At 40.1% G+C, this 42,398-nt stretch carries 29 protein-coding genes and 1 pseudogene; 26 read left to right on the top strand and 4 right to left on the bottom strand.

Going from position 1 to position 42,398, the window contains the following annotated elements; all coding sequences use genetic code 11:
* Nucleotides 1-70 precede the first annotated feature (70 nt).
* On the bottom strand, nt 71-994 hold the full coding sequence (locus G6W43_RS08500; RefSeq protein WP_194169599.1) for a pseudouridine synthase family protein: 924 nt from the start codon (nt 992-994) through the stop codon (nt 71-73).
* A 186-nt stretch (nt 995-1,180) separates the two neighbouring features.
* Between G6W43_RS08500 and purB the strand changes: the two genes are divergently transcribed.
* The 14 genes and pseudogenes from purB (at nt 1,181) to G6W43_RS08430 (ending at nt 16,466) form a co-directional block, all read left to right on the top strand.
* On the top strand, nt 1,181-2,512 hold the full coding sequence (gene purB / locus G6W43_RS08495; protein ID WP_194169598.1) for an adenylosuccinate lyase: 1,332 nt from the start codon (nt 1,181-1,183) through the stop codon (nt 2,510-2,512).
* Nucleotides 2,513-2,862: 350 nt separating this feature from the next.
* Nucleotides 2,863-5,238, top strand: a complete 2,376-nt coding sequence (locus G6W43_RS08490) for a ribonucleoside-diphosphate reductase subunit alpha (RefSeq protein ID WP_103572963.1) — start codon at nt 2,863-2,865, stop codon at nt 5,236-5,238.
* Nucleotides 5,239-5,276: 38 nt separating this feature from the next.
* Nucleotides 5,277-6,950: a DUF262 domain-containing protein gene (locus tag G6W43_RS08485; RefSeq protein WP_194169597.1), complete on the top strand. Its 1,674-nt coding sequence runs from the start codon at nt 5,277-5,279 to the stop codon at nt 6,948-6,950.
* A 454-nt stretch (nt 6,951-7,404) separates the two neighbouring features.
* Nucleotides 7,405-9,687, top strand: a pseudogene (locus tag G6W43_RS08480) (ribonucleoside triphosphate reductase).
* Between the two features lie 99 nt (nt 9,688-9,786).
* Entirely contained in the window at nt 9,787-10,461 is a 675-nt protein-coding gene (locus tag G6W43_RS08470; RefSeq protein ID WP_194169595.1) for an anaerobic ribonucleoside-triphosphate reductase activating protein, read from the top strand.
* Nucleotides 10,462-10,545: 84 nt separating this feature from the next.
* A complete protein-coding gene (locus G6W43_RS08465) occupies nt 10,546-11,691 on the top strand; it encodes an iron-containing alcohol dehydrogenase (RefSeq protein ID WP_194169594.1) in 1,146 nt (381 codons plus the stop codon).
* 29 nt (nt 11,692-11,720) lie between these two features.
* On the top strand, nt 11,721-12,362 hold the full coding sequence (locus tag G6W43_RS08460; protein WP_194169593.1) for an NAD(P)H-binding protein: 642 nt from the start codon (nt 11,721-11,723) through the stop codon (nt 12,360-12,362).
* Nucleotides 12,359-13,129 (top strand): SDR family NAD(P)-dependent oxidoreductase, encoded by a 771-nt coding sequence (locus tag G6W43_RS08455; protein WP_194169592.1) that lies wholly within the window; start codon nt 12,359-12,361, stop codon nt 13,127-13,129. The genes G6W43_RS08460 and G6W43_RS08455 overlap by 4 nt, the downstream gene beginning before the upstream one ends.
* Before the next feature lie 70 nt (nt 13,130-13,199).
* Nucleotides 13,200-14,636, top strand: coding sequence for a subtype B tannase (locus G6W43_RS08450; protein ID WP_194169591.1), 1,437 nt, complete (start codon nt 13,200-13,202; stop codon nt 14,634-14,636).
* 49 nt (nt 14,637-14,685) lie between these two features.
* Nucleotides 14,686-15,198, top strand: coding sequence for a hypothetical protein (locus G6W43_RS08445; RefSeq protein WP_194169590.1), 513 nt, complete (start codon nt 14,686-14,688; stop codon nt 15,196-15,198).
* 13 nt (nt 15,199-15,211) lie between these two features.
* A complete protein-coding gene (locus G6W43_RS08440) occupies nt 15,212-15,892 on the top strand; it encodes a putative quinol monooxygenase (RefSeq protein ID WP_149713686.1) in 681 nt (226 codons plus the stop codon).
* A 7-nt stretch (nt 15,893-15,899) separates the two neighbouring features.
* Nucleotides 15,900-16,028, top strand: a complete 129-nt coding sequence (locus G6W43_RS10760; RefSeq protein ID WP_262974938.1) for a hypothetical protein — start codon at nt 15,900-15,902, stop codon at nt 16,026-16,028.
* Nucleotides 16,018-16,221: a hypothetical protein gene (locus tag G6W43_RS08435; RefSeq protein WP_223227555.1), complete on the top strand. Its 204-nt coding sequence runs from the start codon at nt 16,018-16,020 to the stop codon at nt 16,219-16,221. Before G6W43_RS10760 ends, G6W43_RS08435 begins: the two co-directional genes overlap by 11 nt.
* Before the next feature lie 14 nt (nt 16,222-16,235).
* Complete coding sequence (locus tag G6W43_RS08430; RefSeq protein ID WP_103617455.1) at nt 16,236-16,466, top strand: DUF2798 domain-containing protein; 231 nt, start codon at nt 16,236-16,238, stop codon at nt 16,464-16,466.
* A 38-nt stretch (nt 16,467-16,504) separates the two neighbouring features.
* Here the strand turns inward: G6W43_RS08430 and G6W43_RS08425 are convergent, their stop codons facing one another.
* Both G6W43_RS08425 and G6W43_RS08420 read right to left on the bottom strand, forming a co-directional pair.
* Nucleotides 16,505-16,795 (bottom strand): DUF5339 domain-containing protein, encoded by a 291-nt coding sequence (locus tag G6W43_RS08425; protein ID WP_002940734.1) that lies wholly within the window; start codon nt 16,793-16,795, stop codon nt 16,505-16,507.
* Nucleotides 16,796-16,905: 110 nt separating this feature from the next.
* Complete coding sequence (locus G6W43_RS08420; RefSeq protein ID WP_012140636.1) at nt 16,906-17,550, bottom strand: ferritin family protein; 645 nt, start codon at nt 17,548-17,550, stop codon at nt 16,906-16,908.
* 231 nt (nt 17,551-17,781) lie between these two features.
* On the opposite strand from G6W43_RS08420, the gene G6W43_RS08415 reads away from it, so the two are divergent.
* From G6W43_RS08415 to G6W43_RS08375, 9 genes are all read left to right on the top strand, one after another.
* Nucleotides 17,782-18,438 (top strand): thiol:disulfide interchange protein DsbA/DsbL, encoded by a 657-nt coding sequence (locus tag G6W43_RS08415; RefSeq protein WP_194169589.1) that lies wholly within the window; start codon nt 17,782-17,784, stop codon nt 18,436-18,438.
* A gap of 8 nt (nt 18,439-18,446) precedes the next feature.
* Nucleotides 18,447-19,067, top strand: coding sequence for a protein-disulfide oxidoreductase DsbI (dsbI, locus tag G6W43_RS08410; RefSeq protein WP_194169588.1), 621 nt, complete (start codon nt 18,447-18,449; stop codon nt 19,065-19,067).
* A 47-nt stretch (nt 19,068-19,114) separates the two neighbouring features.
* On the top strand, nt 19,115-20,764 hold the full coding sequence (locus G6W43_RS08405; protein ID WP_194169587.1) for a sensor histidine kinase: 1,650 nt from the start codon (nt 19,115-19,117) through the stop codon (nt 20,762-20,764).
* 3 nt (nt 20,765-20,767) lie between these two features.
* A complete protein-coding gene (locus G6W43_RS08400; protein WP_107915199.1) occupies nt 20,768-21,457 on the top strand; it encodes a response regulator transcription factor in 690 nt (229 codons plus the stop codon).
* Between the two features lie 60 nt (nt 21,458-21,517).
* Nucleotides 21,518-21,700, top strand: a complete 183-nt coding sequence (locus G6W43_RS08395) for a hypothetical protein (protein ID WP_194169586.1) — start codon at nt 21,518-21,520, stop codon at nt 21,698-21,700.
* Between the two features lie 270 nt (nt 21,701-21,970).
* Nucleotides 21,971-24,994 carry a retention module-containing protein gene (locus G6W43_RS08390; RefSeq protein ID WP_194169585.1) on the top strand — a complete coding sequence of 1,008 codons (3,024 nt, stop codon included), beginning with the start codon at nt 21,971-21,973 and terminating at the stop codon, nt 24,992-24,994.
* A gap of 130 nt (nt 24,995-25,124) precedes the next feature.
* The gene (locus tag G6W43_RS08385) at nt 25,125-29,264 is read left to right on the top strand and encodes an Ig-like domain-containing protein (RefSeq protein WP_194169584.1); all 4,140 of its coding nucleotides are present in this window, start codon (nt 25,125-25,127) and stop codon (nt 29,262-29,264) included.
* A 150-nt stretch (nt 29,265-29,414) separates the two neighbouring features.
* Complete coding sequence (locus tag G6W43_RS08380) at nt 29,415-29,951, top strand: hypothetical protein (RefSeq protein WP_012140626.1); 537 nt, start codon at nt 29,415-29,417, stop codon at nt 29,949-29,951.
* Between the two features lie 85 nt (nt 29,952-30,036).
* Entirely contained in the window at nt 30,037-30,771 is a 735-nt protein-coding gene (locus G6W43_RS08375) for a hydroxymethylpyrimidine/phosphomethylpyrimidine kinase (RefSeq protein ID WP_194169583.1), read from the top strand.
* Between the two features lie 42 nt (nt 30,772-30,813).
* Here G6W43_RS08375 and ilvD read toward each other — a convergent pair whose 3' ends face one another.
* A complete protein-coding gene (gene ilvD / locus G6W43_RS08370) occupies nt 30,814-32,487 on the bottom strand; it encodes a dihydroxy-acid dehydratase (protein ID WP_194169582.1) in 1,674 nt (557 codons plus the stop codon).
* 324 nt (nt 32,488-32,811) lie between these two features.
* Here ilvD and G6W43_RS08365 point away from each other — a divergent pair, with 324 nt between their 5' ends.
* The 3 genes from G6W43_RS08365 (at nt 32,812) to G6W43_RS08355 (ending at nt 42,150) form a co-directional block, all read left to right on the top strand.
* Nucleotides 32,812-36,096, top strand: a complete 3,285-nt coding sequence (locus G6W43_RS08365; protein ID WP_194169581.1) for a retention module-containing protein — start codon at nt 32,812-32,814, stop codon at nt 36,094-36,096.
* A 173-nt stretch (nt 36,097-36,269) separates the two neighbouring features.
* Nucleotides 36,270-37,676 carry a hypothetical protein gene (locus tag G6W43_RS08360; RefSeq protein WP_194169580.1) on the top strand — a complete coding sequence of 469 codons (1,407 nt, stop codon included), beginning with the start codon at nt 36,270-36,272 and terminating at the stop codon, nt 37,674-37,676.
* A 160-nt stretch (nt 37,677-37,836) separates the two neighbouring features.
* Nucleotides 37,837-42,150 (top strand): hypothetical protein, encoded by a 4,314-nt coding sequence (locus G6W43_RS08355; RefSeq protein ID WP_194169579.1) that lies wholly within the window; start codon nt 37,837-37,839, stop codon nt 42,148-42,150.
* Nucleotides 42,151-42,398: the final 248 nt, after the last annotated feature.

Raw genomic sequence — 42,398 nt, 5'->3', positions numbered from 1 at the left:
ATTTCAAATTTAAAAGCAAAATTACGAAAAATTTTTATAAATTATTTTTACTAGAAAGATTTTTTGAAATTTAAATAGTTTGATTATTTGCTTCTTTTGCAAATTTATAAAACTCACTTTCGGCGTCAAAATTGCTTTTTATCTTGTAAAAAATTTCATCAAATTTAAATGAAATTTCGTCCGAGTGAAGTAGGAGTCTTTTTGCTCCAGTTAAATTTATCCGTTCGCACTCGCTCATCTCTTTGTCTAAAATTTTCTCGATCTGCGGACGCGACAAACCATAAAGTGGTTCGCCAAGGATCTTGTGTTTCACATGAAACAAATGCAACCGAATTTGATGCTGCCTGCCAGTGAGTGGGATAGCTCGAATTAAAGTCGTATCGATATCGTCAAAATATCTGATCGGCAAAATTTTAGTCACAGCGCTCTTGCCGTTCTCACAAATTTGCATTCGCATTTTCACATCGTCGTAGTTGTTCGCTAGATCCATCTTGGCATCGATCGTAAATTCTCGCTCGATCTTACCTTGCACCATCGCGACATAGCTTTTAGAAACCTCTCGGTTTTCAAAGATTTTCTTTAGCTTTATCGTAGAATTTCTATCTTTACCCACGACTATCACGCCACTTGTTTCGCAGTCTAGCCTATGTGCTACGCTCGCATCTCGCCCAAAAAATGTGTAAATTTCATCGTTTAGTGAGTAGTCGCAGTGCCTACCATTTGGGTGGCTCAGCACCCCACTTGGCTTGTCAAATACCGCAAAGCTCTCGCACTCAAAGATGGGCTTTAGTCCCTTTGGCTTGGCCTCATAGTCGATTAAAAAGACATCGCCACACAAAACGGCATTTTTCTCACTCACGACACTGCCGCTACAGATCAGCCTGCCTTTATCGATGAGGCGCTGGGTTTGGCTCATGTTAAAGCCATTTTGCAGTAAAATTTCGTAAGCTTTTTGATGATCTGCAGTAATGATAAATTTATTTACGTAGGGCAAAAATGATCCTTTGAAAAACGAGCGAGCTATCTTAAGCCCAAATTTATAAGCGTATAACCGACATTTCAGCCCGGATTTTATATAATCAAAACTTAAATTTAGAGAAATTGCACGACGTGATTTCTGGCTCAAAAAGCCAAATTTATACTTTCAGGACAAAAGCAAACTAACACAAAAGGTTCAACAATGGTCGAAAGATACTCACGCAAAGAGATGGCTGAAAAGTGGAGCATACAAGCAAAATATGACGCTTGGCTCAAGGTAGAAAAAGCTGCCGTTAAAGCTTGGAATAAGCTTGGCTTCATAAGCGACAGCGACTGCGAGAAAATTTGCAAAAACGCTAAATTTGAAGTGGCTCGCATCGACGAGATAGAAAAGACGACAAAGCACGATGTTATCGCATTTTTAACAAGCGTCAGCGAGAGCCTTGGCGATGAGAGCAGGTTCGTACACTACGGCATGACCTCAAGCGACTGTATCGACACAGCCGTCGCGCTTCAGATGAAAGAGAGCTTGGAGCTCATCATCAGCGACGTAGAGGAATTTATGCAGGCGGTCAAAGATAGAGCAAACGAGCATAAGCACACGCTCATGGTCGGCAGAAGCCACGGCATCCACGGCGAGCCGATAACTTTTGGCCTAGTGCTTGCCATCTGGTATGACGAGATAGCAAGGGCGCTAAAGCTCATCAAAGACGCAAAAGATACGATCAGCTACGGCAAACTCTCAGGCGCTATGGGAAATTTAGCCCACGCTCCGATGGAATTTGAAGAGCTAACATGCGAGGAGCTAGGTCTTAAAGCTGCCCCAGCGTCAAACCAAGTGATCCAGCGCGACCGCTACGCCCACGTGGTGAGCGCTATCGCAGTTCTAGCCTCTACTTGCGAGAAGATCGCAGTTGCCATTAGACACTACCAAAGGACCGAAGTTTATGAGGCGGAGGAGTACTTTAGCCCAGGACAAAAGGGCTCAAGCGCCATGCCACATAAACGTAATCCAGTCCTTAGCGAAAACATCACCGGTCTTTGCAGGGTGCTACGCTCATACGTCACGCCTTCTCTTGAAAACGTCGCACTTTGGCACGAGCGCGACATTAGCCACAGCTCGGTTGAGAGATTTATCCTGCCAGATATGTTTATCACGGCTGATTTTATGCTGGTTCGCATCAAAAATTTGATAGCAAATTTAGTCGTATACCCAGAAAATATGATGAAAAATTTAAATTTAACAGGCGGACTAGTCTTTTCACAGCGCGTACTTTTACAGCTACCACAGCGTGGGATCTCTAGAGAGGACGCCTACAAGATCGTTCAGCGCAACGCCATGAAGGTCTGGGCAGACTTGCAAGAGGGCAAAAAAGCGATCGACGAGCAAGGTCACAGCCTATTTTTGCAAAATTTGCTAAACGACGAAGACCTAACTAAGAGCCTTGACAAAGATGAGATCAAAGAGTGTTTTGACTACAACTACTACACCAAAAATGTAGATAGAATTTTCGCCAGAGTTTTTGGCAAATAAATTTAAACGCAAGGGGTAAATTTAGCCCCTTGCAACTACTCTAACACAAAATCCATCTTAAATTTAGCTCGCAAAATTTATCAGCTGGTGGCAGCATTTTCAAGTAGCTTTTACAAATGTCAGCAAAATTTAGTGGCAATTTAAATTTTGATCTTCAAAGCTAATCCAAAGCTCGTCACGTTTAACGTTTTTTATCACCCTCGCGCTAGAAAAATAAGAGTTTTTGGCAAGCCTTTATTTTTCTCATTTTAGCTGTAAATTTTATATTTATTGAGTAGTTTTTGGCAAAGAGAGTTTTTATATCTTTTTGGATAAAATCTCAAATTAAAATTTAACACGGAGAGATATTTTTGAAAGTTATAAAACGTAATGGCAGAACAGAAGAGCTTGATATCAGCAAGATCAAAAAATACACAAACGAAGCTGTCCTAGGTCTTAGCAACGTAAGTCTTAGCGAGCTTGAAGTAGATGCGAAAATTCAGTTTAGAGATATGATAACGACTGAGGAAATTCAGCAAACTCTTATAAAAACAGCAGTTGATAAGATCGACATCGACCGCCCAAATTGGACATTTGTTGCGGCAAGGCTATTTTTGTTCGACCTTTATCACAAAGTGACTGGCTTTAACGGCTACAACCACCTAAAAGACTACCTCGCAAAGGGCGAAAAGGTAGGCCGCATCATCCCTGGGCTAAAAGAGAAGTACGACTTAGAGGATCTAAACGCCTACATTAAGCCTGAGCGCGACCTTCAGTTTGCATACCTTGGTATCAAGACGCTTTATGATCGCTACCTTATCAAAGACAAAAGTGGCATGCCGATCGAGCTACCACAGCACATGTTTATGGCGATCGCGATGTTTCTTGCGCAAAACGAGCTAGACAGCCAAGGTTGGGCTAAGAAATTTTACGACCTCATCTCTAAATTTGAAGTGATGTTAGCCACGCCAACGCTCTCAAACGCAAGGACTACACGCCACCAGCTAAGCAGCTGCTACGTAGGCAGCACGCCTGATAATATCGAAGGAATTTTTGATAGCTACAAAGAGATGGCGCTTCTTTCAAAATTTGGTGGCGGTATCGGCTGGGACTGGAGCAAGGTTCGTGCGATGGGCGGCAGTATCGACGGACACAAAAACGCAGCCGGCGGTATCATACCATTTTTAAAAGTGACAAACGACATCGCAGTAGCGGTCGATCAGCTAGGCACTAGAAAGGGCGCGATCGCTGTTTATATCGAGCCTTGGCATATGGACGTGAGCGATTTTCTCGATCTTCGTAAAAACTCAGGCGAAGAGAGACGTCGCGCACACGAGCTTTTCCCTGCACTTTGGATAAACGACCTATTTATGAAGCGTGTCAAAGAAAATGGCCGCTGGAGCCTCTTTGACCCAGCTCAAGTAAGCGACCTTTGCGACCTTTATGGCGAGGAGTTTGAGAAGAGATATTTGGAGTATGAAAACGATGAAAATATCCAGAAAAACACCATTCTCGCAAAAGAGCTTTGGAAGAAAATTTTAACTAGCTATTTTGAAACGGGCATGCCATTTTTGTGCTTCAAAGACAATGCCAACAAAGCAAATCCAAACGACCACGAGGGCATCATCAGAAGCTCAAATTTATGCACCGAAATTTTCCAAAACACAGCGCCAAACTACTATAAGATCAAGATCACTTATGAAGATGGCGGCGAGGAGCTATTTGACGAAGAAGAAGACATCACGGTCGATAGTGGCATAACTAAAAAAGCCAAAAAGCTTAGCGCGCTTGATAGCCTAAAAGGCAAGCAAATTTTCATCGTAGAAAAAGAGAGCATCGAGGGCAAAACGGCAGTTTGCAACCTTGCAAGTATAAATTTAAGCAAGATAAACAGCAAAGAGGACATCGAGCGTGTCGTGCCGATAGCTATCAGGATGCTTGATAACGTGATAGATCTAAATTTCTATCCACACAAAAAGGTAAAACACACAAACCTAGCCTCTCGCTCGATCGGCCTTGGCGTCATGGGCGAAGCGCAAATGCTAGCTGAGAAAAATGTAAAATGGGGCAGTTATGAGCACTTGGCGCTGATTGATAGCATAATGGAAAACATAAGCTACAACGCGATCTACGCTAGCTCAAATTTAGCCGTAGAAAAGGGCATCTATCCAAAATTTGAAGGCTCAAAATGGAGCAAAGGCATCATGCCGATAGACACCGCAAACGAGAACGCAAAAGCGCTTTTAAACGACAAAGGCGGGCTATTTGACGAAAATGTCTGCGACTGGGACAAGCTAAGAGAAAAGGTTAAGCGCGACGGCATGAGAAACGGCTACCTAATGGCGATCGCTCCAACTAGCTCGATCTCGATCCTTGTTGGCACTACTCAGACCATCGAGCCAGTCTATAAACGCAAGTGGTTCGAGCACAACCTAAGCGGTATGATCCCAAATGTCGTGCCAAATTTAAGCCCTGATACTTGGCAGTTTTACACGCCAGCTTATGAGCTTGATCAAAGAATTCTTATAAAAGCAGGCGCGATCCGCCAAAAATGGATCGACCAAGGTCAAAGCTTAAATATCTTCATGAGCTTGGATAAAGCAAGTGGCGGATATCTAAGTGAAATTTACACGCTTGCATGGGAGCTTGGACTAAAATCAACTTATTATCTACGCTCTGAAAGTCCAGACAGCGAAAAGCTAAACGACGTGGCTGACCGCTCGATCGAGTGTGAAGGTTGTCAGTAAAATTTGCAAATAAAAAATTTTATAACAAAGGATACAAAATGGCTAGAGAAATAGATGCAAACGTAAAAAGCGTTTTAGAACTTTTACAAGGTAATATAAAATTTGTTATTCCGACATATCAAAGACCATATATGTGGGAATCAAAAATGCAGTGTGAACAGCTTTGGAGCGATTTAATCGACTTCATAGAAACTTATAGAGATAAAAATAGTGGAGAAGTAAATTTTGGATTTGATGAATATTTTTTGGGCTCAATAGTAGTTTTTCAAAATGAAAACAGAGAGTTTGAAGTCATAGATGGTCAGCAACGATTAACCACGCTAACGCTTTTTTATAGGGCTTTATATGAGAAAACCAAGGACAGATCAAAAGGCTGGGCTAAAAATTTCGGCAAATGCATTTGGGCATTTGATGAAGGTAGTGAAGAATTTGACTTCTCAAAAAGAAAACTAAAAAGTGAGGTGTCAACACAAGTAGATAATGAGATTTTGGATAAAATTTTAGATCAAGAATGCTTTAATGATACAAAATCAAGAAGCAAATACGCAGAAAATTTTAACTTCTTTTTAGATAAGATTGGCGGTATGCCACTCGATCTATTTGACCCTTTGTGTAAAATGCTAATAGATGATAAAGGGCGTTTAAAAATTTTGTTTATAAAATGCGATGAGCAAGAAAATGCTTTAAGAATTTTTAATACCTTAAATAATCGCGGGTTGCCACTAAGCGATGCCGATATTTTTAAAGGTGTAATCTACGGCTATCAAAAAGACAAAGAAAGCAAAAATAAATTTGCTAAAGAATGGCGTGAACTGGAAGAAAAATTAAAAGAAAATAACCTTAATATAGATACTATTTTTACGTATTATTCTCATGCAATTAGGGCTAGAAGTAAAGATAAAAGCAAGGAAATTGCTGCTAGGAAATTTTATAGCAAAGAGCGCTTGAAAGATGAAAAACTATTTTCCGAAATTCAAGAGTTGTCAGATTTCTGGTGTGGAGATTTTGATGATAAGATTAAATTGCGTGCTTCACAATTTTTTGATGTGATTAATCTCTTTCCTAATCAATATCCAAAGTCATTGATTTCTGCATTTTATTTTTATTGTAAAGACAAAAATTTGGATTTTTTTGATGATAAAAATTTATTGCCATTTTTATCCAAAATGATAGCTAATTTACTTACGATTTATATAAATAATTCTACTGTAAATGCAATAAAAGATCCTGTTTTTAACGCTTATGTAAACCTTTACGAAAACGGAAATTTAGATTTTAAAATTAGAACTCAAGATATCTTAAATGATAAAGATAGATTTAAAGAAGATTTTTTTAGAAGCTTAGGATTAATAAAAACCCTAACACTTTTAAATCTTTATTTGAAATATGAAACACAAGAAATTATCTATGGCGAGGTAGAGCATATCTTACCTAGAAACTGGCAAGATACTTGCTATCAAAATTTAAATAAAGACGAAGCTGGCAGATATATCGAAAGTATCGGTAATAAAATGTGGTTAGAAAAATCTTTAAATATAAAAGCTAGTAATCATTATTTTAAATCTAAAAAGGAAAAATATAAAGACTCAAAATTTCAAGAAGCTGTAGGGTTGTCAGAACTACCGCAAGATGAGTGGGGAAAGGATGATATTATAAAGAGAGAAAAAGAAATCTTTGAGACGATTAATAAATTTCTTCAAGATAACATCTAAATTTTAGAGACCTAAAAAAAGGTCTCTAAAATCACATACACCAGTAGCCTCAACATTTGCTTGATTTTATCGCATCAAATACCGCGTCGTAGTTTGCCTCATTTACGATTTCGATAACGATTTATTTTTAAAAGTAGTAGGCTGTTATTGTTTATGGTTATTTTATGAAGTTTTTAAATTTTTAAGACTTTTCCTAAATAAGCTTGATTGACTTGTAAAATTTCAAATCTACTATTTTAAAAACTAAAATTAAAATAATTATTTAAGTAAAATAGTCAAAATTTAACTTAAAATATTTATATAACGTAAATTTATCCTTTAAGAAAATTTCTTAAAATTTTATATTTTTTGATAAATATTATTAAACAAAATAAAATAGTTATCTATCTTTTAAGCTTTCTTGTCCTATACTTTTAAACTCCATATCAAAAAAACAATCAGAAAAGAGCAAGTGATGCGTGAAATTTTAAAACGAGATGGTACAAGGCAAGAATTTGTAGCATACAAGATAGTAGATGCGATAAAAAAGGCATTTGCCAGCGAAAATAAAGCTTACGACGAGCAAGTTTTTACAAATGTAGTCCAAGATATCTTTCAAAAATCAAGTGCGATAACAGTCGAAGACATCCAAGATGCGATAGAGAAAGAGCTATTTGACGGCGGACATTTTGAAGTTTTAAAGAGCTTCATGCTCTACCGCCACACCCACAAGCTCCAACGCGAGCAAATTTTAGGCCTAAACGAAGATACGACCTATATAAACTCAACCCAAACAATAAACGAATATATAAACGGCACTGACTGGAGAATTTCTGCAAATTCAAACACGAGCTACTCAAACGCAGGCCTTATCAACAACACCGCTGGCAAAGTCATAGCAAACTACTGGCTAGACGCTGTTTATAGCAAAGAAGAGGGTCTTGCTCACAGAAATGGCGACTACCACATCCACGACCTTGACTGCCTTACAGGATACTGCGCTGGCTGGAGTTTGCGAGCTTTGCTAAATGAGGGCTTTAACGGCGTTCGTGGCAGGGTTGAGAGCAAGGCGCCAAAGCACTTTAGAGAGGCGCTTTATCAGATGGCAAATTTCTTAGGCATCTTGCAAAGCGAGTGGGCGGGCGCTCAGGCGTTTTCTAGCTTTGACACCTACCTTGCACCTTACGTTTTCAAAGACGATCTAAGCGACGCCGAGATCAAAAAGGCGATCACTAGCTTTATTTTCAACCTAAACGTCCCTGCGCGCTGGGGACAAAGCCCATTTACAAACGTAACCATAGACATCACCTGCCCAAGCGACCTAAGGGATCAGATCCCGACGAGCGACGATATACACCTCTTTACAAATGTAAAAGATGAGAAAATTTTGAAAAAAGCAAATGAGCGTGGCAGGAAAAATTTGATCGATATGACCTACAAGGATTTCGAGCCTGAGATGGCACGCATAGACAAGGCATTTTACGAGGTTTTGACAGCTGGCGACAAGTGCTCGCAGCCTTTTACATTTCCGATACCAACGGTAAATATCACAGAGGACTTTAACTGGGATAGCGAAGTAGCTGACGTGCTCTTTGAAAATACCGCAAAAATGGGCTCAAGCTACTTTCAAAATTTCATCGGCTCGCAGTACACTTATGACGAAAATGGCAACAAGATAGAAAACGAAAATGCCTATAAACCAGGTCACGTGCGCTCTATGTGCTGCCGCTTACAGCTTGATCTAAGAGAGCTTTTAAAGCGAGGTGGTGGTCTTTTTGGAAGTGCTGAGATGACTGGCTCGATAGGCGTTGTCACTATAAATTTAGCCCGCCTTGGCTATAACTTCAAAGGCGATAAGGTCGCACTTTATAATAGACTTAGCTATCTTTTAGACCTAGCTAAATCAACCCTAGAGAAGAAGCGTAAATTTATCAAAGAGATGTATGACAGAGGGCTTTATCCTTACACAGCTAGGTATCTAAAGCACTTTAACAACCACTTTAGCACGATCGGCATAAATGGCATGAATGAGCTACTTAGAAATTTCACTGGCGACAAAGAGAACATTTCGACCAAATTTGGACGAGAATTTGCCCTTGAGATGGTTGGCTTTTTACGCGATAAGATAAGGACATTTCAAGAAGAGAGCGGAAATTTATATAACCTTGAGGCAACTCCAGCTGAGGGCACAACATACCGCTTTGCCAAAGAGGATAAGAAGCGCTATCCAGACATCATCCAAGCAGGCGAGGGGGATAATATCTACTACACAAACTCAACCCAGCTACCTGCAAATTTCACAGACGACGCTTACGAAGCGCTTGATCTGCAAGATGAGCTACAAAGCGCCTACACTGGTGGCACCGTCTTTCACCTATATATGAAAGAGCGCATAAGCTCGGCTAAAGCTTGCAAAGAGCTTGTAAAGAGTATAATCTCAAACTACAAACTCCCATACATCACGATAACGCCGGTATTTAGCGTCTGCGCAAAGCATGGCTACATAGCTGGCGAGCATGAGTTTTGCCCGCTTTGTGATGCAGAGCTTATAGAAAATGAGAAGAAAAAATCCAAATAAGGAGAGAAAATGACAGAAAAAGAAATCTTAGAAAAAGTGCAAGACAAACGCACAAGATGCGTCGTTTATACTCGTGTTATGGGCTATCACAGACCAGTTGAGAGCTTTAACCTCGGTAAAAAAGGCGAGCACAAAGAGCGTGTTAAATTTGACGAATACGCAAGTTGCTGCAAGAGATAAATTTTTTGCCTAAAAACAATAATAAATTTAAAAAAATCAACTAAAATGCAAACCAAAGGCACGCCATTGTGCCTTTTAGTTTAAAAAAGGGTCAAAAACTTGCAAAAAGTCTTTAGTATAACGCCATTTACGACGCTTGACTACCCAGACAAAGTGGCAGCTGTCATTTGGTTTGCAGGGTGTAATATGCGCTGTGGATACTGCTACAACATCGAGGTCGTAAAGTCAAATGGTACTATAAGCTTTAGCGAAGTTTGCGACTTTTTAGACCGCAGGGTCGGCAAGCTAAATGGCATCGTCTTTAGCGGTGGCGAATGCACAGCAAATCCTCTCTTTTTAAGGCTAGCACGCGAGGTAAAGGCGCGCGGTTTTAGCTTAAAGGTAGATACTAACGGCTCGTATTGTGATGTCTTAAAAGATGCGATAGATGAGGGGTTGATTGATTACATCGCGCTTGATTTTAAAGCTCCAAAAGAGAAATTTATCGGCATCACTGGCTCAAATTTATATGAGAAATTTGCCGCCACGCTTAGATACCTGCTTGAGATAAATTTTAAATTTGAAGTTAGAACGACCGTGCATGCGGACTTGCTAAGCGAAAAAGATATCTCCGAGATGTCTGAGCTACTTTTTGAACTTGGATATAGAGGGGATTATTTCTTACAAAAATTCTTTAACACTGGCGAAAATTTTGGAAATTTGGGCGATCCAAAAAATAGCTTCGATCCAGATAAGATCACATCAAAACTACCTATCAGACTAAGAAATTTCTAAATTTAGCGCAGATAAAAATAGCTAAAAATAAGAAAATTTAACTAAAATTTACCCCAAATCACAAAAGCAAACAAGGAGAAAAATATGCAAAATTTCAGCTTTTTAAACCCTACTAAAATAGAATTTGGCAAAGACAAAGAGCAAAACATCGGCAGATATATGAAAGAATTTGGCGTAAAAAAGACGCTCATCATCTATGGCAGCGACAGGATCATGCAAAACGGACTTTTTGACATCGCCACAAAGAGCCTAAGTGCAAATGGCATCGAGTTTTGCAAGATAGGCGGCGTGAAGTCAAACCCAGTGCTAAGCAAGGTAAATGAGGCTATAAATTTAGCTAAAAAAGAGGGCGTCGATAGCGTGCTAGCCATAGGCGGTGGCTCGGTGCTTGATAGTGCCAAAGCCGTGGCTGCAGGAGTAAAATATAACGGCGATGTTTGGGACTTTTTTACTGGCAAATGCCCAAAAGAGGCGCTTATGATCTTTGACATCATAACGCTTGCTGCAACTGGCTCAGAGATGAACGGCGGTTCGGTTGTTACAAACGAAGCCACAAAAGAGAAATTTGCCATGCACGGCGCTTGTCTTTACCCAAAAGTATCGGTGGTAAATCCGCTTCTTCAAGCAAGCGTTAGCAAGGAGTATTTGGTCTATTCAGCTTCAGACATCATCGCTCACAGCATCGAGGGCTACTTTACGGCAAGCGTTCAGCCTGAGATCATAAATTTATATATCGAAGCAAACATCAAAACGGTCATGAAAACGACTGAAATTTTACTAAAAGAGCCAGATGATTACGCCGCTAGAAGCGAGTTTGCCTGGGCTGCGACGATGGCGCTAAATGGCCTAACTTACGTTGGCACGGCTGGCTACTCATATCCAAATCACATGATCGAGCACGCCATAGGAGCAGTGGTTGATTGCGCGCACGGGGCTGGGCTAAGTGTCGTTATGCCAGCTTGGATGAAGTGGTATAAAAATAAAAACTTAAAGGCATTTAAGCGCTTTGGCAAAGAAATTTTTGGCGTGGATGACGCAGACGAGGCTATTAAAAAGCTAAAAGAGTGGTTTAGCAAGATCGGCACGCCAACAAGCCTAATTGAGATCGGCGTTGATGAGTCAAATTTAGACGAGATCATGGCGCTAGTTTATGACTACGCCAAGGGCAGGGGCTTGGAGCAAATTTATACAAAAGAGGCCATAAGCGAAATTTTTGCCTTAGCGAGATAGAATTTATCCAAAATTTACAAAGGATAAACATGAAAAAAGTCGCCCTTATAGCAGGAGCCAGCGGCGCTGTTGGAAGTGAAATTTTAAAGGGTCTTTGCGAGAGTGAGCACTACAACAAGGTGGTCGCCCTTGTTAGGCATGAGCTAGAATTTACCCATGAAAAGCTTGAAGTAAAGATAGTAAATTTTGATGATTTTAAAGATGAGGTGCCATTTATCGCTGATGATGTATTTTGCGCGCTTGGCACGACTATGAAGGCGGCAAAGCACAAAGAGCAGTTTTACAAAGTCGATGTGACCTATCCGATAAATTTCGCCAAATTTGGCTTGGAGTGCGGCGCAAAACGCTTTGTTTTGCTCTCAGCAGCAGGCGCAAACAGAAAGTCAGGCTCGTTTTACCTAAAGGCAAAAGGTCAAGCAGAAGCAAAGATAAAAGAGCTTGGATATAGCTCATTTCATATCGCTAGGCTGCCACTTATCGAGGCTGAGAGAAAGGAATTTAGACTAGGTGAGTATTTGGCGATAAAGGCGTTTAAATTTATCCCAAAAGGCTTTTTTGACGAGTATCGTCCGATGAGGGCGGCTGATATAGCTAGAGTGATCGTGCAAGTAGCACAAGATGATCACAGTGAAGGTGTAAAAATTTATAGTCCGGAGGAATTTACAAAATGAAAAAATATATAGTGATCACTGGGGCAAGCTCAGGCATAGGAGCGGCAGCGGCAAAGGCATTTGCAAGGCGTGAGGAGAATTTGATCCTTATCGCAAGACGGGGTGAGCTTTTAGAAGAGCTAAAAAGCGAGATAGCTAAATTTGCAAATGTCGATGTGGTAATAGAGCTTTGCGACCTTTCAAAGCAAGAAAATGTCCTTTCTCTTTGGCGAAATTTAGAAAAATTTGAGCTAAAAGCGCTTATAAACAACGCTGGCTTTGGCGACTATAACAAGGTCGGCGAGCAAAATTTAGACAAGATCACTCAGATGATAAATTTAAACATCATCTCGCTTGTGACGCTCTCAACGCTCTTTACTAAAAAATATAAAGACAAAGATACGCAGCTTATAAACATCTCTTCGATAGGCGGCTACAAGATCGTGCCAAACGCCGTCACATACTGCGCTAGCAAATTTTTCGTAAGTGCCTTTAGCGAGGGACTTTACCACGAGCTAGCACAGGACAAGCAGGCAAAGATGCAAGCAAAAGTGCTAGCCCCTGCTGCCACAAAGACAGAATTTGGCATGGTGGCAACTAGCAAAGAGAGCTACGACTACGACAAGGCGTTTAAAAAGTACCACACGAGCGAGCAGATGGCGGAGTTTTTGCTTCGCCTTTATGATAGCCATTACTGCGTTGGCTCGGTCGATAGAGATAGCTTTGAGTTTTCACTGCACCAGCCTAAATTTGACTATGCGATCAAGTATGAGCCAAAAGATAACTAGGCGCTAAAGCCTTGGTAGCCTACGCCAAGGCTAGTAAAGTAAAAAGTAGGACAAAATAAAAAGGCAGATCATGAAATGCGTTAGAGTTGCTATTTTAGGGGTTTGTTTAGCAGGCGCTTGCTTTGGGGGCGAGCTTAAATTTGATGAAAAGAAATTTGAGCTAAAAAGCGTGCAAGTTGGCGAGAGGACGCTTAAATTTAGAGCTTATGAGGGCATAGTCTATGTAGCAAAGCCAGTTAGCGACTACGAGGTGCTAAATTTCTATGTGCCAGAGGGTAAATTTAGCGACCAAAAAGGGGCTATCTTTATGCCAAATGCGATTGGCGGCTACATGAGCGCAATGCCACAAAAGCCAGAAATCCAAAACGAAAAGCCAAATGCCACTCTTGAAGCGCTTCTTAGAGGATACGTCGTGGCAAGCGTTGGCGCTAGGGGCAGGACGCTAAAAGAGGATGGGCGTTTTATCGGCAAAGCGCCAGCTGCGATAGTCGATCTAAAAGCGGCCGTTAGATATCTTAAATTTAACGACAAATTTATGCCAGGCGACGCAAACAAGATCATCTCAAACGGCACGAGCGCAGGCGGCGCGATGTCGGCACTTCTTGGCACAAGCGCAAATGCAAAAGAGTATGAGTCATATCTTAAAGAGCTAGGCGCCGCAAAAGCTGACGATCAAATTTATGCCGTCTCAGCCTACTGCCCTGTGACAAATTTAGAGCATGAGGACGAGGCGTATGAGTGGATGTTTGGGGATTTGGATAAATTTGAAAGGATTGATTTTACAAGTCTTGATGCGGCTAGTTTTAATGACAGGAGCAAAAAGCCAAAGACTATCACAGGCGAGCTAAACGCCACGCAAAAAGAGCTCTCACGCGAGCTAAAGAGTAAATTTCCAGCCTATCTAAATTCGCTAAATTTAAAAGACGCCAAAGGCCACGCGCTAAGCCTTGATGAAAACGGCGAGGGTAGCTTCAAAGAGTATATAAGAGCCCTCATCTCAAAGGCATTTACCGCTACAAAAAGCAGCGACAAAAGCACGCTCACGCCTAAATTTATAACTCTTGACACGCAGGGCTGCTCGCTTGGATATACATTTAAGCTTGAGGACTTTATCGCCTCGCTAAAACGCGCTAAAGCGGTGGTTGCCTTTGACGGCCTTGGGCTAGAAAATCCAGAAAATGACCTCTTTGGCGATAGCAAAACGCCTGCAAAGCACTTTACTAAATTTGCAAAAGAGCAAAGCTTGGGCGAGATGGCGGATGCTAGCGTCATAAAGATGATGAATGCGATGAACTACACTAAAAACAAAGAGGCGGCGAAATTTTACCGCATAAGACAGGGCACAAACGACACCGACCTAGCCCTTGCCGTGCCTGCTATGCTCGCACTCTCGCTTAAAAATGCTGGCAAAGAGGTTGATTTTGAAGCGGTTTGGGGGCAAGGACATGGCGGCGACTACGACTTAGACGAGCTTTTTGCTTGGATGAAAAGAGTTTTAGAAAAATAAAATTAAGGAGAAAGTATGAGAAATTTTAAAATTTTCAAGGAGAGTAAAAATGAGAAATAAAGCATTAATTGCAGCATTTGTTGTAGGATTTGTTGGTTGCATAAATTTAAATGCCTTTGAGGCAAATTCTGATGTTTTTAATAAACATTTAAGAGGAGAAGCTAAAAAAGAAGTGGTTGATTGTAGTGATCCTAAAAATAGACCTGATATGATTGCAGGTATGTTAGTGGGAGGAAAAGAAGAGTGTTATCGTGAGAATAAAAGAGATAGCAAACGTGACTTTGATGCCACTATCGGTAGAAACCCAGTCACTGGCAAGGTCACCTCAAAGGCCGAGCTACTAGGTGGCAATAAAGCTACAAACAACCTTGAAAAAGCACAAATGAACTATGGCGACAAGAAATTTAAGCTAGAAGAAGCAGAAAAAGCCTATGCTGATAACCCAAGTGTCAAAAACTCTAACCGCTTAGAAAAAGCACGTAAAGCCTTTAAAAAAGCACAGCTTGACCTAGAGGCTGCAGAAGAGATAAAAGCTAAGGCTGATATGAAAAAGGCGAAGTGATAAGGGGAATTTGATGTTTAAAAAGCTATTTTTACTAGCGGTTTTGGCAGCTTTTGCCTTTGGGGCAGAGGCTAAAGTGAGCTTGCAGGAGCTGCTTTCAACGCCAAATAACAAGACCTTGCTAAAGCAGCTTGGTAGGGAAAATATACTAAGCTCAAAGAGCGAGCCAGACACGCAGGCGATCTTTTTTGCGAGCGCAAAGAGCAAGCCAGAGCTATTTTATCTGCTTGAGTTTTACAAGGACGAGGCGGCTTATAAAAAGCACGTAGCTTCAGCGCACTATAAGAAATTTGTAAGTGCGAGTGCTGAAATTTTAGCTAGCAAAAAGGCTATAAGCTTGAAAAAACGGGCTACTTTTTCTAAAAATTTAACTCCAGAGCGCCTAAAAGATGCCTACTTTCACATCACAAATTTAAGCCTTTTGGCAAAAAGCGATGCAAAATTTGAAAAGCTAGTGAAAAAATATATGCAAAAAAGCGTAGATGAGGGAGCTTACGCGCAGTTTGCCTTTAGTCAAAAAGAGGCGCCTAACAAGTGGGTGTTGGTTGAAATTTACAAAGACGAAGCTAGCTTTGAGAGCTACCGCCACAGCGCAAACTACAAGGCTTACGCCAAAGAGCGAGCGGGGCTGATAGATGAATTTGACGGCTTTGCTCTCAAAAACGAGACCTCATTTAGCAAGGTAAAATTTTAGGAGATTTATGAAGAAAATTTCACTTTTTTGCGCCTTAGCGCTTTTTGGCAGCACGGCATTTGCCCTTGATAAGGCAGGATATGCGAGTTTAAAAGATGTGAAAATTTTAAATAGCGAGATGAAAGATGTGGAGTGAGAGCGGCAACGGCATAGACGTGGGTCCGCTTGGTGCGCTTGAGGTGTGGCATGAAATGGGCGAAGCGCCAAAGAGCATGCTGACACAAAGCAAGACCTACGTTGGCAAGGAATTTCTAGTGTGTGCCTATCCAAAGGTGGCTACATACGTGGGCGGTGACGCGAGCAAGGCAAGTAGCTTTGTTTGTAAATAAATTTAGGTGGAAATTTGATACCAGTAAAATTTTATAGATATGTTTTTGCGTTTATAATGTCAGCATTTATGGCATTTTTTATGTCATTTGTGCTCACGTATCTAAATCTTGGCTTTGTTGATGGTTTTGTGAAAATTTGGCTAATCGCCTATGTAAAAGCCTTTGTGGTGGCGTATCCTGTGCTTTTGCTAGTTTCGCCGTCTGTTGCAAAGATCACGCAAAATTTATGTAAAAAAGAGAGTTAAATTTGAAGAGTGGCTAGAGAGCCTAGCCACGTGAAGGTTTATTTTAAAAGACCTTGTTTTTTCATTTGGTCCATTACTTGAGCAAACATCTCTTTAGCTTGTTTGCAAGTAGCGTCTTGTTGCTCTTTTGGTAAAGAAGCAAGTTGATCCATTGATTGTTTCTTTTGATCTTCATACATTTTTACTTGTTGCTCTTGACCAGCTTGTTTGTAAGCCTCAACCATCTTATCGATGTCTGAGAAGTAAGACTTGCAAGTATCTGTAAGATCCGCAGCGTTTAGGCTTAGTGCAAAGCCAAGAGTAGCTAAAACTAAAAGTGATTTTTTCATTTTTTCTCCTTGTGAAAATTTAAGGAGATTATATAACTTTTTTATTTTAAATAGATTTAAATTTATTAAATTTAGCCAAGACAAGCGCCTTGGCTAAATTTTTTGGCTTTTTAGCCTAAGAATTCGCGCTTAAAATACTCTTTTGGAGCTTTGCAAAGTGGGCAAGCGCCCGGAGCTTTTTTACCTCTATGAACGTGTCCGCACACCTCGCAAACCCAGATATCTTCTTCGTCGCTCTCAAAAAAGCCCTCTTCATCAAGCATCTTTTTAAGCTCTAAATACTCTCTTTCATGCTCAACTTCAACCTTGCCGATCGCGTTAAATAGCCTCTCAACATCTCTTAGCTCTTCTTCTTTTGCGATCTTTGCAAAGTCTGGATACATCGTCGTATGCTCGTAGTTTTCGCCAGCTGCAGCGTCAAGTAAATTTTTATCCATCTTATCGATCGGATCGTTCATCATCTCGTGATATTTCTTAAATTCAGCCCTTGCGTGCCATTTCTCGTTTTCAGCTGCCTCGTAAAAGTGTCTAGCTATCGCGTGATAGCCTGCTTCTTTAGCTAGGTCGCCGTAAAGCTCATACTTGTTTCTAGCTTGTGACTCGCCAGCAAATGCCTTCATTAAATTTACTGCTGTTAAATTTTCAGTGATGCATTTCATCTCTTCGCCACAACAGGTTAATGTGCCGCCGCCAACCTTTTGAACTTCGATCTCGTTGCCGCATTTCTCGCATTTGTATGTTTCGTACTGTCTCATTTTGACTCCTATTTTGATAAAATTTGAGCGGATTATAACCAAATAATTAAAATATGTAAATAATAATTTTTATTGATAACGTATATTATTTTTATAAATTTAACAAAAAACCAAATCCATCATAACAAATTTAAAAAAGATAAATTTCAGCCAAAATTTATTCTAGCGTTAAAAGTGCGGTTGAGCTTGGTTGTAGAATAACTCAAAATAAATCATCCAAAGGAGATCATCATGAGTTTTCTATCTAAATTTAGTAAGGCTATCTTTGCAGTTGCAGTAGCTGGTGCGATCAGCGCTAGTGCATTTAGCGAGGGCGAGGACTACGTCAAGCTTGAAAAGCCACTAAGTGTCGGACAAAATACGCTAGTTAAAGTTTTCAGCTATGCTTGCCCATTTTGCTACAAGTACGACAAGAGCGTCACTCCAAAGGTAGTTGAGAAAATTCCTGGCCTAAAATACGAGCCATTTCACCTAAAGACAAAGGGCGATTATGGCGAGGTTGCGAGCAAGGTTTTTGCCGTGCTTATCACTATGGACGAGGCAAAGGGTGTTAGTTTATTTGATGAAAATTCGCTATTTAAAAAGGCTAAATTTGCCTACTACAAGGCTTATCACGACAAAAAAGAGCGCTGGGGCGATGGCAAAGATGCTGAGGGCTTTTTAAAGACTGGACTTGATGCAGCTGGCGTTAGCAAAGCAGACTACGAAAAAGAGCTGGCTAATCCAAAAGTGACTGAGCTACTTAAAAAGTGGGATGAGAGCTACGATGTGGCTAAAATTCAAGGCGTGCCAGCATTTGTCGTAAATGGCAAATATCTCATCATGACAAAATCAATCAGCTCACTTGACGGCATGGCAGCACTCATCGAAGAGCTTCTTAAAAAATAAGGCGCCACATGAGCTTTTTTAAAAAAATGGCTAAATTTCAAGACTCACGCATCTCTTGGGCGATCCTAGTCTTTGTGAGCATCGCGCTTGTCGTTATCGCGCACTCGCTCTTTCAAAACTACGCCTATATGCCCCCTTGCGAGCAGTGCGTCTATATACGTTTTGCCTTTTTATGCATGGCGCTTGGCGGAGTGATAGCTATCATAAACCCTAAAAATTTGCTCTTTGCCTTAGTTGGCTATCTCTTTGCATTTTGGGGAGCGGTGCAGGGCATAATGTATAGCGTAAAACTAGCTAAAATCCACGACGCGGTGCATGGCGATGATCCTTTTGGCGTGCAGGGCTGCTCGACTGAGCCGCACTATCCATTTGGTTTGCCGCTTGAGAAGTGGGTGCCTGACTGGTTTATGCCAACTGGCGACTGCGGCTATGACAGCCCTATGGTGCCTGATGGCGCGGTGCTAAGCGATCTGCAAAAGAGCATAGTTGATCTTTATGCAGATGGCTGGTATCTTGTGCCGTCGTCTAAATTTATGTCGATGGCGGATTGCACGCTGCTTGGCTTTGGCATTTGCTTTGTTGTGCTTGCACTTATGCTTGTTTCAAAGCTCTTATCTTTTAAAAATTAAATTTTAGTTAGCCCTATTTTTGGGCTAACTTAGGATATACTGCGCGCATGGGTATTAATTTAAAATCACAAAATATTAAAATTTATGCGATCATCTTGCTAGCAAGCCTCTTTGTCGTGCTTCTTGGGCTAAACAGCTACAACAATGCAAAAGAAAAGATCATCGAGCTATCTGATAAAAACAACATCGCAGTTAGTAAAAACATCGTTAGCAACTTTCAAATTTGGCTTGATGAGCGCTTAAATTCACTCATCCGTGCGTCAAAATTTATCCAAAACTCTAACATCATAGATGACGATACTAGAGTGGCAAATTTCATAAAACTCTTTAAAGAAAATGCAAAAGAATTTGATCTCATGCAGCTTCTAAGAGAGGATGGCGAGATCTTTGTAGATGGGCAAAAGATCTCAGAAGAGGTGATGTCAAAGCGTGAGCGAGCGGGGCTTATCTGGTATGTCGAGACAAAAAATACAAATGCCCCAAGCGTAAATTTCATGCAAAATCACAAAATTTTAAAAGACTCAACTTTAAATTTATGCGTGCCAGTTGAAAAAGACGGGAAATTTGAAGCAGCACTTTGTGGCGTCGTGCGCATAGGCACTATATTTGATAGCATCAAAAACTTTAGTCTTGCGCCAAATTCTTACTCATTTTTGGTAACTCACAGCGGTGAGATCCTCACATCGATGGCTGATATAACGCTCAAAAGAGAGATCGAGGAGAAATTTAAAGAGATATTTTTAAAAGATGAGGACATCACCAGCCTAAAGATAGGGCAAAATTTGATCCAAGTAGCCGAGATACCGACGATGAACTGGTTTATCGGAGCTGGCACAAACAACGAAGAAGAAATTTTAGCCATGACAAGAGAGGCGCTAAAAAACGCCCTAAATTTACTCTTTGCCTTCGTCGCACTTGCATTCTTGGCAAACAGCCTGCACAACTTTATGTATAACAAGATAAAAAAGGTGCAAGACGAGTATGAGACCTTGCTAGCGCACAGAGCCAAGATGAGCGAGGCTGGGGAGCTTATAAGTGGCATAAGTCATCAGTTTATCCAGCCAGTAAATTCGCTAAAACTTATGCTAAGCTCGGCGATAATGCTAAAAAAAGAGGGCAAGCTAAGTGATGAGGAGCTTTTAAATTTATTAAAAAAAGGGCAAAGCTCGATCGAGCTTCTTTCAAAAACAATCGAAATTTTTAGAAATTTTTACAAAAGCGCTGAAAATGTTAGCGAATTTGACATCCAAACAAGCATTAGAAATTTAATAACACTTATGCACACAGAGCTTAGCCGTGCAAATGTGAGCGTGAAATTTAGCGGTTTTGAAGAGATGAAGGTCTGTCAGATAGAAAACATCATCCAGCAAATTTTGCTAATCCTAATCCACAACGCAAAGGACTCACTAGTTGAAAGCTACAAAGATGAGCCGCTAAAACGCGTGATAGAGCTTAAATTTAGAAGCTTTGAAGATAAGTGCTACATCGGCGTTTATGATAGTGGTGGCGGCGTGAGCTACGAGATGAGTAAGAAAATTTTTACCTGGCTAAACACGACTAAAAAGCAAGGAAATGGCATAGGACTTTACTTTGCTAAAAAGCTCGCACGTGAGAAGCTAAATGGCGACATCACGCTTGTGCACAACCTAAAGCCAACGATTTTTGAGCTAAGCTTTGATAAGAATTTAAAGGGTTAAAAGATGCAAGAGGCACTAGAAATTTTAAAAAAAGTATCTATCTTAGTAGCTGAAGATGACGAGATGGCAAGGGAGCTCATCATCACTGGGCTTAAGCCATACTGTGGTCAGGTCGTAGGCGCAAAAGATGGGCAAGATGGGCTGGAGAAATTTAAAAAGCAGGGCTTTGACATCGTGATGAGCGACATTCACATGCCAGTATTAAATGGCTTTGAGATGATGAATGAGATAAAAAAGCTAAAACCTCATCAGAAATTTATCGTCTTTACCTCGTATGATAGCGATGAAAATTTGATCAAGAGCTATGAGCAGGGGGCGATCTTGTTTTTGAAAAAGCCTATCGATATAAAGGATCTTAGATCGATGTTGATAAGCCTAAGCTTTGAGCGAGATGAGAAGCTAGTGCGCCTAAGTGATGAGGTGAGTATAAATTTAAAAAGAGAGAAAATTTATAAAAATGGCAGCGAGCTATACCTTAGCTTCTTGCAAAATAAGATATTTTGGCTATTTGCTTACAACCTAAACAAGCTCGTGACCTACGAGATGATAGAGGAATTTGTCTATGAGAGCACCGAGGTGAGCAAGGCTGCTATACAAAATGTCGTTTTGCGCCTAAAACGCGAGCTTGGCGTTAAATTTAAAAACATCAGCGAGAGTGGGTATATCTTAGTAGCTGAGTGTGAAAAAGCATAAATTCAAAATAGCAAAATTAATATTTTTATCTAATAATATCTTAAAGGTAGTGATAAATTTATGTCACTACTAGCTAAAATTTATAGAAAAAGAGATGAAAATTTGCAAAATTTGATAGATAAACTTAAGAAAATTTATGTCACAAGTGTGTATAAATTTATGATATTTATAAATAAAAAACATTTTGATATAAAAAGTCTAAATTTAGTTGCAATAAGGCTAGATAAAGGCTTTTTTGATTAAGAATTTATACGTTTAAAATGAAAAAAATTTTGTGACATTTTTGGGTTATTTTATCAACTACTATATCATTTTGATGAACAAAAACTTAAAATTTTAAAATTTATATAGATAAATATAAAAATTTTCACACATTTATAAAAAATTTACACATTATTAACCCCTAAACTTAGGCTTTTCTTAAGTGTATTGTACCAAAGTACAATATAACTAAATTTTTTTCTTAGCTAAAATCTTGATATAGATCAATAAAATCCAAAGGGAGGCACTAAGATGCAAAAGTTAGGCGTTATCAAAAATATCCTAGGCGGTGAAGTCGTAGCTGTTGATAAAAGCGGCAACGAAAGAGTTTTGAAGGTGGGCGATAGCATTTTTGAAGGCGAAACGATAAAGGCTAATGGCTCTGCAAAAGCAGTGATCGCAGGAAACGACGGCAAAGAGGTCAGCTTGCAAAACGGCGAAAGCCTGAGCCTAGACAAAGAGGCAAATGCACTTAGTGACAACCCAGAGATAGCCTCTATCCAAAAAGCCTTACTAAACGGTGCAAACATCACAGATCTTGAAGAGACTGCAGCTGGTGGCAACCAAGGCGGTGGCAATGCTACTGGAGATGGCGTGAGCTTGGGAGCTGCAAGCTTTGCTGAGGGCGGCCACTACTCAAATATCAATGAAAACTATAGAAATTTAACCGACGCAAATAGAGCTTTTCAAACCCCAGAAAACTCAATAGGCGGCTATAACGATGCAGGCACAGATGTGGATACGACAACTCCTATCTCACCAGTTACACCTGTCACCCCAAGCACTCCAGTAACGCCACCAACTCCGAGTACCCCAGTAGTACCAAGTACCCCAAGCACCCCAGTAGTACCAAGCACACCAAGCACCCCAGTAACGCCACCAACTCCGAGTACTCCAAGCACTCCTGGCGTCACTGTAACTCCAGGCACTCCTTCACCTGCCAATCCTCCAGTCATCACGCCTCGTCCTGGCGCAGTAGAGATAACTACTAGCATCGATCCTGCTACTAGCGAGGTAAGAGAGAGTGGCGCAGGAGCAAACGGCGAGGGCGGACACTATCTTGTTTATAAACTAGGTCTATCAGGCACTCCAGTAAGTCCAAGTGGCGAGACCACAGATCTAGGTTTAAATTTCCTCGGCGGCACTAGAGGAGAGGACTATTCAAGCGTAGTTGAGTACTCAACTGACAATGGAGCGACATTTCAGCCACTAACAGGCTACACGATAACTGGCGTAAATATAGAAGATATCTCAAAAGTGCAAGTAAGGATAAAGGTGCTTGACGATAACGGTCAAGACACCACAAAAGGCCCTTTGCATCACAACCAAAACGAGGGTGAGAACACTGGCCCTCAAGGCATGACCATCGACAACGTACAAAAAACTGATATGGTTGATAATTTTGCTGTATTTAAAGAGGGTGTGAAACTAAGCGTTACGCCAAGCAGTAGTTATCTGCTACCAACAACTAATGCAAATATGGCTGAAGGCAAGATCATAGACAACGACGACAACATCGAGCTAAATAAAGACATCAAAGGAAATATCGCAAACCATACAAATTTAAATACAAATGATGGCGATGATACGGTCAGCATAAAGGCAAATTTAGAGAATTTGCACTTAAACACAGGTTCTGGCAACGATGTGGTAAATTTTGATAAAGAGGTCACTATAAGTGGTACTAAAAACACAGCAAGCGTAGGCGGCGTTCTTGGACATTATAATAGCACTACTATAAACCTTGGTAGAGGCGATGACGTAGTAAATATCAATGCTGATCTTACTATATTCAAAGCCAACATTAACCTTGGTGCATATACCCCTAGCTCAAGCAATAGTGCTCATGATGAAGCAGGAAACAATACTCTAAATATCAATGCAAACATTCTTGGCAAAGAAACATTTAAAGTCATAGACCCTAACATCCACAATAGCTGGTACAACGATAACCAGATCCACACAGGCGACGGCGATGATGTGGTAAATGTAAAAGATGGTGTGAGGATAGAAAGAGTAAATATCCTGATGGATACTGGTAGCAATACCTTTAAAGCAAACAATATAACTATGACAGATGCTTGGGTAGATACTAGTGATAGATACTCTGAGGCAAGAGATGTAAATACTATGGAGATATCAAACTCTACGCTAACAAATGTAAATTTAAATAGAGAGTCACAAGATGCAGTGTTAGGATATCAAAGCCTAAAACTAGATAATAACAAAGGTGAGAGCGTTACAGCTTATGCAAAAGACCTACTTGAAGTAAAAGGTAATGGTGATGGTAATAGTCACTATGAAACTGGATCATTTAGCTCAGCCCACGTTATAGCAGACGGCATAAGCATAGGTCAAGCAGGCTTTAGTAATAAAACAGGTGTTGATTTTACAGCTGATATATCAAATTTAACAGCTAAAACTCGTGTGTGGGTAACCAGCTATGGCGAAAGTAATGATACGATAAATTTTAAAGGTAATAACATCTTAAATAACCTTGAGGATTCAAGTAGTGCCGATATAGATACAAGAGGTGGTAACGATACTATAAATTTTGAAGGCAAAAACGTAGCTGGTGCTATCACTATAAATACTGACGCTGGCAATGACACCATAAATATCGGTAGCGAAACTAAATTTGGCGGAACACATGAAAAATATGTATTTAAAAGCGTTCAGTTCTCTAGTATAAACATGGGTGATGGCGACGATACGATAAATATCGACAAAGGCGCTGAGCTAAAAAGCACTACCATAAGAATGGGTGATGGCGACGACGTTGTAAATTTAAATGGTAGTTTAAAACATGCTGGTGGTACATACTGGGATGGCTCAAGTACTATTGATCTAGGTAGTGGCAACGATATCATACATATCGGCAAGGACGCAGAGATAAATGCAGATGGCTGGACTACTTCTGGTGGTATTGGGCATAAAGAGCATAATGGTATCGTTATCCAAGGTGGAGCAGGCACTGATACGCTAGATCTTGCTGGAAATATCGACTTTAGCAAGGTAGCTGGCTTTGAGAAAATTACCCTTGGTGGAAACGCAAACAACGTAACACTAAATTTAACACTAGATGACGTGCTAAATATCACTCGTGGAAATGTGAGCAACACTCTTAGGATAGATGGCGAAAATGGCGATCAAGTAGATATGTCAGCCTTTAGCAAAGGTGGGGTAAATTCTGAAGGGTATACAGAGTACTCAGCAACGTCTAATGGCACGACATTTACCATCGAGATAAAAGACGAAATAGTCTTACACTCTTAAATTTCATGCCCTAGTCTCCCAAAACTAGGGCAAATTCTTACAAAATTTCAAATTTTAGTACCATAGTACAATTTACAAATCTTTTTCAAGATATTAAAATACGTTCAAAATTTTTAGATAAGGAAGTAAAATGGCAACAAGGATAGGCGTAATCAAAAGCATCTCACAAGGATCAAGCGTAATCGCAACTGCAAAGGATGGCACACAAAGAGTGTTAAAAGTAGGCGATGAAATTTTTCTTGGTGAGACTATACAAACAACTGATATTGACTCAAAAGTAGTCATAACTGCAAACGATGGCAAAGACATTGCGATCATCGGAAAAGATACCCTAAATTTAGACAAGAGCGTAGCTCACAACGATAGCTTTGGCGACGATAGCGTAGCTGATGTAAGCGCTATACAAAAAGCACTTCTTGATGGTGCAAACATCACTGATCTTGAAGAGACTGCAGCTGGTGGTAACCAAGGTGGCAACGCTGGCGGAGACGGCGTAAGCTTAGGTGCAGCTAGCTTTGAAGAGGGTGGTCACTACTCAAATATCACTGATGATTATAGAAATTTACCTGACTCAAATAGAGCTTTTCAAACTCCAGAGAACTCAATCGGCGGCTACAATGACGGCAATGACGCAGGCGATGCAACCCCTGTTGCCCCAGTCATACCTCCAATCAGTGTTGATATCAAAACTTTAACTGATGATTTTGGCACTATAACTGGGGATTATAGCCTAGATGCACCAAGTGTACCTCGCACAAATGACGCTACACCAACTATAAGTGGCACAGTTGAGCCTACTGCTGTAAGAGCGGTTGTTAGCGTGCTTGACAAGGACGGACACGAAGTCTTTACAAAAACTCTAAATCCAAGCGACTATGCTGATGGTAAATTTAAATTTACAACTGATGAGTTAAGCGTAAATGGTAGCCATGATGGCGATTATAAAGTAAAAGTAGTAGCAACTGGAAGAGACGGCAATACTGCAACCGATACTGGTAGTTTCGTGCTTGATACAGTTGCAAAAATAACTATAAACGTTGAAACAGAGATGAGCCTTGTAAAAGAGTCTGAGATGAGTAGCGGACTAAAAGGAAATTTCTGGTTTAACCACATCTATGAAGAAGGCGTAAGAGGTACTGAGCTAAGACCTTATGCCTTTAATAATACAACATACGCTCATAACGGTATGAAGCAAAATGACTTTGTAGAATACTATATGAACAACACTAAGCCTTGGGCAAGTTTTAAAGCAAAAGAGCTAAATTTCCAACAAGGTAAAGGCGGTGATAGAGATAATGTTGATAGCGATGCTGGAACAGTCTCTGGACTCGACGGTGCTCATAATATGGTCGGTAAGGTCGATCTTGATGGTAATGTAGTAACTCCAAATAGTGAGTGGGTAGCTCCAAATTTTAGAGCACTTGAGTATTTTATCGACAATGCAAAAGGTAGCGATATTCATCCCCTAAGAGATGCTCCTAATGGCAAAAATACAACAGCTGGTGCGATGGTAAATTTAAAAGGCACTATGTATCTTGAGCCAGGGGACTATAAATTTGACGCAAAAGGCACTGACGATAGCGTGAGATTTAAGGTTGATGGCGTTACTATGGTTGATTATGACACTATCCACTCAGAAAATAGAGCCACAGTTACAACTTTACACGTTGATAAAGCAGGATACTACGACTTTGATATGAGCTATGCAAACTACATCTATTGGGGCAAGCTAAAACTAACAGTTTCAAAAGATGGCGGACCTGAGAGCATACTTGGCTCAGAGGCAAGTGGCATAAAACTAAATTCAACCGACTTTGACAGCTACGTAGATACAGTAACAAGAAATGTCTATAAAGTAACTCAAAAGATCACAGGAACTGTGGATAATGTAGAAGATGGACAGATCGTAACTGTGACATCAAGCACAGGTGAGAGCCATACAGCCAAAGTGATAGACGGTAAATACGAAGTTGAGTTTAAAACTAGCGATCCAAAAGCAACATACACTGCAAAGGTTAGCGACCTTGTAGGCAACGAGGCGCAGGCAGAATCAACTAAGCTAAATGTCGCTAACACAGATCTGATAGACGCTACCGATGATGACGCAAGCGTTGTAAGCGCAAATACAAATACAGGTATAAATGACGCAACTAAATATTATAAATTTACAACTGATGACATCGCTCAAACTGATAAATTTTCATCTAATGCGCCACTACCAGTACTAAGTGATAAGACTCCGACATTTACAGGTAGCATAGACAGCAGCGCAACTAAAGCGATCATTACTGTTCTTGATAAAAATGGACATGAAGTCTTTACAAAAGAGCTTAGCCAAAGTGAATTTTCAAATGGTAAATTTGAAGTCACATCTGATAACTTAGAGGATGGTAACTATAACATCAAAGCAACTGCAATATTCGCAAATGGCGACAAGAGCACGATAGTTAGTGAATTTGTAGTTGATAAGACGCCAGTTACTATAGAAAACATCAAGATCATCGAAAATGATGGCGAGGGACTACACCATACGCTTAAATTTAACCTCAAAAACTATGAGGATGGCGATAAGATCGAGAGTATAAAAATCGTAACAGCTGACGGAACTACTAACGTAATCTCTGTTGGCACTACTAAGCCAACTAATGGTGTGCTAAGCTTTGAGTACGATCATAAGATAAAACTAGGCGATAAAATAGAAGTTGAGATGACTGATAAGGCTGGCACAAAATATACTCACGTAAATGAAATTTTAGTTCCAACTATGACGCAGTTTGAAAACGGCAACGACACAACTACAAATGCAAATAACCGCTCAGCTGAGAAGTTGTGGGGCACTATGGAGATGAGTGAGAGCGGCACTAGAGCTGATGGCTCAAGGATCGTTTCAAACGACGCTATCCCATACCTAAGAGCTGTGATCCCAGAAGATACAACAGCTGGTGCTACTAGCGATAATAAAACTGTAAGTGAGTTTTTAAATAGCGGCAGAGGCATAAGATGGAGTACTGGAGATGTTAAATTTGTATCTACAAATGTTGATACAGGTGTTACGAAAGTTTTACTATCTGAAGCGATAGAAAAACCAATAGGCAATGTAACGCCTGATCACTACAATAGACTTACAGGCTTTAACAACAGACTTGACGGCTATGGCAAGATGGCTGATGGTGTTTATAAAATTTCTATCGATGGTAAATATCAAGGTGGAGATGAGCTACTTTACAACTCTATTCAATTTACTATCGATGCAACAGCTGCAACGATAGACAACTCAAATTTTAACTACGATGCAGCTACAAATAAAACCACATGGAGTGGAAATTTAAGTGAAAATGGAGTTGGTGCAAGCTATACGCTAAAACAACACTTTGAAGAGGCGGTAAAAGGCATAGCTCTAAAAGATAGCATCACTTTAAGAGATGCAAATGGACACATCATACCTGCAAATTCTGTAACGCTTGATGATAATGGAAATTTCGAAGCAGTATTTAATGGCGATGTAAAAGCAAACGATGTCTATCTACAAATTTCTGATATCGCTAAAAACACAAGGGTGGATGCAGAAAATAACAACAATAACAATGTCATCACAACAAGTGAAGGCAACGATATCATAACCGTTGGAGATGGAAACAACACGATCAACGCAGGACGCGGCGAAAATGAAATTCGCACAGGCAATGGCAACAATGTAATCATCACTGGCGATAACAACGACGTCATAACCACAGGAAGTGGTAACGACTACATAGACGCTGGCAGAAGTGGCTATACTGGCATAAACAAAGGCGATCTAGTAAATGCTGGCGCTGGCAATGATAAAGTTGTATTTACCTTTGATGATCCAAGAGCAGCTCTATCTCAAAGCTTGGATGGTGGCGCTGGTACGGATACGCTTATTATGCGTCCAATGGCAAAGGATGGCACTATCGACTTTGATAAGATAGACAATAAATCTTTAACTAATGCGATCAAGAATTTTGAAGAGATCCAGCTTGGCATGGATGAGCATGGCAATGACAACCAAGCTGTTAAGCTACTAAATTTAAAAGCAGATAATGTATTTGGTATCACTGATGATGTAAATACTATCTTAAAAATAAGTGGCGACAACAAAGATAGCGTTTCATTAAAAGGATTTACTGAGGCTACAAGTCAAAATGGTGTCGAAGCTGGATATACAAGATATGAGGGTCAAACAAGCGCAGATACTCCAAAAACTATCTATATAGATGTCGATAATGATATAAACAAACAACTTGTATAAAATTTGGGCTTTTTAGCCCAAATTTCTTCTTTTAAATTTCTCTTTTTGCTCCCAAAAAACGCTCTTAAAACCATCTTTGTACCAAAGTACAATATACAAATTTAATAAAAAACACTAGAATAAATCAAAAAATAAAAGTAAGGAATAAAGATGACAGCTGTAGCCGGCAAGGTAAAAAGCGTCACATCTGATGTTATAGCGATAGATAAAAACGACCGTGTAAGAGTTCTAAACGTAGATGATGAGGTTTATATTGGAGAGAGTATAAAGGGCGAAAGCCAAAGTGCGAGCGTGACTATCACAGCAGTGGATGGCAGCGATATATCGCTAAATGGATATGACACGATATGGCTTGATAGTAGTGTGGTAAGTGCTGATACTAGCGCTGAAAATAGCATCGATACTGACGCACTTTTTAGAGCGCTTCTTGGAGAAAACTACGCTGAGATACTTGATCAGATGAATGAAAAAGTGGAAGATATGTTTGCAAAAACACAACCAAATGAGGCTGAAAATAGCTCAAATAGCCTTGAGGACAGTGAAAATTTAGCAGACAAACATAGCGCAAATGATGAGATTTTATCTGACTCAAATGAGCTAAAAGTAGATAACTCTTACGAGCATGCAAATTTTGACGTAACTACGATATATATCGAGATCGATAACGACTTAAATAAACTTTCATAAAATTTGAGCCTCTTGGTTCAAATTTCTTATCCTAAAAATTAACTAATATCCCTTATAATAAGCCAAAATTTACAAAAGGAAAACGATGAAGAAAATTTTAATCATTGCAGGCTCTTGCAATAGCGGCACAGCAGGGCTTCAGGCTGATATAAAGACATGCGCTAGGCTAAACTGCTATAGCGCAACGGCGGTCACTTCGCTAGTTGCTGAGACCACGGACGCGATAAAAAGCGTAGTTTGTTTAGAGTCTAGCTTTGTTAAAGACCAGCTTAGCACGCTTGCGGAGGAATTTAGCTTTGATGCCATAAAGATCGGTATGCTCTTTAGCGAGGAGATAATGGATGTGGTGCATGAGTTTTTACTCACCCAAAAGGCAAAAGTCGTACTTGATCCAGTCTGCGTTTCAAAGAGCGGCCACAAGCTCATAAAAGATAGCGCAGTAGAAAAGCTAAAAGAGCTAATGAGGCTTGCTACCGTCGCCACGCCAAATTTAGACGAGGCAAACGTCCTTTTTGGTGGAAATTTTAAAGATCTGCCTTGCGATATCATCGTGAAAAAGCGAGTGAGCGAGGGAAATAGCATAGATACGCTTTATAGAAAAGATGGCTCACTGCAAAATTTCAAAACCCCACTTGCTAGCCCGCTTGTGATGAGTGGGACTGGTTGCACTTTCTCAACGGCGCTTTCTTGCTACCTTGCAAAGGGCAAGAGCCTAGAGGAGGCCATAGGGCTTTCAAAAGAGTATATTTGTGAGATTATAAAAGAGAGCATCGACACAAAGCTAGGCAAAAACCGCCTACTTTGGCACGGAGCAAAGTAAATTTAAGCCTAAAATTTAGGCTTAAATTTGATAGTTTTTAAACTACGCCTCTAATATCGCTCCGTTGCTTGCGTTTGTGACTAGTTTTTGATACTGCCTTAGCCAGCGAGAGGTTAGCGCCTTATCGACTGGTTTAAATTCCGCTCTTCTCTTTGTGATCTCAGCTTCGCTTAGGCGAACGTTTATCTCGTATTTATCGACGTCTATATCGATGATGTCGCCATCTTGTAGCAAGCCTATCATGCCGCCCTCTGCTGCTTCTGGGCTTACGTGACCGATGCTTAGACCCCTTGTCGCCCCGCTAAAGCGACCATCTGTGATGAGCGCCACGTCTGCGCCAAGGCCTCGTCCCATGATGAGCGAAGTAGGGCTTAGCATCTCTTGCATGCCAGGGCCTCCACGTGGACCTTCGTAGCGGATGATGACGACGTCGCCTTTATCTACTTTGCCACTTGAAATTCCAGCTATGGCTTCATCTTGTGAGTTAAAGCAGACTGCTTTGCCGCTAAATTTACGCTCGCCAACGATGCCAGCTGTTTTGATGACACAGCCTTGCTCGGCTAAATTTCCAAATAAAATGGCAAGTCCGCCAACTTGAGAGTAGGCATTTTCCACCTTGTGGATGACGCTTTCGTCTTTGATGTCGCTGGCCTGTACTCGCTCACCCAAAGTCTCGCCGCTAACTGTTAGGTTGTCCAAATTTAGCATGCCGTGGTCTCTGCGTGAAATTTCTTTTATCACCGCATTCATACCGCCCGCTCTGCCGACATCCTCCATGTGCACGTTTGGCAAGCTTGGGCTGATCTTAGCGATATGAGCGATGTTTTGACTGATCTTATTTAGCTCTTTGATGTCTAAATTTACGCCAGCCTCTCTTGAGATGGCTAGCATGTGAAGGACGGTGTTGCTGCTGCCACCCATCGCCATATCAACGACAAGTGCGTTGCGGATCGCCTTTTCATTTAGTATGTTTCTTATCTTAAATTTCTCATCAAGGGCGATCTGGCAAATTCTACGAGCAGCCTGCCTGATGAGCTCCTCACGCTCTGGAGTTAGCGCTAGGATGGTGCCGTTGCCAGGGAGCGCTATACCCATCGCTTCGCAAAGCGTGTTCATAGAATTTGCCGTAAACATACCGCTACAGCTGCCGCCACTTGGACATGCGTTGCACTCGATATCTCTTAGCTCGGCCTCGTCTATCTCTTTGGTTTCAAATTTGCCAACCGCCTCAAACGCAGTCGCAAGATCGATCGGCCTGCCATCTTTTGTGTGACCTTTTTTCATCGGGCCACCGCTTACGAAAATGGTCGGGACATTGACCCTTAAAGCACCCATAACCATGCCAGGGACGATCTTGTCGCAGTTTGGCATACAAACAAGCGCGTCAAGTGCGTGCGCGTTCATCACGGTTTCGATAGAATTTGCGATGATCTCGCGGCTAGGCAAGCTATATAGCATGCCCTTATGCCCCATCGCGATGCCATCATCCACGCCGATGCAGTTAAACTCAAACGGCACACAGCCATTTTTGCGAATTTCATCTTTTAAAATTTGAGCGTATTTGTTTAAGAAAAAGTGTCCAGGGATGATCTCTATAAAGCTGTTTGCAACGCCGATAAATGGCTTAGCAAAGTCCTCGTCTTTTAGCCCAGTCGCACGTAAAAGTGAGCGGTGTGGGGCTCTTGTATAGCCTTTTTTGATTATATCGCTTCTCAAATTTGATCCTTTTTTTTAAAATTTGAGAGGATTTTATCACATCTAAAGTATCAAAAATTTTAAAAGTTTTTACAAAATTTAAAAGAAAATTTTTAATAAGTTTTATAACGCAAATAACACGTTAAATTTAAATCGCTCTTAAAAGATAAGACAGATAAAATGAAATTTGCCTTATTTTGATCAAAATGATATATAAATTGATAACGTAAAATTGTCATACATGTGTCACAAATGTCGAATTTAAGGGCCTTATTGTACCTGGGTACAATATACATGAATTATAAAATTCATTAAAATGCGAGAAAAAATTTAACAAGGATGAAAATGGCAGCAAAACTAGGAAGTATAAAATCAATTTCAGGTCAAACTGAAGTGATCGCAGTCGATAAAAGTGGAAATGAGAGAATTTTAAAAGTTGGCGATAGCTTGTATGAGGGCGAGAGTATAAAGACAACTTCAGCTGATGCGAAGGTAGTTATCGCTGCAAATGACGGCAAAGAGGTCTCTATGGTAGGCGAAGATACTATCTCGCTTGATCCAAAAGAGGTAGCAAACGCACAAAGTGCCAATCCAGAGGTCGCAGCACTTCAAAACGCTCTTTTAAATGGTGCAAATATCACAGATCTAGAAGAGACCGCAGCTGGTGGTAACGCAGCAGCTGGAGCTGGCGGAGATGGCGTAAGTCTAGGCGCAGCTAGCTTTGCTGAGGGTGGCCACTACGCAAATATCAATGAAAATTTTAGAAATTTAACTGATGCAAATAGAGCTTTTGACTCATTTAATAGCCCAATAGGAGGCTATGCAGATGCTAACGACAATGGCGAGGGCGATAATGTTGCGCCGCAAAACCCAGCAAATCCAGTAACCCCAGTAAACCCAATAACCCCAACAAACCCAGCAGTCCCTGTAACACCAGTAGCTCCAGTTACTCCAACAACCCCTGTAACACCAGTCACTCCAGTAACACCTGTAAGCCCAGTTACTCCAGCAACACCTGCAACCCCTGTTGCGCTAAGCGTATCGCTTGATGGTAACGGCGAGGCAAGAGAGGCAACTCCAAACGAGTATCTAGTCTATAACCTAGGCCTATCAGCTGCTACAAGCTCAACTACGCCTACTAATCTAACACTAAATTTAAGTGGCGCAAGTGCTGGCAGAGACTACTCAAACGCTATGGAGTACTCACTTGATGGCGGACATAGTTGGACAGCGATACAAAATGGTGGCACGATAAGCGGCGTCGCGCCAAGCGATATCGCAAATGTAAAGGTTAGAGTGCAGATTATCGACGACTACGGTCAAACAGCAGGTAATCAAAACGAGGGCACAAGCAGTGAGGATCTAGGCGCAAATATCGCTCCTGGCATAAAAGACTACGGCGTTTATAAAGAGGGAGTGACTCTTAGCGTGACTACAAACAACGCTGCTATCACATCTGGCACGGCTGAGGGCAAGATCATTGATAATGATGACAATATAAATATCACAGAAAATATAGATGCATCTACAGAGGGCTTAAATCCTGCTCTTGTAAATTCTGACCCAGACAATGGCAACACCATGAAAACTATCATTGACACAAAAGATGGTGATGATACTATAACTATCAAAGAGGAAGTCTATTTTTCAAGTGGGTTATATGATCTAAAAGAAAATGCCAATGATGTTATAAAAATGGGCGATGGCGACGATGTGTTTAATACTGGAAAAGATGCTGTTGTAGAAAACACTAGGATAGACCTTGGAAACGCTGGCGGAGAGAAAAATCAAGATACACTCAATATAAACGGAACTGTTATAACAGATACAAGATTTACAAGCCACGATGGCAATGATGTATTTACTATAAAAGATGATTCTGGTCCAAGCCTTAGTAGTACGATTTTAGACAATGTCTTGTTTAAAACAGGAAGTGGCAACGACACTGTAAATATCGAAAAAAGTGATAATCATCAGCTTATAAAAAATACCAAAATAGACACCGGTGCTGATAACGATACCGTAAATATTAAAAGCGATATGTATGCTTACGTTACTAATAATGGAACAACTGACGAGACTGAGTATGCAGGAAGCAGAACTGATAGCTTTATAAAAACAGGCGAGGGCGACGACACTATAAATGTAACTGACGCAAGTATCAGGAGAGTTGATATCGATACAGGCGATTCAGACACGGGCGATATGCTAAATTTCATCAGTGCAGGCATATATAACTCTGAAATAAAAAGTGGCAATGGCAATGATAAGATCGTACTTCAAGATACCAAAGCAGATGTTATGGATATCTACACAGGCGAGGGTAATGATAGCCTAACTATCAAAGGTAGCACTGAAATAAAAAATAATAGCGCCACACATAATGACCCTATAAGCTCACCAGCTCACGTGGCAAATCCAGTAGCTAACCAAGCTGGAATTTACTCAAACTACATAGAGATGGGCAAAGGTCGCGATACACTAACTATTGAAAGAGGCGCTGAAATTTCAAACACTAAGATAAACACTAGCTCAGCTGATGCTGGAGTAGGTGACGATAGAGACAGCGTAGATGTTACTGGTGCTAAATTTAACAACGCTGCCATTGAGACTGGATATGGCGATGATGTGATAAATTTAAAAGATGTCACCATGATCTCAAACGATGGATATAGCACATATATCGGCGCAGGCGGTGGAAATGACACCATTAATGTCTCTGGAAATAGCTCATTTGACAAGGCTATCATCTACACAAACGGCGGAGATGACCATGTAAATGTCGATGGTGATGTCTCTATGGTGGATTCAAACATCATGCTTGAAAATGGCAACGTAACGCTAAATGTCGCAAAGGCTACTGGTCTAGTTGATACAAACATAGAGGGTGCAGGCGTTGGAAATGCTGGCGTAAAAACCGTGACTATCGATAACGCTGAGCTTAGAAGGGTCACCATAAATACCGCAGATGACGGCGATAGCGTGACTATCGGAGCTGGCACTCATGATAATACTGATGTTAAAATTTTCACTCAAGGTGGAGACGATACAATAAATATCAACGCTGATCTAACTGGCACATCAAGTGTAAATTTAAGTCCAGCTGCAGGTGAGATGGCTCACAATGATGATGCATCAAACATCAACTCAGGCAAAGGCAACGACACTATCAATATAGCTGATAACGTGACACTAACCAACACCTACCTTTCAGGTGGCGACGGCAATGACTTAGTCGATCTTGGCAAGGACGTAAGACTAAATGGCACTGCTATAAATGGAGGCGATGGCATAGATACGCTAAAAGTTCATGACGCATCATTTAATACGACAAATGCTGGCAAGATAAGTGGCTTTGAGGTGCTTGATATGTCAGACGCTAATGAGCATTTTACATTTTTCAATGCTTCAGATATCGCAAATTTCATAAAAAATGTCGGTGGTGAAGGTGCGACATCGTTAATCGTAAAAGGTGATAAATTTGTTGGCTCATTTACAGAAGGCTCAGCTGAAGTAGCAAATGCTTCTACAATAGATAGCAATGGAAACCATATATATAACGTAAATGAAGGCGGTCAGACATTTACGCTTACTATACAAGATGTCAATGTAAATGAGTTGTTGGCATAAAATTTTAGACCCATTTTTTGGGTCTAAACTCCCCTTGCTTCATTTAATAAAATTTTTTATACAAAAAGCCTAAATTTAGGCATTTCTTTTGATAATCAATATAATTTATATTTCAATGTGATTTAAAAACGCTTATTAAAATCCAAAAGTCAATTTTTTAAGAAAGGATTAATATGAGCGTAGAAGTAGCCGACAAAGAGGGGTTAAATTTAAGTGGTGGCGTGAGCCAAAATGGCGGGCAAAATGACCCTCACGTGACTATCGTAGAGGAGATAAAGACGCTTGAGATACTTGAGCCCAAGAATTTTCTTGCTGAGCTATACGGACGAAAGGTGGCAGAGGCGAGGCCAAAAGCGCAGGATCAAATTTTAAACATTGCAGACGCAACCACGAGTGCAAATGATGTGCGTTTTGACAATGGCAACGACATAGTCGATATGACAAGATCTATAGTAAATGATGCCAAGATAGACGCAGGAGATGGCGATAATAAGCTAAGAATTCACGATAATATCGAGGTTAGAGGGCTGAGATTTGACGCTGGGGCTGGCAACGACGAGATAGAGATAAGAAACAACGTCGGCATAAAAGATCATACGCTTTTATATACAAATGACGGCGATGATAGCGTGAAAATTTATGGTGCGACGATGGAAAATGCTGCCATTCATACAGGTTTAGATAACGACGTTATAGATATCCAAAGATGTGAAATCAAAAATGGCGCAGATATAAGGCTTGGCGGAGGAAATGACACTATAAATACCGACTGGGTGGGCTTTTTTGGTGATACGAAAATTTCTCTTTCAAGTTTTACTAATCCAAGCGAAATAGATACGCTAAATATGGACAACACTATCTTTAACGGACACACTACTATCGAAGCGAATGATGGCGAAAAGACCACTATGAATATAAAAGTGTGCGGTGGAGACGGCGAGATAGATATAAAAGGCTCACACGCAAATTTGGACCACACGCCGCTTTTTGATATGAATTTTCTTGGGCCAAAATTTATGGGTGACGTTAAATTTGACGGCAGAAATAACAAGGTCAATATGCATATAGATGACTCAGAATTTCATGGTAAAAATAACGAATTTTACTTCTCTGATAATCAAAATGATACTTTAAATGTGACATCAGCTATCATAAAAAATTCTAAATTTTATCTAGGTGGCGGAGATGATACGGTTAGTTTAACTATGACAAGAACAGATATAGATAATAATACTCAAATATTTGGTGGCAAGGGCTATGATACTCTCGTGCTTGATAATAATATCGACTTCTCAAAGGTCTCTGGCTTTGAAGAATTAAAAGTAACGAGCGGTGCTTATGTGACATTAAACGGCAATGATGTGGCTCATTTGAGTGACATTTTAGACAATGGCTCTAATGTAGTTAAATTTAGTGAAGCCCATGGTACTGTAAAACTTAATGGTTTTATCGAAACTAGCGGAGCAGAAAATGGCTACCACAGATATGAAAGTGCCTATAATACGCACTTAGCAGACGGTAGCGATCGTCAAGGCACAGTCTATATAGATATAAAAGAGGACATTCACGTCGATCTTTAAATTTTAGATCCCTTTTGGGATCTTGCTTACATTTATCAAAAATTTAATTTTTAAAACCCACTACAACAGCGTAATCTTAAGAATTAACATCATATTTACATTACTTTATATTTAAAAGAAATATTTATAATGTGTCAAATTGATTTTAAAGGAGGCAGCGATGGCTGTTAAAGTAGGTGTTATCAAAAACATTCTTGGCTCCAAGGAAGTAGTAGTTATAGACAAAAATGGCAACGAAAGAGTTGTTGTCGCGGGAGATAGTTTATACGAGGGCGATGTCGTTAAAGCAAACGGCGCAAAGGTAACTATCGCATCAAACGACGGCAAAGAGTTCGAGCTAAAAGATGGCGAAACTCTAAATTTAAATAACGACCTTAGCTCAGACAAAGAGGTAGCAGCTATACAAAAAGCCCTTTTAAAAGGTGAAAATTTAGCAAATCTCGAAGAGAGTGCCGCTGGCGGCAATAGCGGTGGCAGAGGCGGTGACGGCGTGAGCCTTGGCGAGACAAGGTTTGAGCATGGCGGTCATGAAAGCTCTGATGTATCAGCTAGCTTTAGATCACTTTCAGATACTTTTGGCGCTGTAAAACTAACTAACCAAGAGGTAAAAGGTGGCGGTAGTGATGTTTTTGATGGTTCAGATAGTGATATAAATTCTGCCATTGCACCTGTAGCCCCAGTTGAGCCATCACAACCAGAAAATCCAGCTCCAACTCCGCAGCCTAAACCGGTTGAGCCAGTTGAACCAAAACCAGAACCAGAAAATCCAACCCCACAACCAGAACCACAACCAGAACCAAAACCGGAGCCAAAACCGGAGCCACAGCCTGAGCCTAAACCAGAACCTAAGCCAGAACCAAAACCTGACGAGAGCAAAGATATAGTTAAAAATATCTCAGTTGAAGATAAGTCAGAATTTGGCTATGAAAAGAGCTCAGACCCAAGAAGCTCAAATGACAAATCATACCTAGAGTACAACCTAAAAGGCGAAGTAGCAAAGGCCGATGCTGATAAAAAGGTAGATGTGACGCTTAAATTTGGCGGAGAGGCAACTGCTGGCAAAGACTATGAAAACGCAGAGTACTCGCTAGATAGCGGTAAAACTTGGCAAAAGCTAGATAATAGCGGTGTGATAAAAGATGTAAGAGCTGGCGATATAAATAAAGTAAGCGTACGTGTTGAAGTAGCAAACGATCACGACCAAAATGAAGGCACACTTGACCCATCGGAGAAAATTTTCACAGATGCAGATAAGGGCGTAGAAAATAATGGCTACTTTAAAGAGAGCGTTTCGCTAGAAGTTAGCATAGGTGGCTTAAAAGCATCAAATAGCGAAAAAATCGTAGATAATGATCATGATATCACTGTAAATAACCAGTTTAATAATGATAAATCTTTTGACGTTACGTTTAAAGACAATGGCGACAATACATTAAATTTCAAAGACGCAACCATAAGCCACAAAGCTGGCGACGTGGCTAGCAGCATAGAATTTGGTGAAAATGTATATTACAACGATGGAAAAGATGTTATTAATGCCGATAACTCAAATTTAAACTGGCTAAATATCAAAACCCAAGGCGGAGATGACACCATAAATATAAATGGCGGAAGACACGAGAGACTTCACGTCGAAACTGGCGCAGATAACGACACTGTAAATTTAAACGGCGGAACTTACATAGGCACCGATCCTTATCAAAGTGGCTTCACGCTTGATAGTGGAAACGATGTATTAAATTTAAATGGTACAAAAGATGATCATGTAAAAATGACAGATATGTACCTAAGAACCGGCTCAGGCGAGAAAGATGAGATAAATATCAAATACGCTGATATCGACTCAACATATAAAAATTTTGCCAACCACATCGAGGCAGAGGCAAAAAATAACACCATAAATGTTGAAAATTCAAATTTAAAAGGTATCAACATAGGTACAGAGACAAACACAGGTACCGACGTAAATAGAAATCCACTAAATTTCGATCTAAATTTAAAATCATCTACTCTTGATGATGTAAATCTTAACACTATCTACAAAACTCACGTAGTAGTTGAAGACACAAAGGTAAATGGCAACTTCCCAGAAAATGCTACAAAGTGGAATTTCGCAGATACAGATGATACTTTAGAGCTAAGATCAGGCACATTAAACGATATGACTATTAATCTTGGCAACGGCGAAGACAAAGTCGTCGTCTCAAAAGCTATGAAGCTTGATGGATACACCATGATAAATGGTGGCACTAGCTACGAAACCGATACACTTGTGATTGATGGTAATGTTGATTTTAATAAATTTAAGAGCTTTGAAGAGCTACAAGTGACTGGCAAAGAGAAGGTCAGCCTAAAACTAGAAGATCTATATGATATGCTTGACATTAAAAATAATGATAGCAAACATATCTTGGCAGTTACAGAGGCAGCTGGCGGAGTAGAGCTAGCAGGCTTTAAGCTTTCAGAGTATGGAAGAGGTTTAAAAGAAGGCTTTACAAGATATGAGGGCGACTTTAATTTTCAGGAAAATGGCAGATCTTATACTATCAAAGGCTATATCGATGTAAAAAATGGTATCAATGTCGATCTTGGTGCTAAGCCAGAGCCTACTCCTGTTGAGCCAGTCGAGCCTGTAAATCCAGCTCCACAACCTGAACCTAAGCCAGAACCAAAACCTGAGCCAAAACCTGAACCAAAACCAGAACCAAAACCAGAACCTACGCCTGATCCAAATGGCAAAATAGTAAGCGATCTAAGAGTAGAGACCATAACTAAAGAAGTTTCTGAAAAACCAGGAAATGACTCATATCTAGAGTATGGCATAAGAGCCAATGTAGATAAAGCAAACGCCGATAAAATGTTAAAAGTTTTTTTTGGCTTTGGCGGAAAGGCAGATCATGGTAAAGACTATGATAATGTTGAGTACTCAATCGATGGTAAGAACTGGGAGCTGCTACCATTAAAAGATTATAGCGCCACTATAAATGTAAAAGCAGGTGATATAAATAACTTAAAAGTACGTGCAAGAGTGCTGGACGATGACAGATTAAATGAAGGCGTTTTCGATCCTACAAATAAAATTTATAAAAATGCAGAAGGCATTGAGGGCAATGGCGAATATAAAGAAAGTGTCACTTTAATTGTTGAAGTAGATGACACTATCACATCAGCAGATGAGTATATCGTGGATAACGACAGAGAAGTAACTATACCTATAGGCTATCATAGTACAAATCCTTTTGATATAGAATTTGCAGGTGATGGTCACAATATACTAAAAATAAAATATGGTCATTCTATCCTTGGAAGCTTAGATCAAGAAGGAACTAACAAGATAAATTTTGGTGACGAAAAACTTAGCGGAAAAGACGAATTAAGTGCTGAATCTGTAAATTTAATAAAAACTGATATCAATACTTATGGTGGTGATGATGTTATTAATATACGTAGCTCTTATAATATCAAAGAAGTAAATGCAGATATGGGTGCTGGCAATGATGTTTTAGGATTAAGCATTCTGGATAATTCTGTTGGCAAAATAGAAAATAGTAAATTTAAACTTGGTAGTGGTAGTAATACTGTAAATATCGGAGGTGCTGAACTAAAAGATGTGATCTTAGATATGTCATCAGATGACAAGGATGCGGTAAATACGATAAATTTTGATTTTGGTGATTATATGAACGTGATAGACAAACCTGTAAAATTTACTAGTACAACTCCAAAAGATGTTTATGATATCGATGTTTCATCTGCGCACAATACTTTAAATTTGGGTTGGGCATACCTTGATGGCGTAACTATAGGTTCAAATCGCTCTGAAAAGGGTACATTAGATATAAAAGGAGATGTTGCTGACTTAAAGGGTGTAAATATCGAATCTGGAAACAACGAGACGCATATAGACATTGACTATGCACGTATAAATTATAGAGCACCCGGTCAACCCGATCAAGAAGTTAAATCATCAGAGTGGAATTTAAGCCCTTATAATGATACTATTAAGATAGATGGCGGGTTTATAAATAAGCTAAAAGTAAATCTTGGAGCAGGCGACGATAATGTCTTTTTATCAATGAAAACAAACAACAGTAGTTTACAAATGGATGGTGGCGATGGCTATGATGTAGCTACAGTAGAAGCTAATATAGGAGGCTATAATAACAAATTTAAAGGTTTTGAAGAGCTAAGGATAACTGGCAATGAAGCTTATCGTATAGGTACGAGAAATGTATTTATAAATGATGTTTTGCAAGATGATAATAACCACACGATAGATGTCTATCTATCAAAGATCAGCCAGGCAAATGGTGGCGTAAAACTTTATGAAAAATATCATAAAGCTGATGGAGCAGAAGAGGGATATCAAAGGTATGAATTTAAAAATGAGAATTTTACCGATGATAGCACAGGTGAAAAATATACTCAGACAATCCATGTAGATATAAAAAACGATATCCACGTCGATCTTTAAAATTTAGACCCTTTTTGGGTCTAAACCTCTTTCTATATAAATTTACAAATATCTTTTATAAATTCTATTATTTTTTTAAAATTTACTACGATCAAATAAAACATTTATAACTTAAAATATCATTAGTCAATTCTTACGCGAAAATTAAATTTTATATAAGTGTTATATAAATATCACCTAATAATTACAAAAAATTCTATAAATATAACATATAATAAAATAATGTAACTATATTGTACCTAGGTACA

Origin of the sequence: Campylobacter concisus, assembly GCF_015229965.1 — a bacterium.
GTDB lineage: Bacteria > Campylobacterota > Campylobacteria > Campylobacterales > Campylobacteraceae > Campylobacter_A > Campylobacter_A concisus_BD.
The sequence above is the reverse complement of the archived record's forward strand: the minus strand, read 5'-3'. Positions and strand labels throughout refer to the sequence as shown.

Coding starts and splice junctions, on each gene's coding strand:
- purB (WP_194169598.1), top strand. CDS start 1,181: ATGGTCGAAAGATACTCACGCAAAGAGATGGCTGAAAAGTGGAGCATA.
- G6W43_RS08485 (WP_194169597.1), top strand. CDS start 5,277: ATGGCTAGAGAAATAGATGCAAACGTAAAAAGCGTTTTAGAACTTTTA.
- G6W43_RS08465 (WP_194169594.1), top strand. CDS start 10,546: ATGCAAAATTTCAGCTTTTTAAACCCTACTAAAATAGAATTTGGCAAA.
- G6W43_RS08460 (WP_194169593.1), top strand. CDS start 11,721: ATGAAAAAAGTCGCCCTTATAGCAGGAGCCAGCGGCGCTGTTGGAAGT.
- G6W43_RS08455 (WP_194169592.1), top strand. CDS start 12,359: ATGAAAAAATATATAGTGATCACTGGGGCAAGCTCAGGCATAGGAGCG.
- G6W43_RS08450 (WP_194169591.1), top strand. CDS start 13,200: ATGAAATGCGTTAGAGTTGCTATTTTAGGGGTTTGTTTAGCAGGCGCT.
- G6W43_RS08445 (WP_194169590.1), top strand. CDS start 14,686: ATGAGAAATAAAGCATTAATTGCAGCATTTGTTGTAGGATTTGTTGGT.
- G6W43_RS08440 (WP_149713686.1), top strand. CDS start 15,212: ATGTTTAAAAAGCTATTTTTACTAGCGGTTTTGGCAGCTTTTGCCTTT.
- G6W43_RS10760 (WP_262974938.1), top strand. CDS start 15,900: ATGAAGAAAATTTCACTTTTTTGCGCCTTAGCGCTTTTTGGCAGCACG.
- G6W43_RS08435 (WP_223227555.1), top strand. CDS start 16,018: ATGTGGAGTGAGAGCGGCAACGGCATAGACGTGGGTCCGCTTGGTGCG.
- G6W43_RS08425 (WP_002940734.1), bottom strand. CDS start 16,795: ATGAAAAAATCACTTTTAGTTTTAGCTACTCTTGGCTTTGCACTAAGC.
- G6W43_RS08420 (WP_012140636.1), bottom strand. CDS start 17,550: ATGAGACAGTACGAAACATACAAATGCGAGAAATGCGGCAACGAGATC.
- G6W43_RS08415 (WP_194169589.1), top strand. CDS start 17,782: ATGAGTTTTCTATCTAAATTTAGTAAGGCTATCTTTGCAGTTGCAGTA.
- dsbI (WP_194169588.1), top strand. CDS start 18,447: ATGAGCTTTTTTAAAAAAATGGCTAAATTTCAAGACTCACGCATCTCT.
- G6W43_RS08405 (WP_194169587.1), top strand. CDS start 19,115: ATGGGTATTAATTTAAAATCACAAAATATTAAAATTTATGCGATCATC.
- G6W43_RS08400 (WP_107915199.1), top strand. CDS start 20,768: ATGCAAGAGGCACTAGAAATTTTAAAAAAAGTATCTATCTTAGTAGCT.
- G6W43_RS08395 (WP_194169586.1), top strand. CDS start 21,518: ATGTCACTACTAGCTAAAATTTATAGAAAAAGAGATGAAAATTTGCAA.
- G6W43_RS08390 (WP_194169585.1), top strand. CDS start 21,971: ATGCAAAAGTTAGGCGTTATCAAAAATATCCTAGGCGGTGAAGTCGTA.
- G6W43_RS08385 (WP_194169584.1), top strand. CDS start 25,125: ATGGCAACAAGGATAGGCGTAATCAAAAGCATCTCACAAGGATCAAGC.
- G6W43_RS08380 (WP_012140626.1), top strand. CDS start 29,415: ATGACAGCTGTAGCCGGCAAGGTAAAAAGCGTCACATCTGATGTTATA.
- G6W43_RS08375 (WP_194169583.1), top strand. CDS start 30,037: ATGAAGAAAATTTTAATCATTGCAGGCTCTTGCAATAGCGGCACAGCA.
- G6W43_RS08365 (WP_194169581.1), top strand. CDS start 32,812: ATGGCAGCAAAACTAGGAAGTATAAAATCAATTTCAGGTCAAACTGAA.
- G6W43_RS08360 (WP_194169580.1), top strand. CDS start 36,270: ATGAGCGTAGAAGTAGCCGACAAAGAGGGGTTAAATTTAAGTGGTGGC.
- G6W43_RS08355 (WP_194169579.1), top strand. CDS start 37,837: ATGGCTGTTAAAGTAGGTGTTATCAAAAACATTCTTGGCTCCAAGGAA.